Genomic DNA, 57,671 nt, shown 5'->3' with positions numbered 1-57,671 from the left:
CTCGACCAGCTTTTGCGCCTGCTCGCGATCGAGACCGGGAAGGTCGACAGTCAGGTCGGCGGTGATGCCGAAGCCGCCGGCGGCGCGCGGACCGATACCGACCTTCGCCGACACGGCGACGTCGTCCGGCACCTTCACCTTGAGCTGCTGGCCCGCGGCCTTCAGCGCACCGATGAAACAGGCCGAATAGCCGGCAGCGAACAATTGCTCAGGATTCGTCCCCTCGCCGCCCGCGCCACCCAGCTCGCGCGGGGTCGACAGCTTCACGTCGACACGGCCATCGTCACTGCGCGCATGACCGTCGCGGCCCCCGGTGGCGGTGGCGGCGGTGCTGTACTTGACGTCGATAGACATGCTGATCTCCTCACAGGATTCTTATCGCGATAACTATCTAGGCGCGATTTAGCGGCGCGTAAACAAAAAACGTATCGCGATAACCAACTTGTGGTAAGCTGTTGCGATGGCTGTCGATCCGCCCCCCGCCCCGCTGCCCCTCGACGAGCAGCTCTGCTTCTCGCTTTATGCCGCGACGATCGCGATCAACCGGGCCTATAAACCGATGCTCGATCGGTTGGGCATCACCTATCCGCAGTTTCTGGTGCTGCAGGCGATCCGCGAGCAGGATGGGCGCACGATCGGCCAGATCGCGGAGCGGCTCAGCCTCGAGTCCAGCACGATCACGCCGCTCATCAAGCGCCTCGAGGCGGTCGGCCTGGTGTCGCGCGCCCGCGACACCAGGGACGAGCGGCAGGTGCGCATCAGCCTGACCGAGGCGGGTGTGCAGCGCTGGCGCGAGACCGGCTGCCTTGGCCCGGCGCTCCTCCAGCGGAGCGGCCTGGCACCCGCCGACGCCATCGACCTGAACGCCAAGATCAAGACGCTCCATGCGGCGCTGACCGATCCCGGCTGAGACCTGGGATCACTCCTGCGCAGCCGGCTCGTGATAGGGGCAACCGTTGAAGCGCGCCCGGAAGTCGGCCGAGTGACGATAGGTGTCGCGTCGTGCCCGGTTGATGTTGCCGAGCGGGCGATGCGCGGCGAGCCCGGTCCACACGCTGAAGCGCATCTCCTCGTTGACCGCCCGCACCGTCGCCTCATCCCAACTGTCCTGTGCCGGCACGCGCACGGTGGCGACGCGGACGAAGGGCGAGTCTTCCTCTTTCCACTCGGTGGTCGGGTCCTCGACCGGCTGCTTGTCGAGGTCGCGGCAGAGCTGCACGCGGAATTCCCATGTCGCGTCGAGCGTGCGCATCTCGTCGCGCACATCCTCGCGGATCGCGTTCTCGCGCCCGTCAACCTCGACGATCCGGCCGGTCAGCGCGGTCTGGTCCGGCGCCACCGGTACCAGACTGAACTTGGCGATATGGTCGCCGTAGCGGAACGGCGTCGCGCTATAATAGGTCTCGCCAAGCGGATCGACGTTGGGCGCGCCGCCTAGCGAGTCGACCGCCGCGATCTTGGTGCCAACCGCCTCGAGCGCGTGGTGCACGCCGCGCAGCACTGCGGAGATCGCGGTCTTGCCCGCTTCGATCCGGTCGGTGGTTTTGGCGAGCAGCTTGAGATTGCCGAGGAACTTCTCCGCCGTCTTCGCTTGGAAAACGGGCCCGTTGACCATCACGAAATCCTGCGTGTCGCCGTCCGCATCCGGCAACCGATCGCCCGTGACGCCGAGCACTTTCATCGCCAATCCGCGCGGCAGGCTGATCACGTCGGGCAGCAGGTCGCCGGCATTGGTCGACAGACGCAGGAGCACGTCATGCGAGCCCGGCGTCGCGAAAAGCCCCTGCGCCAGCTCAGGCGGCAAGCCTTCGTCGATCGTCATCTGGCCCTTCAGGATGCCGTGTGCCTTGGCATGAACGGATCGCACCGCGTGGCCATAGTCCGCTGCCGTGCGTTCCAGGATCACGTCGAAGGTGTCGTTGAGTTGCCGATGGGTGTCACGCTCCTCATCAGCAATCGTCTCGACATCGTCGGCGTAGCGAACGGGAGGCTGCGTCATGACATGATCCTTTTGGCCAAACGGTGGAGGGGGTGTAGCGTACGTCTGTCGCCTTAAATTAGGTCAATATTGCGCCGCGATATGCAATCGCGCCGACCACGACAGGATGCCAACCAATCTGCGAACTATTCGCAGCATGATGACAGCTCTTTCGGTCGCTTTTTGACAACAAATCGCAAGCAATCACGGTTTCTGTACGGAACCGTGCACAGGTCAACACTACATGGACCGGGCCGATACGGGTTACTAAATCGGGGCAAGATGACGGCAGATATGATCGAGCAGCACGGCAACCCGATCCGCGTCCATGTGGCGGCGACCGGCGATGTGTACCGCAACAGCTTCCTGACCAGCCTGGATCCTGACGATCTGGCGCTGCTCGCTCCCCATCTCCACCGCACGTCGTTCGTGATCGGTGAGGAGATTGCGCGCACCGGGACGCCGATCGACCGGATCTGTTTTCCGGAAGGTGCAGTAGCCGCGATGCTCGATTCCCATTCGGACGGCCGTCGCCTTGCCGTCGGGCTGGTCGGGCGCGAGGGCCTGTTCGGCTGGCCGTTGCTGCTCGGCGAGACGCACTGGCCGCATGATGTGGTGATGCGCGCCGAGGGATGCACCGCCCTGCATATCGCCCGCGCGCCCCTGCTCGCGGCGATCGAGGAAAGCCCGACGCTGCGCGATCAATTGCTGCGCTTCGTCAACGTCATCAACGTCCAAATGGCGAGCACCATCGTGTCGTCGCTGGTTCATCCCGTCGAACGTCGCATGGCGCGCTGGATCCTGCTCTATCACGATCGGGTCAGCGGCGACGACATTTGCCTGACGCATGAGGAATTCCGGTTGATGCTCGGCGTGCGTCGCTCCAGCATCACCGAGGCACTGCATCGGTTGGAAGCGGAGCAGGCGGTGCGCGGGCTGCGCGGCCGGGTCGTGGTGCGCAATCGCGCCAAGCTGATGGAGATCGCCGGCGATACCTATGGTCCCGCGGAACAGGCCTATCAGCGGCTGATCCTCGGCACGCAGGTCGATGGCGCTGGCGACGGCGCCGCGTTCTTCGACGCACGATAGGCGCGTTCTTCCCGGCAGCCGTAGCCCGGCGTTCCGGTCGGTTTTCGTACGCAACGAAACGTCACGGAACGCCGATGTCCGATCAAACGTTCGGTAGCGGATACCATCCGCCTCGACCCGGGCTTCATCCTGCCGTGCGGGCGCTACAGGGAGCAAAATCAGCCATGTCCTCAAGGGACGAACTCGCGGTCTCGCGCCGCGGCGTGATCGTCGGCGGCGCGACCTGTGCCGCGCTGACCGCCATGCCCGCCGACGCACAGCCGTTGCCCGCCGCCGCGCCCAGCCGCATGCCGGTGACCTTTACGGTCAACGGCCGCAAGCAGACGCTCGATCTCGACACCCGCACGACATTGCTCGACGCGCTGCGCGAGCATCTGCACCTGACCGGCACCAAGAAGGGCTGCGACCACGGCCAGTGCGGCGCCTGCACGGTGATCGTCGAGGGCAAGAGGATCAACAGCTGCCTCAGCCTCGCGCTCCAGCATCAGGGCGACCGGATCACCACGATCGAGGGGCTGGGCACGCCCGAGAAGCTGCATCCGATGCAGGCGGCCTTCATCAAGCATGACGGCTATCAGTGCGGCTATTGCACACCGGGCCAGATCTGTTCGGCGGTGGCGGTGCTCGACGAAATCAAGGCCGGCGTGCCCAGCCACGTCCAGGCCGACCTCACCGCCAGGCCACAGGCGAGCAATATGGAAATGCGCGAGCGGATGAGCGGCAACATCTGCCGCTGCGGCGCCTATTCGAATATCGCCGAGGCGATGGCCGATGTCGCAGGAGGCAAGGCATGAGGCCGTTCACCTATACGCGCGCCAAGACGCCCGCCGAAGCCGCCGCCGCGGCGGCACGGACGCCCGGCACCAAGTTCCTGGCTGGCGGCACCAATCTGCTCGACCTGATGAAGCTGGAGATCGAGACGCCGGCGCATCTGATCGACGTGCAAGACCTGAAGCTCGATCGCATCGAGCCGACCGACCAGGGCGGGCTGCGTATCGGTGCCCTGGTCACCAACACCGCGCTTGCCAGCGACGAGCGGGTACGGCGCGACTATGGCGTGCTGACCCGCGCGATCGTCGCCGGCGCCTCCGGCCAGTTGCGCAACAAGGCGACGACCGCGGGCAATCTGCTGCAGCGGACGCGCTGCCCCTATTTCTACGACACCAATCAGGCGTGCAACAAGCGCAAGCCGGGCTCGGGCTGCGCCGCGATCGGCGGCTATTCGCGCCAGCTCGCGATCATCGGGTCGAGCGACGCCTGTATCGCCACCTTCCCCGGCGACATGGCGGTGGCGATGCGCGTGCTCGACGCGCAGGTCGAAACGGTGATGCCGGACGGCACGACCCGCGCCATCCCCATCGCCGACCTGCACCGCCTGCCCGGCGACGCGCCGCAGTTCGACACCAATCTGAAGCCGGGCGAGCTGATCACCGCGGTCACCCTGCCCCGCCCGCTCGGCGGCACGCACGTCTATCGCAAGGTGCGCGACCGCGCCTCCTATGCCTATGCCCTGGTCTCGGTTGCCGCGGTGATCCAGCCGAACGGCAGCGGCCGCGCCGCGATCGGCGGCATCGCGCCCAAGCCCTGGCGCGTCGAGGCGGCGGAGGCGGCGATGCCGCAGGGGGCCAAGGCGGTCGCATCCCGCCTGCTCGCCGGCGCACGACCGACGCGGGACAATGCATTCAAGGTGCCGCTGGTCGAGCGCACGCTCGCCGCGGCGATGGCCGATGCCAAGGCCATGCAGGGAGGAAGCAGGGCATGAAGTTCGACACGCCCGCCGGCCAGAATCCGATCGACCAGCTGAAGGTGATCGGCAAGCCGACCGATCGCATCGACGGCAAGTACAAGACCACCGGCACCGCGCCCTATGCCTATGAGCAGCACCGCGCGGCACCGAACGCGGCCTATGGCTATGTGCTCGGCTCGGCGATCGCCAAGGGGCGGATCGCAAGCATGGACCTTGCCGCCGCCAAGGCCGCACCTGGCGTGATCGCGATCGTCACCGCCGACAATGCCGGCCCGCTCGGCAAGGGCAAGATGAACACCGCCAAGCTGCTCGGCGGCCCCGCGGTCGATCATTATCATCAGGCGATCGCCGTCGTCGTCGCGGAGACGTTCGAACAGGCGCGCGCCGCCGCCGCGCTGATCCGCGTCGACTATGCACGCGGCAAGGGCCGCTTCGATCTCGCCAGCGAGCTCGACCATGCGCCGCTGAAGGGCGACGACAGCGGCGAAGGATCGAAGGCGCCGCCGGTGCAGCGGGTCGGCGACTTCGACAAGGCGTTCGCCGCCGCGCCGGTGACGCTCGACGCGCGCTACACGACGCCCGACCAGAGCCACGCGATGATGGAGCCGCATGCCTCGATCGCGGCATGGAACGGCGACGAGCTGACGCTGTGGACCTCGAACCAGATGATCAACTGGGGCAAGGGCGACGTCGCGACGACGCTCGGCATCCCCAAGGAGAAGGTGCGGCTGATCTCGCCCTATGTCGGCGGCGGCTTCGGCGGCAAATTGTTCGTCCGCTCCGACGCGATCATGGCCGCGCTCGGTGCGAAGGCGGCGGGGCGGCCGGTCAAAGTGGCGCTGCAGCGGCCGCTGATCGCCAACAACACGACGCATCGCCCGGCGACGATCCAGCGCATCCGCATCGGCTGCGGCAAGGACGGTCGCATCACCGCGATCGCGCACGAAAGCGCCTCGGGCGACCTGCCCGGCGGCGGGCCGGAGACGGCGGTGTCGCAGACCAAATTGCTCTACGCCGGCGCCAACCGGATGACGGCGATGCGCCTCGCGGTGCTCGACCTGCCGGAGGGCAATGCGATGCGCGCGCCGGGCGAGGCGCCGGGGCTGATGGCGCTGGAGATCGCGATGGACGAGATGGCGGAGAAGCTGGGGATGGACCCGGTCGAATTCCGCATCATCAACGACACGCAGGTCGATCCGGCGAAGCCCGAGCGCCCGTTCTCGCAGCGGCATCTGGTCGAATGCCTGCGCCAGGGCGCCGACCGGTTCGGGTGGTCGCGGCGCAGCGCCAAGCCGGCGCAGACCCGCGACGGCCGCTGGCTCGTCGGCATGGGGGTGGCGGCGGGATTCCGCAACAACATGAACATGAAGTCGGGCGCGCGCGTCGGCATCGACCGCAAGGGCGTCGTCACCGTCGCCACCGACATGACCGACATCGGCACCGGCAGCTACACCGTGATCGCCCAGACCGCGGCGGAGATGATGGGCGTGCCGCTCGACAAGGTCGTCGTGCTGCTCGGCGATTCGTCCTTCCCGGTCTCGTCCGGCTCGGGCGGGCAATGGGGCGGCAACAGCTCCACCGCGGGCGTCTACGCCGCCTGCATGAAGCTGCGTGACACGGTGGCGCAGAAGCTCGGCTTCAACTCCGCCGACGTCACCTTCGAGGACGGCAAGGTGCGTGCCGGCAACCGCAGCGTCAGCCTGGCGGAAGCGGCGGGCGACGCCGGCCTCTCCGCCGAGGACACGATCGAATATGGCGACCTCGCCAAGCAGGCGCAGCAATCGACCTTCGCCGGCCATTTCGTCGAGGTCGGTGTCGATGCCTATACCGGCGAGGTGCGGGTGCGCCGGATGCTCGCGGTATGCGCCGCGGGCCGCATCCTCAACCCCAAGTCGGCGCGCAGCCAGGTGATCGGCGCGATGACGATGGGCGTCGGCGCGGCGCTGATGGAGGAACTGGCGGTCGACACGCGCTTCGGCTTCTTCGTCAACCACGACCTCGCCGGCTATGAGGTGCCGGTCCATGCCGACATCCCGCATCAGGAGGTGATATTCCTGGACGAGGTCGATCCGATGACGTCGCCGATGAAGGCGAAGGGCGTCGGCGAGCTCGGGCTGTGCGGGGTCGGCGCGGCGATCGCCAATGCGATCTACAATGCCACCGGCGTGCGCGTGCGTGACTATCCGATCACGCTCGACAAGCATCTGGAGAAACTGCCTGCGGTGGCGTGAGGCCGCGGGCCGCCCTCACCCTCCGGCACTGCGCGCCTCCCTCCCTCTCCCGTTGGGAGAGGGAAAAGCCGGCGTAGCCGGCGAACGGGTGAGGGTGAGTGGGTGACGCTCGTTATAGCTCCTTGAGCGCCACCCCAGCATCCGCGACCCGCGCCGCGTCGGGCATGGCGCCCGCCTCGACCAGCTTGCGGCCCTGGACATAATCCTTGACCCGGTTGACGCAGTCGAGCGCCACCACGCGCCCGTCGCGGAAATAGACCACCGAGAACGACCGGTCCGCCGGATCGCCGCGCACCACTGCCAGATCGTGGCCGGTTGACAGGCCGACCGTCTGCAGCTTCAGGTCGTATTGGTCCGACCAGAACCACGGCACGGCGTCATAGGCGACATCCTGCCCTAGGATCGTCTTCGCCGCGACCGTCGCCTGATCGTTGGCGTTCTGCACCGATTCCAGCCGGATCGCGCCGCCGCCGGCGAAGCGGTTCGCATGCCGCGCGCAGTCGCCGATCGCAAAGACGTGCGGCAGCGTCGTCCGCCCCTGCGCATCGACGTCGGCGCCATCGCCGCCGGCCGCCCCCGCGGCGAGCAACGGCGCCACCGCCGGCACGATGCCGATCCCGACGACGACGAGATCGCAGGCGATGACGCTGCCGTCGCCGAGCCGCACGCCCTCGACCCGCGTGTCCCCGAGCAGGCAATCGACGGCGGTGTTCAGGCGCAGGTCGACACCCTGCGTGCGATGCGCCGCCTCATAGAAGCGGGACAGCGCCTCGCCCGCCACGCGCGCCAGCACGCGATCCGCCGCCTCGATCAGGGTCACCGCGACGCCGCGCGTGCGCAGCGCGGATGCCGCCTCCAGCCCGATATAGCCGCCGCCGATCACCACTGCATGGCCGACCTGTGGCAGCTCCGCCATCAGCCGGTCGGCGTCGGCGCGGCTGCGCATCGTATGGACGCCGGCCAGATCGGCCCCGCCGCAGCCCAGCCGCCGGGCATGGCCGCCCGCCGCCCAGATCAGCTCGCCATAGCCGATCGTCGTGCCGTCCTGCGTGGTCACCTGCCGCGCGACCGGTTCGACCGCGACGACCCGACGGCCGGTCACCATCGCAACCTCGCGCTCCGCCCAGAAGGCGGGCGGGCGGATCAGCATCCGCTCGAACGGCTTGGCGCCGCTCAGATAATCCTTGGATAGCGGCGGACGCTCATAGGGCAGTTCGGGCTCTTCGGTGACGAGCCCGATGCTGCCGGCATAACCGCCCTGGCGCAGGGCGATCGCCGCCTGTGCGCCGCCGTGGCCGCCGCCGACGATGAGTATGTCGTAATGCATCGGTGTGACATGGCGGGCACAGAGCGGCAGGGCAACGCCCTTCTCCCCTCAGCGGGGGGATCAGCTCAGCGCGCGGGTCAGATCGTCGATCCAGCGGGCGGTGAACGCCTGCGATGCCCGCGCCCACGGAGCGACGCCGTCGAAGGCATGATAGGCCCCCGGCACCACGGCCAGGTCGACCGACACGCCCGCGGCGGTGAGCGCACCGGCATAGGCCAGATCCTCGTCGAGGAAGAGGTCGAGCGTCCCGACCCCAATGAACGCGGGTGGCAGACCGGCAAGGTCCGCCCGCCGCGCCGGTACGACATTCGCCGGCACGCGCGCGCTGCCCGCCGGCACGCCGAGCAGCGCGGTCCAGCCGAAGCGATTGGCCGCCGGCGTCCAGATGAACTCGCCCGTTCCCGGCCGCGCGGCGCGCGTGCTGCCGGTGCGATCGTCGAGCATCGGGTAGATCAGCACCTGATAGGCGAGGCGCACCTCGCCCCGATCGCGCGCCGCCAGGGCCAGCATCGCGGCATGGCCGCCGCCAGCGCTGCCACCGCCGATCGCGATCCGCGTGCGGTCGATGCCCAGTTCCGCGGCATGGTCGTGCACCCAGCGTAGCGCGGCATAATTGTCCGCCAGCGACTGCGGCTGGCGCGCTTCCGGGGCGAGGCGATAGTCGACCGAGACGATCAGCCAGCCATGCGCCTCCGCCGCGGCGGCCAGCGCACCGGGGATGCTGGCGCCGCCGGAGACATAGCCGCCGCCGTGGATCCAGACCACCGCGCCGCGCCCCTTGCGACCGGGCGCGCCGTCATATTGCACGGTGCGCACCGCCGGCTGACCGGGCAGGCCCGGCACGATCCGCTCCACCGGCGGCTTGGCCGACAGCGGCGACGGCGGCGGCGGGCGTAGCGGCGCGACACCGCGACGGTGGCGGAAGGCATCGAGATTGGCGGCGGTCACCGTCATCTCCGGCCGGCGGCGCAGTTCCGCCACCATCTCCGGATCGACCGCGGCGAAGCGATCGGGGGCGAAGCGATCGGGGGCCAGTGCCGCCAGCTTCGCCATCGGCACCGCCGCCAGCGCACCGGCGATCAGCCCACGTCGGTCGATCATCCCGCATCTCCCCCGCCACGCCGCGCCTGTGGCGGCCGGATGGTGCCGCGGTCGAGCGCGTCCGGAATCAACGCCAGATTCTGGATCGCGGCAAGCCCCCATTGCGCCGAGGCATTGGTCGACACCATCGGCCATTCCAGCACCCCGTCGACCATGTGCCGCGGATCGTTAGGCCAGGTACCGAGACCGGCATCGCCCGACAGGAACTCCTCTGCCGCGCGCGTCGCCAGGCCTGCGTCCTTCTCCTGCACGGCGGCATAAGCAGTCAGCCGCGAATGCCCTTCGCGCAGGTTGCGCGGGCCGAAGGGCGGGCCGAACTTGGCCAGGAACTGGTCCTTGGGCGCATTGTACCAGCGGCAATACTCCAGCCAGGCGGCGCGATAGCGCGGCACGTCGAGCAATCGGATCAGCTCGGCGCTGACCTCGACCGCGCCGAACACGGCATTGAGGTGCGACAGGCTGATCGGGCGGTTCTGGTCGATGAAGCGGCCGCTCGCCAGGTCGAAGGGTGCGCTGCCGGTGAGCCAGCCGTGCGGCAGCCGGCCGATGCTGTCGAGGCCGGCGACGATCCGGTCGCGCCAGCGCGTGTCGCCGGTTCGCTCCCATTCGGTCAGCCAGGCGGCGGCGAGCGGGCACCAAGTCGTGCCGAAGGTCATCTCGATCGTGCCGGGTGGCAGCACGGGGCGCTTGTTGCCCGGCACCTTCCGCCCGATCTCGACATGAGTCAGCGTCTGGTCGGAGGTGATCAGCTCGTGCAGCAGGTCGCCGACGCGTTCGTCGGCGGTCAGATAATAGAAGATGCGGCGATAGCTGGCGTTGCTGACCCGCGGCTGTTTCGAACTGTCGCTCCAATGCTGCACGCCGTGGCGCGTGCCCATCCCCTTGAACCGGCCGAGATGGTAGACATCGACCTCGCCGGTGTGGCGCGTCATCGCCTCGGCGAAGCGCCAGGTCCGTGCGTCGCCGGTGCGCAAGGCCTGGTACCAGAGCCACAGATCGGGCGACAATTCGCTATTATCCCAGGCGAAGCCGCCGATGTCGTAGCGCCAGACATGCCGGTCGGAGTCATAGGTGTGCATGACGTCGCCGTGGTTCCAGAAACCGTACCAGTTCCGCCGATCAACCTCGCCGATGTAGAAGTCGATCAGATTGACGAGCTGGTTCTCGATCGCAGTGCGGTTCGGCGTCGATCGGTCAGGCAGGCCGTAATCGGCGAAGACGCCGGCGGCGTGGAGATGCGCCGGGTCCGCCATCAGCTGCGGCGGCTGCGCCTGCATCGCCGCCATCTGCTGCAGCACCGGCGTTTCGGGCGTGGCGGGCAGCGCCCAGAGCATCAGCTCGCTGGTGCGTGCAATCCCCGACGCATCGTCCCAGCCCGGCTCGTAATCCTCGTAGGTGACGGACAGGCCCTGGTTCTGCGCGTCGTAGCTCTCCATCCCCATCGTGCCGTGATAGGGCCGGAGGTCCATCGCCGGCGCCTCGGGCGACCACAGCCAGGCGGTCAGTTGGGCGGCATCGCCGGTCGCGCCGTCGATATGCAGCGCGGTCGGGTGACGCTGCCAGAAATAGCGCAGGCCGATCGCGGCGCCGCCCTGCGGCCCGCCGACATAGGCGAGGCCGTGCGCGCGGCCGCCCTCGCGCGCATCGACCCAGCCCTGGCCCGGTGCGGTGCGCTTGGTGAGGGTGAAGCCGTGCGCATTGGGCTGTTCGAGGCGGAAGCCGTCCCAGGCGGCGATCCGTTCCAGCGTCGCGGCGACCGGCTTCGCCATCTCGCTCAGCGGCGGCGTCGCCTTGCCGGCGATCTGCGCGGCGCGGAACGCCTCGCCCGGATCGCGGCGCAGGCCGGTGAGCGGACGCACCCCCTCGGCGAACATCGCGCCGTCGGTGGCGATGCGGACATGGCGGTCGTGCAGGGCGCCGGCCATCGGCACGCTGGTGCGCACGCCGAGCGCGGCGACGAAATCCTTGGCGACATTGCCGTCGTGGACGAAGCTGTGGACGATGCGCAGCGCCGGCGACCCGGCATAAGCGTAGAGGCGCACGGTGAAGGGCAGCCAGCGCCGGCCGCCGGCGGCATGCATCCCCTCGATCTTGACCACGGCGCGCACGGGCCCGCGCTGCTCGACGGTGGCGCGATCGATCGCGCCGGTGAACGGCATCGCCTCGCCATGGTCGGGATCGCTCTTGACCGCGCCGACCAGCGTGACCGGGCCGATCACCTGCCGGTCGCCCTGTAGCGCGCGGCGGATCAGCGCCGCACCGCTTTTGCCGATCTCCCAGCGCAGCGCGCCGCAGCGGATCGTCACCGCATCGGCGCTCTCGCTGACGCTGACCGGCGTGGCGGGCGCGGCGGCGCGGCCCGGCGCGACGACAAGGCGCTCGGCGGTGACATCCGCAGGCAGCGCGTGCGCCGTCCACTTGATCGACCCGTCCGGCCAGGTCGCCGTCGTCCATCCCTGCGACGGCAGCGCGCCGCCCGCGGCATCGCGCACGCTCAGCGACGTCCCCTTCTTCACCGCGCCGCGCGGCCAGGCGACGCCGAACGTCTGCCCCGGCTGCATCGCGGGTGCGGCGCCGTCGATCCAGCGCACCGGGGCGGGCCGGATCGCCGCCGCGGGCGCGGCGAACGCCGCTTCGGGCCACAGGGCGGCGGCCCCGCCGAGCAGGCCGGCCCGGATCGTGTCGCGACGGTTCAGGTGCATCGGCGGTCTCCTCAGCGCTGCGTCACGACGAGGTGGCGGATGCGCAAATGGCTGTAGGTGGTGCGCAGCCCGAGGTGGCCGTGCGTATAGGGCTCGGCATCGTCGAGCGCGAACAGCGGCTTGCCGTCGCGCTCCACCGCGATCCGGCCGTCGTCGGCGATCAGGCGGATGCGCGTCCAGACATTGGGGACCAGCATCGCCGCTGGCGCGGACAGATCGTGCTGCGGCAGCAGCGGCCGCACGCCCGGCGTGCCGACATAGCGGCGAAAGCGCGTCGTCGTGTTCCGGTTACCGCCAATGCCGACATAATAGGTCTTCATGTCGTCATAGGCGGCAAAGGCACCGGAGCGGGGATGGTCGAGCACCGATCCGCCGTCCCGCTGCTGCGCCATCCAGAAGGCGTTGAGGTCGCTGACCTTGTCGTTCGGACCGCCGGCGGCGACCGCCATCGCCTCGAAACTGATCGTGACCCGGCCTTTCAGCGGCGTACGCCACCAGAGGGTGACGCCCTTCGGCGTGTCGATGTCGATGACGCCGCGGCGCTCGGCGATCCGCGTGTCGGGCGATTCCGCCTCGATCCGCCAGTGGCGTGCGAGACTTGCGCTCGGATAGTCGGCAGCAAGGCCGGCGGCCGACGAAACGGCAAGGGCCGTCCATGCCATCAGGGTCGCCATCCTGCGCAACGCCATACCTCCCCGCCCACGTTGGAGCATGATCGACTGCATAGGCGCGATAGGACAGGCTGCCAAGCCTATCCCGTAATATCGTTTCTCATCTCAATTATTGGGAGTTGTCAGCACGTCCTGGGGGGCGCATGATGGCGGCAAGAGGATGAGGAGACGGGCATGAGGTTCGGGCTGATCGCTGGCGCGGCGACGCTGCTGGCCGTGACGGGATCGCAGGCGGCGGCACCCAAGCCGATGCGCATCTTCATCGCCAGCGACTCGACTGCCCAGGATTACAAGGCCGACAAATATCCCCAGTCCGGCTGGGGCACGATGCTGCGCTGTGCCGTCGCGGACAACGTCACGGTCGAAAACCGTGCAATCGGCGGCCGCAGCACCAACAGCTTCATCCGCGAGGGCCGGCTCGACAAGATCGCCGCCGACCTGCGGCCGGGCGACACGCTGCTGATCCAGTTCGGCCACAACGACGCCAGCATCGACAAGCCCGAACGCTATACGACGATCGACCAATATGAGGCGAACCTGCACCGCTTCCTCGACGTCGCCAAGAAAGCCGGCGCGAAGGCGGTGATCATCACTCCGGTCGCCCGCCGCGACTTCAAGGACGGCGTCGAACAGCCGAGCTTCCCGACCTATGCCGACGCCGCGCGCCGCGTGGCGAAGGCGACGCACACGCCGCTGATCGACCTCGGCAAGAGCTCGCAGGCCTGGGTGCAGGCGACCGGCGCCGAGGCGGCCAAGGCCTATTATCTGCATTATGAGGGCGCGGCGGGGGCGCCCGGCTATCCCAATGGCGTGTCCGACGACACGCATTTCAGCGAATTGGGCGCGCGCCATGTCGCCGATCTCGTCGCGGTCGGGCTGAAGGCGACGCACCTGCCGATCGCCCGCTACGTCACGCCGCACGTCCCGGCGCTGACCCGCACCAGTCCGGCCGGCAGCCCGACGTGCGGCTGATGATGCTGGCGGCGGCCATGATGGCGACGCCGTCTTTCGCTGCGCCGGCGCAGACCGGGTCGACGGGCGAACAAGCGCGCGCGCCATCGCCGGCCGAAGTCGGCACTCGCGGGGCAATGGCACCGCGCCGCTTCGTCTTCGCCGACAGCGCCGCCGCGGGGAGCACCGCCGCGCCGCGGGGGCGCCGGTATGCGGACGGCTATGGCTTCGAACCCGGCGGCGGCACGCTCTTCTCGATCGCCGTCCCACCGGGCAACTACCGCGTCACGCTGACCTTCGGCGGCACGGTCGCGACCGAGACGACGGTGAAGGCGGAATCGCGCCGGCTGATGCTCGACGCGGTGCGCGCGCCTGCGGGACGCACAGTCACGCGCGACATCATCGTCAACGTCCGCGACGCCAGCCTCGCCCTGCCCCCCGCCAATGCGCCGGGCGGCGATCGGGTCCGATTGAAGCCACGCGAGATCGGCAGCTTCAGCTGGGACGACAAACTGACGCTCGAACTCCTCGGCGACCTGCCGAAGGCGGTGACGATCGCGCCGGTCGCGGTGCCGACCATCTTCCTGCTCGGTGATTCCACCGTCACCGATCAAGGCGCGGAGCCGGCGGCGAGCTGGGGACAGATGCTCCCCGTCTTCCTGAAGCCCGACATCGCGGTCGCCAACCATGCCGAATCCGGCGAGACGCTGAAGTCGTTCATCACCGAATTGCGCTTCGCCAAGGTGCTGGAATCGGTGAAGCCCGGCGACGTCGCGCTGATCCAGTTCGGCCACAACGACCAGAAAGCGAACTGGCCGCAGACCTATGCCGCCGCGGCGACCACCTATCGCGACTATCTGCGCACCTATATCGCCGAGCTGCGCCGCCGTGGCGCGACGCCGATCCTGGTCACCTCGCCCGAACGGCGGATGTGGACCGGCGATCGGATCAAGCCGACGCTCGCCGATTACGCCGCCGCCGTCCGCGCCGTCGGTGCGGAGGAGACGGTGCCGGTCATCGACCTCAACGCCGCGACCATCACCTTCTACGAGGCGCTAGGACCGGCGCGCGCGCCGCTCGCCTTCAACGACGGCGGCAAGGACGCGACCCACCACGACAATTACGGCGCCTGGGTGCTGGCGCGGATCGTCGCCGGCGGGCTCGCCGGACAGCCGGTGGGAAGACATCTGCGCGACGACCCCGCCCCCTTCGACCCGGCGCATCCGCCTACACCCGAGAGCTTCCGCCTGGCGCCGAGCAGCGCCCACGATTCCACCCGACCGGATGGCAACTGACATGACGACACGCCGCACGATCCTGGCCGGTGGTTTCGCCGCGATGCTGCCGATCCCTGCGCTCGCCGCCGAACCGGCAAGCGTGGAGCGCTTCCCGCTCTGGCCGGGCACGCCACCCGGTGCGCCCACCGGCGGCGTCGCCGACCAATGGGTCGAGCGCTCGGCGACGGGCGGCGCCGACGACATCGCCTGGCCGCATGTCGGCGTGCCGATGCTGACGGTGGTGCGCCCTGCCCGGCCGAACGGGGCCGCGGTGCTGATCTGTCCCGGCGGCGGCTATGCGCGGGTCGCGGTCGGCCGGACCGGCGGCAGCATCGCCCGCGACTTCGCCAGCCGCGGCATCACCGCCTTCGAGATGCTCTACCGCCTGCCGCACGACGATTGGGCGGCCGGCCCCGACGTCGCGCTGCAGGACGCGCAGCGCGCGATGCGGCTGATCCGCGCCGGCGCCGGCAGCCGATGGACGGTCGACCCGACGCGCGTCGCCGCCACCGGCTTTTCCGCCGGTGGCCATGTCGCCGCCCGGCTGGCGAGCCGCGCCGCTTTGTCCGTCTATCAGCCCGTCGATGCGGCGGATCGCCTGTCCGCGCGACCGGATGTCGCCGGCCTGTTCTTTCCGGTGATCACGATGGGCGATGCCGGCGTCCACGCCCAGTCGCGCCGCGAGCTGCTCGGCAGTCACGCCGCCGATCCGGCCTGGCAGCGGCGCTATTCCGCCGAGCTCGACCTGCCCGCCGACATGCCGCCGACCTATGTCGCGTGCAACGGCGACGACCCCGTGGTGCCGATGGCCAACAGCATCCTGATGTACCAGGCGCTGCATGCGGCGAAGGTGCCGGCCAGCCTCGTCGTCTACGAGCGCGGCGGCCATGGTCCGCCCGCGCCGCATCGTGACGGCAGCCCCGTCCCCTGGATCGACCAGTTCACCGCCTGGGCCGGCGATCACGGCTGGCCCGCCGCTCTGCCCCCCGCTGCTTCGCCGAAGGCCTGACCCAATGCGCTCGATTGCCCTTGCCCTTGCCCTGATCGCCGCACCCGCTGCTACGGCACAGGTGTCCGGCCCCGCCGACTGGACGGACGCGAAGACCGGCCACCGCATCCACCGGATCAGCGATGCGCCGGGCAATTACGCGCTCTATTTCAACTACAACGCCTATACGCCGCAGGGCGACCTGATGATCTTCCAGACCGGGGCCGGCATCTCCGTCCTCGACCTCAAGACCTGGAAGACGCGGGCGATCCTGGCCCGCCCCGGCATCCACCTGCTGTTCGCCGGCCATAAGACGCGTACCGCCTATTTTGCCGAGACGCGGGGCGAGGTGACGACGATCTGGGCCTGCGCGATCGACACCGGCGCCGTGCGCCGCGTCGCGGAGGTGCCGCGCGGCAGCCAGATCGACACGATCAACGCCGACGAGACGCTGCTCGCCGGCCAGATCGCGTCCCGCCAGATGGAGCTGCAACCCGGCACCAAGGGGCGCGACGCCAAGACCGATCAGGCCGCCTATGCGGCGCTCGGCCCCGATGGCAAGCCGCTGCCCTATGCCGAGGCGAAGGAGGTGCGGCTGAACGACCGGCTGGAAGCGCGCATCCCGATGGAGATCTTCACCGTCGATATCGCGACCAGTGCGCGGCGGTCGGTGATCCGGTCGACCGACTGGCTCAACCACCTGCAATTCTCGCCGACCGATCCGACGCTGCTGATGTATTGCCATGAGGGGCCGTGGCACAAGGTCGATCGGATCTGGACGGTGCGCACCGACGGCAGCCAGAACCGCAAGATCCACACGCGCACGATGAACATGGAGATCGCCGGCCACGAATTCTGGTCGCCCGACGGCAAGACGATCTGGTACGATCTCCAGACCCCGCGCGGCGAGGATTTCTGGCTGGCCGGCTATGACGTCGCCGACGGCCGGCGGCGCTGGTACCACCTCGACCGCAACGAATGGTCGGTGCACTATAACGTGTCCGAAGATGGCCGACTGTTCTCCGGCGACGGCGGCGACAACGAGATGGTCGCGCATGCGCCGGACGGCAAATATCTCTATCTGTTCCACCCGCGCGCGATTCCTGACGTCGCCGGCATCCACGCCGCCGACGCCGCGAATCTGATCCAGCCCGGCACGTTCCAGGCCGACAAGCTCGTCGACATGAGCCGGCAGGATTACAAGCTGGAACCCAACGGGCGCTTTTCCCCGGATGGGAAGTGGCTGATCTTCCGCGCCAACATCCAGGGCGCGCCAGCGATCTACGCGGTGGAGATCAACACAAATAGTTAGTCACGTTTGCTGTCGTATATTCAAGTTCGACAAAGTCACACTGTGGCGGAGCAGCAACAACGTCGCACCGATTTATCTCGGCATCGTTTCTGTGTGTTTACACTCCGTTACAAACCCGTCATTTCCCCATCATCCGCCCGCTGAGGGCGCTGGCAATCGACAGTCCAAAACGGATGCGGTTGCACGATAGGGGATGCAATCATGACGATCGTTAGTTCGGCGCTGTCTACGCTGCGCCACGGTATCTCGACCGCCGCGCTGCTGACCGCATTCGCCGCGCCGGCTTATGCGCAGTCGACGGCTCCGGTGCAAAGCACCACGGACCAGACCACGCCCGCAACGCCGGCTCAGCAGGACATTCAAAGCCAGGAAGAATCGACCGCGCCGGCGGCGCAGTCGAACCAGAGCCAGGGCGGCGACATCGTCGTCACCGGCACCCTGTTCCGCAATTCCAACGCGACCTCGCTGTCGCCGCTCACCGTCCTCACCACCGAGACGCTGCAGCGCGCCAACATCACTACCGTCAACGACGCGATCCGTTCGGTCTCGGCGGACAGCGCCGGCTCGATCTCGACCGGTTTCCGTAATGGCTTCTCGGCCGGCGGTGCCGCGGTGTCGCTGCGCGGCCTCGGCGTGTCGTCGACGGTCGTGCTGATCGACGGTCTGCGTTCGGCGAACTTCCCGCTCAACGACGACGGCCACAATGCCTATGTCGACCTGAACTCCATCCCGTTCAGCATCGTCGACCGCGTCGAAGTGCTGAAGGACGGTGCGTCCTCGACCTACGGCGCGGACGCGATCGGCGGCGTCGTCAACCTGATCACCAAGAAGCATTTCAAGGGCCTGGAAGCCTCCGCCCAGGGCGGCGCCACCGAGAAGGGCGACGGTTCGCACTATCGCGCGACGATGACTGCTGGCTACGGCGACTATCAGGAGCAGGGCTTCAACTTCTACCTGAACGGCGAATACACGTACGACGGGTACATCACCAACAACTCGCGCGGCTATCCGTTCAACACGCTGGACCTGCGTCCGAGCGGCCTGACCGATCGCAATCGCAACGACGATTCGCTGACGACGTCGAACCCGCAGGCGGTGGTTGTCCGCGTCGGACAGTCCGACCTCAACAACCCGCTCGCCGGCGGCATCGGCACGCCGCTGACGCCGAACTACCAGCTGCTCAACCCGAACAGCTGCCCCTACGGCACCTTCACCGTGACTTCGGGCGCGGCGCAGGGCACCGGCTGCGCGCACAACATTGCGGATGAGTACAACATCATCCAGCCGCGTCAGCAGCGCTATTCGGCGACTGGCCGCCTCAGCGTCCGCCTGGCCGACAACATCGAAGCCTATGCCACCGGCAGCTTCTCGCGCTCGGAAGTCAGCATCACGGGTGCGCCGTCGAATATCCGGCAGACGCAGCCGTTCGGCGGTTCGGCCGCGCTCGCGTCGAGCAACCCGGGCATCGTCCTGCCGGTCTACATCTGCTCGGCCGGTACGAACTGCGCCACGGCGACGGATCGCCAGCTCAACCCGAACAACCCCTATGCGGCGGCCTATGCTGCCAACCCGGGCCAGGGTGCGGCGCGCATCTTCTACCTGTTCGGCGACATCCCCGGCGGCAGCGACCGCTACGTCAACGTCTATCGCGCGACGACGGGCGTGTCCGGCACCTTCGGCGACGGCTTCGGCTTCCGCCTGGACGGCGTCTATGCTCGCGACGACTTCAGCGTCACGCAGCACGGCGCGCTCAACATCCAGGGCCTGCTGCGCGCGATCAACACCGGCGCCTACAACTTCGTCAATCCGCAGCTGAACACGCAGGCGGTGCGCAACCAGATCTCGCCCGACGTCACCACCAAGTCCTATTCGACGACGGCGGCGATCGACGGCTCGATCACCAAGGCGGTGCTCGCGCTCCCCGGCGGTGATCTGAACTTCGCCATCGGTGGCCAGGTGCGTCGCGAGACGCTGCTCAACCGCAACCAGAACGCGGGCCTGAACTTCTACGCGCTCAACACGTCGTCGGCGACCGGCCGCCACACCGTGACCGCTGGCTTCTTCGAGATCGACGCACCGATCGTGAAGGCTCTCGACGTCAACGTGTCGGGCCGGTACGATCACTATTCGGAAGGCTACAACCACTTCTCGCCGAAGGTTGGCGTCAAGTTCACGCCGGTCCAGCAGATCTCGTTCCGCGGCACCTATGCGGAAGGTTTCCGCGCGCCGACGTTTGCGGAAAGCAACCCGGGCAGCAGCTACGCTGGCTTCTCGTCGTTCACGCCGCCGGCGAGCTTCGTCGCCGCGCACCCGGGCAATGCGTCCTATACCACCAGCTACAACATCGGCAGCGGCGCGACGGGCAACCCGAACGTCAACCCCGAAGTGTCGCGTAGCGTCACGCTCGGTACGATCTTCCAGCCGGTGCGGTGGTTCAGCCTGTCGGTTGACTATTACAACATCAAGAAGTCGAACCTGATCGTCAGCGGTCCGCGTCGCGCCGACGCCATCGCCGCTTACTACAGCCAGACCAACTCGACCGCGGGTTGCAACGCGCTCGCCGCGGTGGGTGCGGGCTATTCGTGCAACGTCATCGACGCGCCCGATCCGTCCAACCCGAACGCTCTGCCGCGCCTGCTGGTGTTCAACGTTCCCTACGTGAACGCCAACTATGAAGTCAGCTCGGGCCTCGACTTCCAGGCGACGGCCAACGTGCCGCTGGCCGATGGCGTGCGCTTCACCAGCCGCCTGGACGTCACCGATGTGCTGCGTTTCGACCTCGTCACGCAGAATGCCGCCGGCGTTCGCGTGGTGCAGAAGTATGCCGGTACGCTGGGACCTTACGAGCTGTCGTCGGGTGGTGGTACGCCGCGCATCCGCGGCAACTGGCAGAACACGATCGAGGCCGGCCCTTACTCGCTGACCGCGACGACCTATTATGTCGGTCGCATCAAGCAGGTTGCCGCGGACGAGATCACGCCGGACAGCACCGGTTTCATCGATCTGTCGTGCAAGAACTCGCTGTCGCCGACCCAGACCGGCCCCAGCCAGTGCTACGTCCGTCCGTTCATCTATGTCGATCTGAACGCGGGCGTGCAGGTCAACGATCAGTTCCGCTTCTTCATCAACGTGCAGAACCTGACCAACGCGCATGCACCGCTCGCGGCAGGCGCCTATACCAGCAACCCGAACTATCTGAGCAGCTGGCACTATGCCGGTCTCGTCGGCCGCAACTTCAGCGCCGGCGCGAGCTTCAAGTTCTGATCGGCCGCAACGACCGAACGACACTCGAGGGGGGCAGCATCCGCTGCCCCCTTTTTTATGTCACTCCGCCCGGTCGCCCGGCGTCATGCTGCCGGGGAAGTAGCTGAGGTGCGGCGGCTGGTTGTAGGCGGTGTTCTGCCACGCCACACCGGCGCGATAGACCGGGTCCTGCATCAGCGTGACCAGCCGGTGCGTGGTCGGATAGGGCGTGACGTAGATGCGCAGCTCGCGATTGTCGGCGGTGCGCCACACCACCTCCTCGCGCCAGTCGCCCAGGATGTCCGCCTGTAGCGCGGGATTGGCCTTGGTGCCGTTGTTGGAAGCAAGGCCGTCGGGATGGAGCAGCGGCACTGATGTGCCGGTCCGCCAGTCCCATTTGCTGATCGTCGCGCCGTCGAGCAGCTCCTGCAGCAGGTCGCCGTCCCAAAAGAGCGCGAAATTGGTCTGCCGCGGCGCCGGACCGATCGCACGGCCGTGGACGTCGAACAGGTCGCGGCTGTTCGATCCCCACAATTCGGCACCGACATGCCGTGGGTCGATGTCGGCGGCAAGGCCGCGGCCGGTGTCGGTTTCCGCCGGCTTCGTCCACAGCACTTCGCCGGTGCGCGCGTCGAGCAGCGCCGAGCCGATGCCGCCGTTGCGCTTGATCTCCTCGTGCACGCCCCATTTCTCCAGTCCCGGCCGGGTCGGATCGAGATCGGCGACGTGCATCGCATCCCCGTGATAGAGCGGCGCGGTCCACAGCCCCTTGCCATTGTCGTCGATCGCCATCGATCCGTAGATCACTTCGTCGCGGCCATCGCCGTCGACATCGGCAATGCTGAGCTGGTGGTTGCCGCGGCCGTCGTAATTCTTCACGCCGGGGGCGGCGGAGTCGAATGTCCAGCGTTTGGTCAGCTTGCCGCCACGATAGTCCCAGGCGGCAACGACGGTGCGTTCATAATAGCCGCGACCGAAGACCATGCTGGGATGGCGGCCGTCGAGATAGGCGGTGCCGGCAAGGAACCGATCCGACCGGTTGGCATAGCCGTCGCCCCAGGTGTCGCGCAGTTGCTCGAACGTCGGGTTGCCGCCCGGATAGCGCGGCGGGTCATAGGGTGCGGTGGCCAGGGCGCGGCCGGTACGCCCGTCGAACACCGTCAGATATTCCGGCCCCTTCAGGATGCGGCCCTGTAGCGGCGCGACCTTGGTGCCGTTCGCCAGCACCTTCGCACCGGTACGGTCAGGCTGCGGCACCTCGCCCTCATGGCCGCGCCAGTCGGCATTGGCATCGCCGATCGCCTTGCCGGTGCCGTCCACCGTGCCGTCGGCGGTCTTCATCGCGATCTCGGCGCGGCCATCGCCGTCATAGTCGAACACCTGGAATTGCGTGTAATGCGCGCCGGCGCGGATGTTGCGCCCCAGGTCGATCCGCCACAGCCGCTTGCCGTCCAGCGTATAGGCATCGACGAAGACGTCGCCGGTATAGCCGGCCTGGCTGTTGTCGTGGCTGTTGGTCGGGTCCCACTTCAGGATCAATTCGTAGCGGCCGTCGCCGTCGAGATCGCCGACGCTGACGTCGTTGGCGGTATAACTGTAAGCCTCACCGGCCGGCGTCGTGCCGCCCGCGGGGGGATCGAGCGGGATCGACAGATAGCCGTTGGGCGCCATCAGCGCCGGCGCGCTGTCCGCTCCCGACCTACCCGCCGCGCGCACGGTGTAGCGCGCAGCGGCACTGCCGGTCGGATCGACGAAGGCGGTCGCCGTCGTCACCGGCACCGGGTTGAGCTTGCGGCCGTCGCGATAGACGTCGAAGCCGAGGCCCTTGTCATCGCTGGCGAGCAACCGCCACGATATCAGCCAGCCGCCGTTTTTGGCGGGCGTCGCGACGACGCCGCGGTCCAGCCGTTCCGCTGTCCTTGCGGGCACGGTCTGTGCCGTGCCGACGCTCGCCCAGATCAAGCCGGTGCTTGCCATTATCCAGGCAAGCCGCTGATTCGCCTTCATGTTTCCTCCTCCTGCGGGCAACGCCATGCGAACCGCCCGTCTCAACAATCATGATTGCATTTCAGAATTTGGCAACGTAAAAAGCGGAACATGGGTTCATCATGTGGATGAATCGGAGCTGTCAGCGTCCGGAAGACGACAACGGTCGCGCCGGCACAGGAGGGGATTTAGATGCACGCGCCCAATTCGCCCGTTGTCGTGAACACCCAACGCCGGGCGCTGCCGGCCGCAAAGGTGCTGGCGACCACATCTGTCCTCGCGATGACGCTCGCCGCCTTCGCCGCCCCCGCCGCGGCGCAGACGCAGGCGCAGACGCCGCCCAGCACGCAGCCGGGCAGCGTGCCTGGCGATCGCAATATCGCGCCGTCGTCCGCCGCTGTCGAACCGAAGACCCCCTCAGAGACCGTCGGCGACAATTCCGCTCAGAGCTCGGGTGACCAGACCACCGCGACTGTCGCCGGCACTAACGACACCGCCGCCAACCCCAGCGACATCATCGTCGTCGGCACCCGCGCCTCGCTGCAGTCGGCGATCGCCCGCAAGCGCAATGCCGGCACCGTCGTCGACTCGATCGTCGCGGACGACATCGCCAGTTTCCCGGATAAGAACGTCGGCGACAGCCTGTCGCGCGTCACCGGCGTGCAGCTCAGCCGCGACTTCGGCGAAGGCACGCAGATCTCGATCCGCGGCGTCGAGCCCGATCTTAACCGGATCGAGATCAACGGCGTCGGCCAATCGTCGGCTTTGGGCAGCCGCGCCGGCGACTTCCGCGAGCTCGCCACCGAGCTCGTCAAGTCGATCGACGTCTACAAGGGCTATCAGGCCAAGCTGACCGAAGGCGGCCTCGGCGGCACGGTGCTGATCGAGACGCGCAAGCCGCTCGAACTCAAGCAACCGATCGGCACGCTCGTCTTTTCCGAACAGCATCTCGACACGACGCAGGACTGGAAGCCGCGCGGCACGCTGGTGCTCGGCGCGCCGCGCCTGCTCAACGACCGGCTCGGCGTGCTGCTCAACCTGACCTACAACGACGTCACCACGCGCCAGGATTACGCCAGCAACACCGGCTGGAGCCGCCTCGCCGACTTCGACCATTCGGACCAGAAGACGGTCGCGAACGCCGACTACGCCAATTACAACACCTATGCGAGCTGCGCCAACGTCGGCGCCACGGCGACCGCGACCTTCGCGACCCGGCGCGCGGCCTGCGAAAACCAGTTCTTCGACTGGGCCCCGAACGGCCCGCGCTATCGCAATCTCGTCCGTCGCGACAAGCGGCTGTCGGGCGACTTCACCGTCCAGTACGAATTCGCCAACAACTTCCGCGCCTATGTCGAGGCGCAGGTCAACACCCGCGACCAGCGCCTGCAGGACGTCAACTACGCACTCGATATGGGTCGCGTGCAGCGCTACCAGCTCGATCCGTCGCTGGGCGCCAACTCGACGCAGCAGGTCAAGCTCGGCACCTCGACCGTCGACGCCAACCACGTCGTCACCAGCTACACCACCGCGCTCAATTCGGTGAACGTCAGCAGCTCGGTGATCAGCGGGTCGAGCAACATCCTCGGCGTGCAGCGCCGCGACTTCCAGTACAATCAGGACTCTCGCTATTACATCACTGGCTTCGACTGGGACTTCGACCGGGTCCAGCTGAAGGGCCTCGCCTCGCGCAGCGAATCGCGCACCATCGGCGACACCAACCTCATCTCGATCAGCACCGGCATCGCCGGCATGCAGGTCGATCGCCGCAATGACCTCGGCATCCCGATCTTCATCTATCCCAGCTCGGTCAATCCGGCCGATCCCAGCATCTACACCGATTATACCCGCGCCGGTAACGTCTCGCCGGCCGGCCCGACCGTCCAATACCGGCCGACCGATCAGGGCAATACCGAAAACCAGTTGAAGCTCGACGGTACGTGGGAATCGGAACTCGGCCCGCTGAAGAGCGTCGATTTCGGCGGTCAGTTCCGCTGGGCCAATTACTATGGCTATAACGGCGGCGGTTCACGCCTGCTGACCCCGGCATCGGGAACGACGGCGGCGGTATACCAGACCAGCGCCAACGTTTCCTACACCACCAACATCGTCAATGCAGCCACGGTCCCCCAGCGTGTCAACGGCACGGTCTACAATCTGACGCGAACAGAATATGCCAATCTGATCGCCGCCCTCGGGACGCAGACTGGCGGCGCACCGCTCTTCAGCGGACTGCAGGGTGCCCCATCGTCGATCCCGAACCGGCTTTCGTTCGCCAATTTCGACCCGTCGAAGATCGGAATCTTCTACGACCTGTCAGGCTTCAACCAGAGTCTGGTGCGCCAAGCCAATGGCCTGCCGCAGATCCCGAACGTCCTGATCGATGAGACAATCGCATCCGGCTACATCCAGGGCAATTTGGAAGCCCGCATCTTCGGCATGCGCCTGACGGGCAATGCCGGCGTCCGTTACACCTTTACCAAGGACGCCGGCACCGGTACCAACATCAGCCGTGTGACGCGCTTCACCGCGACGGGCGGCGTGGAGACGGTGGTGCTCGCTGCGCAGCAGTTGTCGCTGCGCAACACCTATGCGGACATCCTGCCAGCCTTCAACGCTTCGCTGGAGTTTACGCCCAACCTGGTGCTGCGCGCCAATTGGGCGAAGAACCTCGCCCGACCGAAGCCCACCGACCTCGTCCCCAATATCAACTGCCTCGACGATGCCACCGTCGCCGCGGCCGATGACGTCTGCACCGCCGGCAATCCGGCGCTTCAGCCCTATCGCGCGGACCAGTGGGAAGCGAACCTCGCCTGGTATCCCAATAAGGATTCGCTGATCAGCATCGGCTACTACAAGAAGTTCGAGAAGAGCTTCGTCATCCAGAACGTCGTCCGCTCCGGCGTCGATCTGTTCCAGGATGGCATCCCCTATACGGTCCGTCAGCCAGTCAACGGCTTCGGCGCCTTGCTCGACGGTATCGAAGCAAGCGCGCAGACCGCCTTCACGTTCTTGCCGGGCGTGCTGAGCGGGCTGGGTGCGAGCGGAAACATCACCTGGGCGCGCGCCATCCGGACCAACCTGACCAATACGGCAACCGGCTTGCCACTCAACGACTATCCGGGCCTCTCGAAGTGGACCTGGAACGCCAGTGTCTTCTACGACAAGGGCTTCCTCAACGCCCGCCTCGCCTACAACTATCGCTCCGACTGGCTGCAGACGGTAGCCGACAGCACCAACGGTAATCTGCCAATCTATCGCAAGGCGGAAGGCTATCTCGACGCCAAGGTCACGTTCCGCTTCCCGCAATGGCATTACAGCCTGTTCATGGAGATGCAGAATATCAACAAGGCATATTCGCAGACCTTCATTAAAAACATCGGTACGTTGGAAGTCTATTATCCCGGCCAGCGTTTCTTCGCGGGCGTGCAGGTCAAGTTCTGACGCCGGTCGTCCGTTCCTCCCGCGCCGGTGATCCGCTGTGATGGCCGGCGTTTCTTGCGGGGCGGACGGATAGCGATTGCCAGTGTGCGGGGAGGCACCTTAAAGCATGGACATGCAGACGGCGACGACAGTGATGGACAAGGTTGACGCCGCCGGTGGGCCGGTCGGCGCCGGCAGCCAGACGCTGATGCGCGGCCTCGACCTGATCGAAGCGGTCAGCCACGAGATGCTGACGCTCAGCGAGCTCGCCGCACGGCTCGACCTGACCAAGAGCACGACGCATCGGTTGCTCTCCGCCCTGGTCGATCGCGGCTATCTCGCCTTCACGCCGCGCGCGGGCTATCGCCTCGGGCCCAAGCTGCTGCTGCTCGGCACGCTGGCGCAGGCGCAGGCCGATCTCGTCCAGGTCGCGCGGCCGCATCTCGAGGAACTCGCCGCCGCCACCGAGGATACCGTCCATCTCGGCATCCTCGACGGCGATCGCGCCCTCTACCTCGACAAGGTGCCGGGCCGGCGTCGCATCACGATCTCCAGCCGCGTCGGCGACCGCCAGCCGCTGACCTCGACCGGGCTTGGCAAGGCGCTGATGATCGACCACAGCCCGGCCTATTGGCGCGAGCGCTTCGATGCCGACCAGGCGACCGGTGCGCCCAAGGCGGATCACGCCGTCTGGCACGAGCGGATGCAGGGCTATGCCACCTGTGGCCGCGCCTTCGACCTCGAGGAGAATGAGGACCAGATCCGCTGCGTCGCCGCGCCGATCCGCGATGCGGCGGGCAAGATCGTCGGCGCGATCAGTGTGTCGAGCGCCGCGCAATATATGAGCGATGCCCGGATGACGACGCTGAGCGACGAGGTTCGTGGGACCGCCGACGCGATCAGCCACGAATTGGGTTACGAACCGAGCGCGGATTGACGGAAGCCCGGCCGGCCATCGGTCGTCACTTCCGCGCCGGCGGAAAGCCGGAAACGCTGACGCTGCGATGACGACCCCACGCGCGGGCCTGACTCCCGCCTTTGCGGGGATGACGCTTGAGGAACGGCACCATGACGCAGGAGAAGACGATGTTACTTGCAGGCAAGACCGTGCTGGTCACCGGGGCGTCAGCCGGCATCGGCCGTGCCGTGGCGATCGGCTGCGCCCGCCACGGCGCCGACGTCGCGCTGAACTTCGCCCGCGACAGCGCCGGCGCCGACAGCGCGGTCCGCGAGATCGAAGCGCTCGGCCGCAAGGGGGTCGCGATCCAGGGCGACGTCGCCGATCCGCATACGGCGAAGGACTTCGTCGCTCGCGCGACGGACGCGCTCGGCCGCGTCGACGTCTTCGTCAACAATGCCGGTATCTGTCCCTTCCACGCCTTCCTCGACATGCCGGTCGAGACGTTCGAACGGACGATGCGCGTCAATCTGCACGGCGCCTATTTCATGGTGCAGGCGGCGGCCAATCAGATGGTCGCGCAGGGCGACGGCGGGTCGATCATCGCCATGTCGTCGATCTCCGCCCTCGTCGGCGGCGAATATCAGACGCATTACACGCCGACCAAGGCGGGGCTGCATTCGTTGATGCAGTCGGTGGCGATCGCGCTCGGCAAGTATGGCATCCGCTGCAATTCGCTGTTCCCGGGCACGATCCTCACCGACATCAACAAGGACGACCTCGCCGACGAGGGCAAGCGCAAATATATGGAAGGCCGGGTGCCGCTCGGCCGGCTCGGCCAGCCCGACGATCTGGTCGGCCCCACCGTCTTCCTCGCCTCCGACCTGTCGTCCTATGTCACCGGCGCATCGCTGCTGGTCGACGGCGGCGCCTATGTGAACCTGCAGTAAGGCGATGACCTGGACGCGGCGGCAGGTCGGGCTGGGCATGGCGGCGAGCGTCCTCCCCTTCCCAGCCCATGCCGCCGCGACCTTCGACGTGCGCGATCATGGCGCGCGCGGTGACGGGCAACGGCTCGACACCGCCGCCTTCAATGCCGCCATCGCCGCCGCGGCGCGGGCCGGTGGCGGCACGGTGGTGATCCCCGCCGGCCGCTACCTGTGCTTCTCGATCCGCCTGCAGAGCCGGGTCACGCTCGCCTTCGCCCAGGGCGCGGTGATCGAGGCGGCCGATCCCGCCCGGCACGCCGGCCGCTACGACCTGCCGGAGGATCGCGGCGAGCAGTTGTACCAGGATTTCGGCCACAGCCACTGGCACAACAGCCTGTTCTGGGGCGACGGGATCGAGCAGGCGGCGATCGTCGGCCCCGGTCTGATCCACGGGCTCGGCCTGACCCGCGACGGCCCCGGCGCGCGGTGGAAGGCCCAGACCGGCGAACGCCCGCTGTCGATGCGGCAGATGAGCGCGGCCGAGATCGCGCAATTGGAACCCGATGTCGCGCGCATGCAGGGGCTGGGCAACAAGGCGATCGCACTGCGCGGCGGACGCGACATCCGCCTGTCGGGCTTTTCGATGCTGCGCTGCGGCCATTTCGCCATATTGGCGACCGGCACCCGCCAGTTGACGATCGAGGATCTGGCGATCGACACCGACCGCGACGGTATCGACCTCGACTGCGTCCAAGACGTCGTGGTGCGGCGCTGCCGGGTCAACACGCCGAATGACGACGCGATCGTCGTGAAGAGCAGCCTCGCGCTCGGCGAGCGCATCGCGGCGGAGCGGATCGCGATCCGCGACTGCGCCGTGTCGGGCTATGACCTCGGCACGATGCTCGACGGTCGCCGATCGACGACGCAGCAGGTCGCTCCCGATCGCGACCGGGTCACCGGCCGGATCAAGCTGGGGACGGAAAGCAACGGCGGCTACCGCGACATCACGATCGAGGATTGCCGCTTCGCGCATTGCCGCGGCCTGGCGTTGGAGACGGTCGACGGCGGGGTGATGGAGCGGATCGTCGCACGACGCCTGACGATGACCGACGTCACCACGGCGCCGCTGTTCCTGCGCATCGGCGATCGGCGGCGCGGCCCGGCCGGTACCGGCATCGGCGCGATCCGCGACGTGCGGATCGCGCAGATCACGGCCGACGGCATTGATCACCGCTTTGCCGCGACGATCGCCGGCTTGGCGTCGCGCCCGGTCGAGAATGTCGCGCTGAGCGATATCACCCTGTCCTACCGCGGTGGCGGCACGGCGGACGATGCGGCGCGCCGGCCGGGCGAGCTGGCTGAGGCCTATCCCGAGCCCAGCATGTTCGGTCCGACGCCAGCCTGGGGCCTGTGGATGCGCCACGCGCGCGGCGTGACGATCGACCGCCTGCATCTGGCCACCGCCGGCGACGCGCGGCCGGCCATCCTCGCCGACGATGTCACCGCCGTGACGGTGCGCAGAACGCCCGCCCGGCGCTCTTAGCATTTGACCTATCCCTACGACGTGTGTACCAAATTCTATAGACCAATGCCACATAATGGGTCGTAGGGAGGGAAGCCAATGCCGTCGATCCATGCATGCCGGATGCAGCTGAAGCCCGGCGTCATCGACGAATATCGCCGCCGTCACGACGCGATCTGGCCCGAACTGTCCCAGCTGCTGACCGACAGCGGCATCCACGATTATTCGATCTTCCTCGACGAGCAGACGCTGGCGCTCTTCGCAGTGCTGAAGCTCGCCGACGACAACCGCCGCGATGCCCTGCCCGACCATCCGGTGATGAAGCGCTGGTGGGATTATATGGCGCCGCTGATGGAGGTGCAGGCGGACAACCGCCCGGTCGAGACGCCGCTGCCGTTGATCTTCCATCATGACTGATCGCCGCCTGGCTCTTCTGGCCGGCGGAGCGGCGCTGGCGCTGCTCGGCGCACCGGCGGCGGCCCAGGTCGCCCGCCCCACCGAAAACCTGTCCGCCCCTGTCAAAACCTTCGGTCGGGTCAGCTACGACGCGCGCTCGCTGATGATCGACGGCAAGCGCCAGCTGATCTGGTCGAGCGAGTTCCACCCCTTCCGCCTGCCCAGCCCTGATCTGTGGCGCGACATCCTGCAGAAGATGAAGGCGAGCGGCTTCAACACCGTCGCGCTCTATTTCGACTGGGGCTACCACAGCCCGAAGCAGGGCGTGTACGACTTCACCGGCATCCGCGACATGGACCGGGTGCTGACCATGGCGCAGGAGGAAGGGCTCTACGTCATCACCCGCGCCGGGCCCTATGTGAACGCGGAGCTGTCGCGCGGCGGCTTCCCCGGCTGGCTGGTCAACCAGCGGGGCAAGGCGCGCACCGACGATCCCGCCTATATGGCCGCCGCCGACGAGTGGCTGACGCGCATCGACGCGATCATCGCGCGCCACCAGATCAACAACGGCGGGACGGTGATCCTGCACCAGATCGAAAACGAACTGTCGGCGACCACCCCGGCGCAGCGCCGGTACATGGATCATCTGTACGCCAAGGCGCGGGCCGACGGCATCACCGTACCGATCTTCCACAACGATCAGGGGCGCAACGGCTATTGGGTGCCGGAAAGCTCGAGCGTTCCCAATGTGGTGAAGGGTCCCAACGACCTTTACGCCTTCGACGGCTATCCGGGCGGCACCTGCACCGTGCAGGGCAAGCCGACGCGCGGCGTCGCGGCGCCCGATTGGGGATTCTACGGACCCGGCGGTGCCAAGGGCGGCGCCTCCGCCTCGCCCGACACGCCGGCATTCCTGGCGGAGTTCGGTGGCGGCTGGTTCGACTATTGGGGCTCGAACGGCGGCTACCACTGCAACGCGATCCAGCGCGGCAAGCGCTTCCAGCGCGTCTTCTACGGCACAAATCTCGCCAACGGCATCGACATCCATTCGGTCTATATGGGTTATGGCGGCACCAGCTGGGGCTGGCTGCCCGCGCCGGTGGTGTTCACCAGCTACGATTATGGCTCGGCCATCGCCGAGGACCGCGAGGTCCGCGAAAAGGCGGAGGAGATGAAGCAGCTCGGCGGCCTGATCGCCAGCGTGCCGTCGCTCGCCGGCATGGTGCCGGCCGCCCCCGTCACGGCGTCGTCCGACAAGGTCCAGGTCTACCACAACCGCAGTCCGGAGACCGACGCGCGCTTCCTGATGGTGACGCACAAGCCGTCGAACGGGCAGAGCGACGACGCCTTCACGATCACCGCCGACCTGCCCGACGGCCGCTATACTTTCCCGCAGGCGGGCCAGATGCGGCTCGACGGTTTCGACGCCAAATGGCTGGTCGCGGGCGTGACGCTGGGCGGGCAGCGACTGGTCTATTCGACCTCGGAACTGCAGGCGACGCTGCCGCTCGGCGACCGCGACCTGATGTTGCTGTACGGCCGCGCCGGCGAGGCGGGCGAGACGGCGCTGCGCTACCCATCGGCCCCGACCGTTCGCGTCCTCGAAGGTCATGCGTCGAGCCGGTTCGACGCGTCACGCGGCGACCTGGTCCTGTCCTATCCGCATACCGGCCGGGCGGTCGTGTCGATCGCAGGCGGCGGGCGGCCGCCGCTGACGCTGATCCTCGCCGACGAGGCGGAGGCGGTACGTTATTGGCGGCAAGGTCCGGCACTGGTGCGCGGACCAGCGCTGGTGCGCCGCGCCGATCTTGCCCGTGGCATCCTGTCGCTCAGCGGCGACACGCGTGAGGCGACGCCGCTGGAGGTGTGGGCGCCCGCGTCGGTCCGCTCGATCCGCTGGAACGGCGCCGCGATAGCGACGCGCACAACCCCGCTTGGCAGCCGCACCGCCACGCTTCCCGGCCCGTCCTCCTTCGCGCTGCCGAGGCTGACCGGCTGGCGCAGCGCCGCCGGATCGCCCGAAGCAGCCCCCGCGTTCGACGACAGCCAATGGCAGACAGCCGGTGGCGCTCCCTATGCCAGCATCACCGCGCGTCCCGACGGCCAGCCCAATCTGCTCGCCGACGCCTATGGCTTCCACGACGGCGACGTCTGGTATCGCGGCCGCTTCACCGGCACGCCCGACGCCAAACAGATCGCGCTCTTCTACGGCGCGGGCGGCGCGGGGATGATCCAGGTGTGGGTCGACGGCGTCTTCGTCGGCCAGAACGAGTTGCCGAGCGGCCTGCCTCGGCCGATCACCACCGGCCTTGCCCGCTTCGACCTGCCCGCTGCGGCACAGGCGCCCGGCGAGCATGTCGTCAGCGTCATGGTGCGCAACAACGGCCATAACTGGGACCTCGACGTCGACGACGCGCACAAGGAAGCGCGCGGCCTGATCTCCGCCTCGATCGAGGCGCCGGGTGGCCGCAGTTACGGCGTGCCGATCGCGTGGAAGCTGCAAGGCCGGCTGGGCGGCGAGACGTTGCCCGACCCCGCGCGTGGCCCCGCCAACAGCGGCGGCCAATATGGCGAGCGGATGGGCTGGCACCTTCCCGGCTTCGACGATCGCAACTGGCAGTCGGCGACGCTGCCGGCCGCAAACCCGAAGCCCGGCACGACCTGGTATCGCACCGCTTTCACCCTTGCCGTGCCGAAGGGGCAGGACGCGACCATCGCCGTCGCTTTCGGCGACACGGCCATTCCTCGCTCGGTCGCGAAATACCGTGCCCTGCTGTTCGTCAACGGCTGGAACATGGGCCAGTTCGTCGCCCATGTCGGGCCGCAGCGTGTCTTTCCGATTCCCGAAGGCATCCTCAATCACCGCGGCGCCAACACGATCGCCCTCGCCGTCACCTCGGACGGTGCCCCCGGCGACGCGCTGGAAGCCGTCAACCTCGTCACGCTGCGCAATGTGCGGGGTGGCGTGCCCGTATCCCCGGTCGCGGCGCCCGCGCGTCCCGACCAGCTTATCCAGGAGAAGTAACTTGGCCGCCCTCACCCACGACGTCCCCCGGCAGGAGGTCACCCAGGCCATCGCCAAGCTGATGGACAATCTCGTCAACATCAAGGACGAGACCGGCGAGTTTCTGCTCCATCTCGAAGACGGCCGGATCATCGACACCAAGGGCTGGGCCGGCTGGGAATGGACCCACGGCGTCGGCCTGTTCGGCATGTGGCGCTATTACGAGCAGACCGGCGACCGGGCGGCGCTCGCCATCATCAAGCAATGGTTCGAGGATCGCTTCGCCGAGGGCACGCCGACCAAGAACATCAATACGGTCGCGCCGTTCATCACCCTCGCCTATCTCTACGAGCACGAGCCCGATCCGCGCTACATCCCCTATCTCGACACTTGGGCCGAATGGCTGATGGCGCCGGACGGCCTGCCCAAGACCGAGGAGGGCGGCTTCCAGCACATCGTCTACAACGACGAGAATCCGGGCGAGATGTGGGACGACACGCTGATGATGAGCGTGCTGCCGCTCGCCAAGATCGGCCTGCTGCTGAACCGCCCGCACTATGTCGAGGAGGCGAAGCGCCAGTTCCTCGTCCACATCAAGTATCTCTTCGACAAGAAGACCGGCCTATGGTTCCACGGCTGGGACTTCAACGGCCGGCACAATTTCGCCGAGGCTTTGTGGGCACGCGGCAATTGCTGGGTGACGATCGCGATCCCCGAGATCATCGAGATCCTCGACCTGCCGCAGGGTGATGCGCTGCGCATGTTCCTGATCGATACGCTGGCGGCGCAGGTGAAGACGCTCAGCCAGACGCAGGATGCCGAGACCGGCCTGTGGCACACGCTGATCGTCGATCCGTCGAGCTATCTCGAGGCCTCGGCCACCGCGGGCTTCGCCTATGGCGTCCTGAAGGCGGTGCGGAAGGGCTATCTGCCGCGCCATTACGAGGCGGTCGGGATCAAGGCGGTCAAGGGCGTCCTCGCCAACATCGACGAGCATGGCGAGTTGCAGCAGGTCAGCTTCGGCACCGCGATGGGCGACACGCTGCAATTCTACAAGGACATCGCGCTGACCTCGATGCCCTATGGCCAGAGCCTGGCGGTCTGCGCGCTCGCCGAGTTCCTGCGCACGTATATCTGACGACGAAGCATAGCCCCTCCCCTTCAGGGGAGGGGTTGGGGTGGGGCAGTTCGGCAAACGCTAAGCTGGTGGAAACGCCCCACCCCCAACCCCTCCCCCAAAGGCGAGGGGCTTGAGGAGAGAGAAATGGCCACCGATCCGATTGCCGCGCGTCCGGCATTACCGACGCACCCGGCCCGCCCGGTACGCTGGTACAATCTCCTCGCCTATGGCTCGAACGACGTGCTCGGCGCGGGGTCGATGGCGGTCATCTCGACCTGGATCCTGATCTTCTACACCAGCTTCTGCGGCCTGTCCGCGGCGCAGGCGACGATCATCTTCGGCGTCGCGCGTGTCCTCGACGCCTTCACTAGCCCGACGATCGGCCATCTCTCCGACACGCTCGGGCGCAGCTGGCTGGGGCGCCGATTCGGCCGCCGCCGCGTCTTCATCCTCGCCGCGATCCCGCTTCTCCCCAGCTTCGCGATCATGTGGGTCGCGGGCCAGGGCTTCTGGTATTATCTCGTTACCTACGTCCTGTTCGAGATGGTCTATGCGATGGAGATCATCCCCTATGAGACGCTCGCCAGCGAGATGGCGACCGATTACCGCACCAAGGCGAAGTTCGCCGGCGCGCGCATCCTCTGCGGCCAGGTGTCGGCGATCGCTGCCGCCTTCCTGCCCGGCTGGCTGATCAGCTATCTCGGCCCGAACTCGCCCGACACCTACCTGTATATGGGCATCATCTTCTCCGTCCTGTTCATGGGCGCGGCGGGGCTGCTCTATACCTTCAGCTGGGAGCGGCAGCGGCCGCCGGGGCTCGACGAGGACGAGGGCGCGCGGGAACGGCCGACGCTCGGCGCGGCGTTCGCGGCGCTGTATCGCAACCTGTTCTCGACGCTGCGCATCCGCGCGTTCCGGCTGCACCTCGGCATGTATCTGGGCGGCTATATCAGCCAGGACATCTACAACGCCGCCTTCACCTATTTCGTCATCTTCGCGCTCGCCGGCACGACCGGCATCGTCGCCAATCTCGTCGGCGTGACCTACATCGTCCAGCTGATCGCGGTGGTGCTGGCGATCAATTTCGCGCTGCGCCTGTCCCCAGCCGCCGCCTACCGCTTCGCGGCGCTCAGCTTCGCCATCGGCGTAATCATCTTCCTGGCGATGTACGCGGCCGGCTATACGGCGACCTCGGCGCTGTTCTGGCTGCCGGTGGTGTTCGCCGGTCTCGGCCGCGGCGCGCTCAACTACATCCCCTGGGCGACCTACAATTACATGGCCGACGTCGACGAGATCGTCACCGGCCGCCGCCGCGAAGGCGCCTTCGCCGGCGTGATGACCTTCGTGCGCAAGATGAGCCAGGCGCTCGCCGTGATCCTCGTCGGCCAGGTGATGCAGGCGTCGGGCTTCGTCTCCAAGGCGACCGTGCAGAGCCCCACCGCGATCGCCGCGATCGTCGGCGTGCTCGGCGCGGGCACGCTGGCGATGCTGGTGTTCGGGGTGCTCGTCTCGACCCGTTTCCACCTGACGCCGCGCACGCATGCGATCCTGCTCGACGAGATCGAATGCTTCCGCAGCGGCGAGCGGAGGCCCAGCGACCCCGAGCACGCGGCGGTGGTCGAGGACCTGTCAGGCTGGTCCTACGACCGGCTGTGGGGCAACAATCCGGTGGCGGCGAAGTAAGGGCTCCTGCGCACGCAGGAGCCCAGAGCCACAAGGCGCAACGTTCGCAACCCTGGGCTCCCGCTTTCGCAGGAGCACTGAGGTGTCACGCCAGGCTGTTGCCGTAGCCGATCACCACCGTCGCGATCAGCAGCAGGCCGATGCCGCTCCACACCACCGCCTTGATCCGCGCGCCGGTGCCCTTCCACTCGCGGAAGGCAAAGCCCCACAAGGTGCCGAAGATGATGATCGACGCCATGTGCAGCGTCCAGCTGGAGAAGCCGAGCCGCCCCATCTGGCTTTCGCCCATCGTGTAGAAGAAGAACTGGAAATACCAGGTGACGCCGGCGAGCGCGCTGAGCGCGTAGTTGACCGCAAGCGGCGGGCGGCCTTCGGCGTGCGCCTGCCCGACCCATTGCCCGGCACTGCGGTTCTTGGCGATCAGCCAGGCGCACCACAGGCCGTTGGTGACCAGACCGCCGCCCATGACGAGGCACAGCACCGGCAGGCCGGTCCACAGCGGCCCCGTGCCCGCCGCGGCGGACAGGCCCTTGATCGGCTCGCCCGCGGCGAGGCCGAAGGCGAAACAGGCGGACATGATGCCGGCGAAGATCGCGACGATGATGCCCTTGCGGAAATCGAATTCGGCGACCACCGCGGCCTTCTGCTCGGGGCTGAGCAATGCGTCCTTGCGCGCGCCGGCGACCGCGACGACGATGATCCCGGCCAGCGTCAGCGCGATGCCGAGCAGCACGATATTGCCCGACGTCGTTGCGAGCAGCTTGGCGTGGAACTCGCCGGTGAACAGCGGCGGGATCAGCGTGCCGAAGACGGTGCACAGCCCCAGCACCACCGCCATGCCGAGCGACAGGCCGAGGTAGCGCATGACGAGGCCGTAGCCGAGGCCGCCGAAACCCCATAGCACGCCGAAGAAGATCGGCCACCAGAAGGCGCCGGCCGGCGCGTGCGACAGGACGCCGAGCAGGTCGTTGGTCTGTAGGCTGGCGAACAGCCACGGCGCGACCACCCAGGAGAACACGCCGCCGGTCAGCCAGTAGATCTCCCAGGACCAGCGCTTCACGCCCTTGAACGGCACATAGAAGCTCGCCGAGGCGAGGCCGCCGAGCCAGTGGTAGAGGACGCCGATCAGCGGATTGGGGGTCATAGCGGCAGCTCCAGGCGGTAGAGGCGGTTGGCGTTGCCAGCGAACATCGCGCGGCGGTCGGCCTCGCCATGGTCGGCGACGACGGCGTGCAGCGCCTCCATGCACCGATCGATGTCGGCGAACAGCAGGTCGGTCGGCACGTCGCTCGCCATCATGCAGCGGTCCGGCCCGAACAGGTCGATCGCCTCACGCACGAAGGGCGCGACATCGGCAAGCGACCAGTCGCGCCGGATGAAGCCGAAGCCCGAGATCTTGACCGCGACATGCGGCAGCCCGGCAAGCGCCGCCATCCCCTTGCGCCAGTCGGCGACGCCATCGGCATCGCTCAGCACTGGCATGCCGAGGTGGTTGATCATCACCGGCACCTCCGGATGGCGGGCGAGCAGCGGCACCAGCCCCGGCATCTGACCGGGATAGCATTGCAGGTCGAACGACAGGCCGTGCCGGCCGAGCGCGGCGAAGCCGGCCTGCCATTGCGGGTCCTGCGTCAGGTCTCGGGCTGTGTAGCTGCGGCGCACATCGGGATGCCAGTTGACGATGTGGCGGATGCCGCGGACGCGGGCATGGGCGGCCTGCTGCGCCAGCACGGTGTCGACCGCCGGATGATCGAGCGCGGCGAAGGCGACGATGCCGTTCGGCAGGACGTCCCCCTGCCCCTCCAGCCATTCGGTCTCGGCGAGCGCGTCGTCGGCGTGCGCGCCGGCATCAATGTGGACCGCGCCGACCACGTTCCACCGCGCCAACAGCGCGCGATAGTCGGTGACGTCGAAGTTTCGGGCGATCGGCTCGACGCTGCCGTTGGGACCGCTGTCGTCGAAGGGGGGGCTGAGCCACGGATAGCGCAGGTGGGCAAGGTCCCACAAATGGATGTGCGCGTCGACGAACGGCAAATCGGTCATCAGCCCTCCCCAGCTGGGCAAATATGCAAAAAGGCCGCGCCGCCTCTGGTTGGGCGGTCGCGGCCATATCGACTAGTAGGTCGTCCGCCCCCCGGAGGTATCGAAGGTGGAGGCGGTGGTGAAGCTGCATTCCTCGCTCGCCATGAAGCAGACCATGGCGGCGGATTCATGCACTTCGCCCAGCCGCCCCATCGGGATCTTGGAGCGCATGTAATCGACCTGGCTCTGCGGCAGCTGGGCAAGGATCGGGCTTTCGAAGGTCGCAGGCGTCAGCGCATTGGCGATGATGCCCTTGCCCGCCAGTTCCTTGCCCAGGCTCTTGGTCAAGCCGATGACGCCCGCCTTGGTCGCCGAATAGGCCGAGGCGTTGGGATTGCCCTCCTTGCCCGCGACCGAGGCGACGTTGACGATCCGGCCATAGCCATTGGCCAGCATGTGCGGCACGATCGCGCGGTTGCAGAAGAACAGGCCGTTCAGGTTGACGCCGACGACCTGCAGCCAGCTGTCGATCGGATAGTCGTGGACCGGCGCGGTCGCGCCGGTGATGCCCGCCGAACAGACCAGCACGTCGATCCTGCCGAGCGTCGCCACCGCCGCCTCGGCCGCCGCGGCGACCGCCTGCGCGTCGGAGACGTCGACCGCGGTCACGCCGGCGGCGCCGACTTCCGCCTTCGCTGCCTCCAGCGCATCGGCGTTCATGTCCCACAGCACGACCTGGCCGCCCTCGGCGACGATCCGCTTGGCGACGTCCTTGCCCAGGCCCGACGCGCCGCCGGTGATCACCGCCGAGCGGCCGGCATAGCGGCCCGCATAGACGGTCATGCGATCGCTCCGTCGCCAAGGTGGCGCCAGGCGACGACATTCTGCCGCTGGGTGCCGAGCTTCTCGATGCCGAGCTCCATCACGTCGCCCGCCTTGAGGTAGATCGCCTCGGGCTTCTTGCCCTCGCCGACGCCGGGCGGGGTGCCGGTGATCAGCAGGTCGCCGGGATAGAGGGTGATGTACTCGCTGACGTAGCTGATCAGCTGCTTGAGGTTGAAGATCATCGTCCGCGTGTTGCCGGTCTGCATCCGCTCACCGTTGACGTCGAGATGCATGTCGAGCGCCTGCGCGTCACCGACCTCGTCGGGCGTCACCAGCCAGGGGCCGACGGGGCAGAAGGTGTCATGGCCCTTGCCCTTCGACCATTGCGTGCCGCGCTGCTTCTGGTTGAAGCGCTCGGACACGTCATTGGCGAGGACGTAGCCGGCGACCTTGTCGAGCGCCTCGTCCTCGGACACGTAGCGGCAGGTCTTGCCGATGATCACGCCAAGCTCGACCTCCCAGTCGCCGTGTGTCGAGCCCTTGGGCAGGACGACGTCGTCGTTCGGTCCCGACAGGCTGGACAGCGCCTTCATGAACATCATCGGCTCGGTCGGGATCGGCAGGTTCGATTCGATCGCATGGTCGCGATAGTTGAGGCCGATCGCGACGATCTTGCCGATGCCCTTCAGCGGCACGCCGTAGCGCGGGCTCCCCTCGACGGCGGGCAGCGACGCGACGTCGGCGGCGAGCGCCTGCGGCATCGTGTCGATCGTCAGGTCGGCGATGACGCCCGACAGGTCGCGGATAGTGCCATCGGCATCGACCACGCCGGGCTTTTCCTGGCCGGGCTGGCCATAGCGGCAGAGCTTCATGGTCTGGGGTCTTTCGGATCAGTGGGTGTAGGGGCGATGCATCGCGATGTCGCGGTTGAGCTCGACGCCGAAGCCGGGCTTGTCCAACGCGCTGGCGCGGATACGGCCGTTCTCGGGCACCGGCTCGCCGAGCAGCTGCGGCGCGAACATCGGCACCACCTCGGTCGGGCCGGGATGCATCATCAGGAACTCGGCGAAGGGCGAGTTGTGGCGCGTCACGACGAAATGGTAGCTGTAGACCGAGGAACCGTGCGGCACGACCATCTTGCCATGGGCATCGGCCAGCGCGCTGATCTTGAGCAGCTCGGTGACGCCGCCGCACCAGCCGACGTCGGGCTGGAGGATGTCGCAGGTGTCCATCTCGATCAGCATGCGGAAGCCCCAGCGCGTCGCCTCATGCTCGCCGGTGGTCACCAGCATGCCCTTGGGCACGTTGCGCTTGAGCTGTTGGTAGCCCCAATAATCGTCGGGGCTGATCGCCTCCTCGATCCATTTCAAGCCATGCTCGTGCGCGGCGATGGCGAGGCGGGTCGCATAGTCGACGTCGAGCGCCATCCAGCAATCCCACATCAGCCAGAAGTCGGGCCCGACCTTCGCGCGCATGTCGGCAAGCTCGGCGATGTTCTTTTTAAGACCCTCGATCCCTTCGGCCGGACCGTGGTGGAGCGGCATCTTGCCGCCGATGAAGCCCAGTTCCTTGGCGACGTCCGGCCGCGCGCCGGTGGCGTAGAATTGCAGCTCGTCGCGCACCGCGCCGCCGAGCAGGTGGTAGACCGGCTCCTGCCGGAGCTTGCCGAGCAGGTCCCAGAGCGCGAGGTCGACGCCGGAGATGGCGTTGATGACCAGCCCCTTGCGGCCGTAATATTGGGTCGAGAAGTACATCTGGTCCCAGATCTTCTCGTAATCGGTGGGCGCACGTCCTTCGAGGAAGCGGGCGAGATGCTTCTCGACGATATAGCAGGCCGGCTCGCCGCCGGTCGTCACCGCGAAGCCGATCGTGCCGTCCTCAGCCTCGATCTCGACCACCAAGGTGCCGAGCACGTTGATGCCGAAGCTCTGCCGCGACTGGCGGTATTCGGGATAGCGGCTCATCGGGGTGGCGATATGGTCGTCGATCCAATGGCCCGCGCCCTGGTCGTGATAGTCGGCGCCGCCGCCGCGCACCGTAAAGGCCCGCACATGCTTGATCTTGGGCAAGGACACGATCGCCACGTCAGCTCCTCTTCTCACAAACTTCGCGAACCTCGCGCATAGGACGGTCCGGCCAGAGCCGTGCGATCCTTGGCAAGTTTCATTTTATGAGATAGCTTGTTAGTGGATGGTAATAGCGGCGTCAACGCGGCCGCGGCAGTGATAGGACAAATCACCGGTTGCGTACCCCGGCGATAGGCGTCACGGCAGGATCGAGGGGCTTTTTGGTGGAACACGCGACAGCCATGGACCAGCCTTGCCCCGCCCCCCGCGACGCGCCGCGCGTCGCGCTGTTCGTCACCTGCCTCGTCGACCTGATCCGGCCGCGCGTCGGCTTCGCCGCGATCGCCGCGCTGGAGGCGGCGGGATGCGAGGTGATCGTGCCCGCGGGCCAGACCTGCTGCGGCCAGCCGGCGCTCAATTCGGGCGACCGCGCCACCGCCGCAGACCTCGCCCGGCGGACGATCGCGCTGCTCGAGGGCCATGACGCCGTCGTCGTGCCGTCGGGATCGTGTGCGGCGACCATCCGCGTCCACTATCCCGAGATATTGGAGGACGATCCGGCGTGGATCGGGCGGGCCCGGGCGCTGGCGGCAAAGACCTGGGAGATCCTCGCCTATCTCGACGAGGCGCGCGGCTGGCGGCCGGACGGCGTCACCCTCCCCGCCACCGCCGCCTATCACGACAGCTGCTCGGGCCTGCGTGAGCTCGGCATCAAGCGCCAGCCGCGGCGGCTGCTCGGCGCCGTCGCCGGCCTAAGGCTGACGCCGCTCGCCGGCGAGGAGACGTGCTGCGGCTTCGGGGGCACCTTCTGCGTCAAATACCCCGCCATCTCCAATGCGATCGTCGGGGAAAAGGCGGCGGCGATCGACGCCACCGGCGCCGATCTGCTGCTGTCGGGCGACCTCGGCTGCCTGATGAACATGGCGGGCAAGCTGCACCGCGACGGCTCGCGGGTGCGCGCCTTCCACACCGTCGAACTGCTCGCCGGCATGGGCGACGGCCCCGCGATCGGGGAAGAGGCGTGAGCGCCGCCGCCGACACGTTCGACCGTCGCGTCGATGCCGCGCTGGCCGACCACAACCTCAAGATCGCGGTCGAGCGCACCGCCGGCACCGCCGAGGCAAAACGTGCCGTGGCGGTGGCGGCCTTCCCCGATTTCGAAGCGGCGCGGGATCGGGCCGCGGCGATCAAGGACCATGTGATCGCCAATCTCCGCGCCTATCTGGAGCGGTTCGAGGCCAATGCGACCGCCGCCGGCGCCGTCGTCCACTGGGCACGCACGTCGGAGGAGGCGTGCGCGATCGTCGTCGACCTGTGCCGCAAGGCGGGCGCAAAAAGCGTCGCGCGCTCCAAGTCGATGCTGGGCGAGGAGATCGGCCTGCCCCATGCGCTGGCCGAGGCGGGGATCGCGCGGGTCGAAACGGACCTTGCCGAACATATCATCCAACTCGCCGATGAACGGCCGTCGCACATCATCTGGCCGGCGATGCACAAGACGCGCGAACAGGTGTCGGCGCTGTTCAAGGCGAGCCATCGCGTGCCGCATGCCGACGAGACGATCGCGGCAATGGCGGAAAGCGCCCGACGTCACTTGCGCGAGGGAATGCTGGGCGCCGACGTCGGCATCTCCGGCGCCAACTTCCTGATCGCCGACACCGGCGCGGTGTGCACGGTCACCAACGAAGGCAATGCCGAACTGTCGCTGGTGCCGCCGCGGATGCAGATCGTCACCGCCGGCATCGAGAAGATCGTGCCGTCGATGGCGCATGCCGTGCCCTTGCTGCGGCTGCTCGCCCGCTCGGCGACCGGCGCGGCGCTGACCCAGTACACGACCTTCTACACCGGCCCCAAGCGCCGCGGCGACGCGGATGGGCCGGACGAGATGCACATCGTGCTGGTCGACAACGGCCGCACGCGGATGCGCAGCGACGGGCTTGCGGAAATGCTGCGCTGCATCCGCTGCGGCGCCTGCATGAACCATTGCGTCGTCTTCCGGCAGATCGGCGGCCATGCCTATGGCGGCACCTATCCGGGGCCGATGGGTGCGGTGCTGACCCCCGCGCTCGACGGGCTGGCCGTAAGCCGCGACCTGCCCAACGCCTGCACGCTCAACGGCAAGTGCCAGGAGGTCTGCCCGGTTCGCATTCCGCTGCCGACGCTGCTGCGCGGCTGGCGCGAGAAGAGCTGGCGCGAGGGGCTGGAACCGGCGTCGCTGCGCAGCGGCCTTGCCGCCTGGGCCTGGGTGGCGCGGCGGCCGGCGCTGTACCGCGCGGCGACCGCGGCGGCGATCCGTGCGATGCGGCTGGTCGGGCGGACCGGCTGGCTGTCGTCGCTGCCCTTCGCCGGCGGCTGGACGCGCTACCGAGACATGCCGCGGCCGGCGGCGGAGAGTTTCATGGCGCAATATAAGAAGGACCGGCGGCGGTGAGCGCGCGGGACGACATTCTGCGCGCGCTGGCGGATCGTCCCGCCCCCTCGCCCGCGCCACCCGGTGCGTCCGGGGTCGCCGATCTGGATGCCGCCGCCGCGGCGCTGCTGGTCGGGGCGGAGCGGCCAGTGGTGGCGGCAGAGGCTGTCGAGACGATATTTGCCGAGCGGTTGACGCTGCCAAGCGTCGCGGCGTCGCTGGCCACGGTCGCCACGATGGCGGAGGTGCCCGCCGCGGTGGCGGCCTATTGCGCGGAACAGGCGCTCCCCTTGTCGCTGTGCATGCCGGCCGACCCGCGGCTGGCGGCGAGCGACTGGTCGGCGTTCGAGCGCCACACCCAGGCCGCGCCCGACGAGCCGGTCGCGCTGGCGGTGGCCGAATGCGGCGTGGCGGAGACGGGGTCGCTGGTGATGCGCACCGGGCCGCATGCGCCGATGCTGCCCAATTTCCTGGCGCTGCACCACATCGTCGTCGTGCCGCGGCTGGTCGCCTATCTGGAGGAGGCGGTCCTGCCCGGGCCGGCACCGCGCGCGGACTATTGGATCACCGGCGTGTCGGGGACGACCGATATCGAGGGCACCTACGTCCGTGGCGCCCATGGGCCGCGCTTCCTGCACGTGGTGCGGGTGCTCGGGTAGCGGCTGTCCTACTGCGTGCGGCAGGGACGGTAAGATAAGCCCCTCCCCTGAAGGGGAGGGGCTCAGGCTTGCATCAGCTTACCGGATATCCAGCATCACCACCGACTTCGCCGGCAGGGTCACGGTCAGCGTGCCGCCCGACAGCTGTGCGCCGGTGAAGGCCGCCGGCTTGACCGTGTCGGGCGCGTCGAAGGTGTTGTGCGCGTCCATCGCCGCCGCCGTCAGGATGCGGCCGGTGACCGCCGCGCCGGTGACGCCGTCCAGCTTGACGCTGACCGTCGCGGGCCGGTTGGGATCGACGTTGGTCAGGCCCATGTGCACCGCGCCGTCGGTACCGCGAACCGCGCTGGCGCTGACCGCCTTCAGCGTCCATTCGTTCTTGTTGTACCAGTGCGACTGGACGTCGACCGGCAGGACGATGCCGTCCTGATAGTCCTTGTACAGGTCGAACACCCAATAGGTCGGCGTCTTCACCATGCGGTTGCCGTCGGTGAGCAGCATCGATTGCAGCACGTTGACCATCTGCGCGATGTTGGCGCCGCGCAGGCGATCGGTGTGGCGCGCGAAGATGTCGAAGTTGAGGCTGGCGACCAGCGCATCGCGCAGCGAATTCTGCTGGTAGAGAAAGCCCGGATTGGTGCCCGGCTCGACATCGTACCAGGTGCCCCATTCGTCGACGAGCAGCGCGACGCGCTTCTTGGGATCGTACTTGTCCATCACCGCGGCGTGGCGCGTGACCAGCTCTTCCATCTTGGTCGTCTTGGCGAGGGTGCGCGCCCAGCCGTCCTCGTCGAAGCCGAGCGCTGCGCCCTTCTTCCCCCAGCTGTAGGGGATGGTGTAATAATGGACGCCGATGCCGTCGAAATGACCGCCGGCGTCGCGCATCATCACATCGGTCCAGTTGTAATCCTCGGAATTGGCGCCGCTGGCGATCTTCATCACCCGCTGGCCCTCCGGCATCTTGATGAAAGTGGAATAGCGACGGGTGACGTCGGCGGCATATTCCGGCTTCATGTTGCCGCCGCAGCCCCACAATTCATTGCCGAGGCCGAACATGGTGAGCTTCCACGGCGCCTTGCGGCCATTGGCGGCACGCTCCTGCGCCAGGCTCGAACCGGTCGGCGAGGTCATATACTCGACCCATTCCGCCATCTCGTACGGCGGTGCGCTGCCGATATTGCCGGACACATAGGGTTCGGCGCCAACCAGTTCCGAATAGTTCATGAACTCGTGCGTGCCGAAGCGATTGTCCTCGGTGACGCCGCCCCAGTTGGTGTTGATCTTGACCTTGCGCTTGGCCTGCGGCCCGATGCCTTCGCGCCAGTGATATTCGTCGGCGAAACAGCCGCCCGGCCAGCGGATGACGGGCACGCGGATCGCCTTCAGCGCGTCGATCACGTCGCGGCGGTAGCCGTCGATATTGGGCACCTTGCTGCCCTTGCCGACCCAGATGCCGCCGTAGATGCCGCTGCCGAGATGTTCGGCGAACTGGCCGAACAGCCGCTTGTCGAACTTGGGTGCGGGACGGTCGCCGTGCACCGTCACCACGTCCGTGGCGCCGGGGGCGGTGTCGGCCACGGGGGCTTCCTGCGCGAGCGCGGGGGCGGCAAGGACAAGCGCGATCGCGCTGAACAGCATTCGCATCGGTCGATACTCCGTCGGGCTTCCGCTCACGCGGCGCCATGAGTGAGACGCGCGGGGGTGGCGCAGACAGGATGGTCCGAACGACATGGCATGAGTGCTCATTGGCACATCCTCCCCCATGGCAGCATCTTGTCTGACAAGACTGCATCTCGTCAATCGCTTTCCGCCCTGTCGCGCCATTTGGGACGGCGAAGCACGAAATGCTTGATGCGGCTGTACTTCCCTGCCTAGGATCATCGGCCAGGGGAGACGCCGAAATGCAGGACCGAAGCCGGCGGCGACCCGCCCACACATTGCTTGCCCACCGGCTGGGCGTTGCCATCGCGACCGGCGCCTATGCCCCAGGCGCGGTACTGCCCGGTGAGGTCGAACTGGCCGAGCAGAACGGCGTGTCGCGCAGCGTCGTGCGCGAGGCGCTGAGGATGCTCGCCGCCAAGGGCTTGGTCGAGAGCCGACCCAAGGCGGGGACGCGGGTGCGCGACCGGGCGCTGTGGGCGATGCTCGATCCCGATCTGCTCGCCTGGATGTTCGAAGGCTCGCCGCCGCTCGACTTCGTGCGGGCGCTGTTCGAACTGCGCATGATCGTCGAACCGGCGGCGGCGGAGATGGCGGCGACGCGGCGCGACGCGCGGCAATTGTCGCGCATGGGCCATGCGCTCGAGCAGATGGCCGCCCACGGCCTCGCCACGCCGGAGGGGCAGATGGCGGACCAGCTGTTCCACGCCGCGATCCTGGAGGCGACCGACAACGAATTGCTGGTCGGCCTGTCGGTCAGCATCACCTCCGCGGTGCGCTGGACGACGATCTTCAAATACAAGGCGAGCCGCCAGCCGCGCGATCCGATGCCGCAGCACCGCATCCTGTTCGAGGCGATCGCCAATGCCGATCCGGCGGGCGCGCGCGAGGCGACGCTGGACCTGCTGCGCCAGGCGCAGATCGATACCGAGATCGCGCTGCAGGGCTGATCGATCAGGGCCGCGCCCAGGGTGCGTCGGCGAGCGCGGCGGCGAGATGGTCGATCACCGCCTGGACGCGCAACGGCCGCAGCGGCGACGGCGGCATGACCAGGTGCAGGCCGAGCACCGGCGGCGCCCAATCGGCCATGACCGTCTCCAGCCGGCCGTCGCGCAATTCCTGCCAGACCAGGAATTCGGGCTGCACCGCCAGCCCCTGCCCCGCCAGCAGCGCCGGCGTGAGCAGGTCGGCATTGTCGCTCCACAGCCGCACCGGCGGCTGCACCGTCTCCTCGCCGAACTGTGGGTGGGTGAAGCGCCAGAGGCCGGGGCTGGCGCCGCCCGAATAGCCGAGCACGCGGTGGCGCAGCAGCTCGCCTGGGTGGGTCGGGCGGCCGTGCGCGGCGAGATAGGCGGGCGCGGCGACGAGCAGCAGGCGCACGGTGCACAGCCGCCGCGCGATCAGCGATGAATCCTCCAGCCGACCGATGCGCAGCGCGAGGTCGAAGCCGTCGGCGATCAGGTCGACCTGGCGGTCGCTGAGCGCGAGGTCGAGGGTGACGTCAGGATAACGCGCCATGAAGCCGGGCAAAGTCGCCGCCATATGGCCAATGCCGAACGACAGCGGCGCGCTGATCCGCACCCGGCCGCGCGGGCTGGTCGCCTGTTCGGCGGCATCGTCCTCCGCCGCCTCGCCCTCGCTGAGGATGCGCGCGGCGCGGTCGAGCAGCGCGCGGCCACCGTCGGTCAGCGACAGCCGGCGCGAGGTGCGCGCGAACACGGCGACGCCGAGCCGCTGTTCGAGGCGGCTGATCGCCTTGGATACGGTCGGGTTGGACAGACCGAGATCCTGCGCGGCGGCGGCGAAGGAGCCGAGCGTGGCGACCTTGGCGAAGATCGCCATGGCTTCGAGATCGGGCAGGCGACGTGTCATTTTCGGCAACGATCCAATGCCATCCTTTCTGTTTCGTCAAGCGCGTATCGATCGCATCTTGCCGGCAACGCAGCGGAACGGCGCTGCTCCTGACCACGGAGACCGGACATGATCGACCATCGCCCCTTCGCCAGCCTCGGCGGCGCCAACCACGGCTGGCTCGACGCCAAGCATCATTTCTCCTTCGCCAATTACTACGACCCGAAGCGGATGGGCTGGGGCCCGATCCGGGTGTGGAACGACGACACCATCGCCGCCGGCACCGGCTTCCCGCCGCACCCGCATGCCGACATGGAGATCATCACCTATGTCCGCGACGGGGCGATCACGCATCAGGACAGCTTGGGCAACACCGGCCGCACCGAGGCGGGCGACGTGCAGGTGATGAGCGCCGGTTCGGGCGTGCGCCATTCGGAATATAATCTGGAGCCGGGCAGCACCCGCATCTTCCAGATCTGGATCGAGCCCAAGGCGCGCGGCGGCCAGCCGAGCTGGGGTGCCAAGCCCTTCCCGCGCGGCGAACGCTCGGGCAAGTTCGTGACGCTGGCGAGCGGGGTGGAGGGCGATAGCGACGCGCTGCCGATCCGCACCGACGCGCGCGTGCTCGGCGCGACGATCAAGGCGGGCGAGAGCGCGGAATACGAACTCGGCGCCGGCCACCATGCCTATCTGGTTCCAGCGACCGGCGCGGTCGAGGTCAACGGCGTGCGCATCGCCGCCCGCGACGGCGCGGCGATCGCCGACGAGACGGTGCTGCGCGTCACCGCGATCGAGGATGCCGAGATCGTCCTGGTCGACGCCGCCTGACCCCCTCTTCCGTACCGCGTACCCACCCGACCGACGGAGACCCACCATGCCCTTCATCACCACCGCCGACGGCACCGAGATCTTCTACAAGGACTGGGGCCCCCGCGACGCCCAGGTCATCCATTTCCACCACGGCTGGCCGCTCAGTTCCGACGACTGGGACGCGCAGATGATGTTCTTCCTGGAGCAGGGCTATCGCGTCGTCGCGCATGACCGGCGCGGCCACGGCCGGTCGAGCCAGTCGGCCGACGGACATGACATGGACAGCTATGTCGCCGACGTCGTCGCGCTGACCGATGCGCTCGATCACAGGCAAGCGATCCACGTCGGCCATTCGACCGGCGGCGGCGAGGTGGCGCGCTACGTCGCGCAGGCCAATCCGGGCCGCGTCGCCAAGGCGGTGCTGGTCAGCGCGGTGGCGCCGATCATGGTGCAGACGCCCGCCAATCCCGACGGCGTGCCGATCGCGGTGTTCGACGACGTCCGCCACCAGACGGCGACCGATCGCGCGCAATTCTTCTGGGACTTCACCCTGCCCTTCTTCGGCTACAATCGCGACGGCGCCGAGGTGAAGGAGGGCGTGCGCCGCAATTGGTGGCGGCAGGGCATGATGGGCAGCATCCTCGCCCATGTCCGCGGCATCAAGGCGTTCAGCGAGACCGACTTCACGGACGATCTGAAGGCGATCCGCGTACCGACGCTGGTCATGCACGGCGAAGACGACCAGGTCGTGCCCTTCCCGACCACCGGCAAATTGTCCGCCGAGCTGGTCGAAGGCGCTACGCTGAAGAGCTATCCCGGCCTGCCACACGGCATGCCGACGACGCACGCCGACCGGATCAACGCCGACCTGCTCGCGTTCATCCGCGGCTGATCCCCCTCGGGCGCGACGGCCTCTCCGTCGCGCCCGTTCCCTGGCGGAGCCGACCCGATGCCCGATTCGATCCTGATCTTCTACGGCTCGTACCGCTCGGACCGGCAGGGCATCCGCCTTGCCGACTATCTGGTCCGCCAGTTCCGCGCGCGCGGCGCCGAGGCCGAGCTGATCGACGCCAAGGCGCTCGACCTGCCGATGCTCGACCGCATGTACAAGGAATATCCCGCCGGCGAGGCGCCGCCGGCGCTGGCGGAATTGGCCGGCAAGATCCGCCGTGCCGACGCCTTCGTCTTCGTCGCCGGCGAATACAATTGGAGCGTCCAGCCGGGCCTCAAGAACCTGACCGATCATTTCCTGGAGGAATGGTATTGGCGGCCCGCCGCGATCGCCAGTTATTCCGCCGGCCGCTTCGCCGGGGCGCGCGCCGGCCTCGCCTGGCACGGCATCCTGTCGGAAATGGGCATGGTCGTGGTGTCGAGCTCGCTCGCCGTCGGCGGCATCGGCCATGCGCTGGACGCGGACGCGCAGCCGACCGGCGACGGCGGCGCGGCGCTGGAGCGCGCCTTTCCCCGCTTCGCCGACGACCTTGGCTGGTGGACCGAGGCGGCGCGCAGCCAACGCAGACGGCGCCCGCCACCTTATTGAAAACTTTGACCCGGATCATTGACGGCACCGCGAATACCACCTTTACCGGATGAACCGGCCGTTTCGGCCCGGCGTGTGGCGGCAAGCGGATCATCGCCGCATCAGGGAGGCTTTGGGGCGATCGATGGCCGCTGCGGGACAGTATGACAGCCTGCTGGTCGCGATGTCGATCATCATCGCAATCATCGCCTCCTTCACCGCGCTCGACTTGGCAGGCCGCGTGCGCGCCTCGGCCGGCTGGATGCGTATCGTCTGGCTCGGGACCGCCGCGGTGGCGATGGGCGGCGGGATCTGGGCGATGCATTTCGTCGCCATGCTCGCCTTCTCGATGCCGGGCATGGCGGTCGGCTATGACGTCGGCCTGACGCTGGTGTCGCTGTTGCTGCCGATCCTGGTGACCGGGGCTGCGTTCTCGGTGGTGACGCGCGGCCAGCGCTCGTTCCGGCGCTGCGCCACCGCCGGGCTGTTCATGGGCCTCGGCGTGGTGACGATGCACTATCTCGGCATGGCCGCGATGCGCATGGCGGGATCGATCCGCTACGACCCGTCGTGGATTGCCGTGTCGGTGCTGATCGCGATCGGCGCGGCCACCGTGGCGCTGTGGCTGGCGGCCCGCACCAGCCGACAGGTGGAAAAGGCCGGCGCCGCGATCGTGATGGGCATCGCGGTGGCGGGCATGCATTTCGCCGGCATGCGCGCGGCGACCTTCACCCTGCATGCGACGCCACAGGCCGGACAGGGTACCAGCGCCAGCCAAACGGCGCTGGCGATCGGCGTGCTTGCGGCGAGCTTCCTGATCCTGTTCCTGTCGCTGCTCGCGGCGATGTTCGACCGCCGCTTTGCACTGGCCGCGCAGCGCGAGGCGGCGGCGCTCCGCGCGAGCGAGGAGCGCTTCCGCGCGCTTTACCGCGGCACGCCGCTGCCGCTGCATTCGCTCGATCGCGACGGACGGATCGAACAGGTTTCCAATGCCTGGCTGGCGCTGCTCGGCTACCAACGCGCCGAGGTGGTGGGTACCCCGCTCAGCGACTTCCTGACCGACGAATCCGCCCATCAATTCCGCGAGCAGGATTGGCCGCAATTGCTCGGGGCCGGCACGCTCGACCCCCGCGACTATCGCGTCGTCACCCGCAGCGGCGCGATCCTCGACGTGGTATCGGCGATGCGCGTCGAGTGCGACGAGGCGCGCAATTTCCTCCATGCCGTCGGCGGCCTGACCGACGTCACCGAGCGCAAGCGCGCCGAAGACGCCTTGCGCCAGGCGCAGAAGATCGAGGCGCTCGGCCAGCTGACCGGCGGCGTCGCGCATGACTTCAACAATCTGCTCGCGGTGATCATGGGCAACCTCGACCTGTTGCGCCGCCGCCTGCCCGACGATCCGCGGCTCGCCCGCTTGGTCGCCAGCGCGATGGAAGGTGCCCAGCGCGGCGCCTCGCTGACCCAGCGGCTGCTCGCCTTTGCCCGTAAGCAGGATCTGAAGCCCGAGGCGGTCGATCTTGCCGAGCTGGTGCGCGGCATGACCGACCTGCTGCAGCGTTCGCTGGGCCCGAGGGTACAGGTGGAGACGCGGTTTCCCGCTGGTCTGCCCCCGGTCCATGCCGACGCCCATCAACTGGAGCTGGCGCTGCTCAACCTTGCGGTGAACGCGCGCGACGCGATGCCGGAGGGCGGCATGCTGGCGATCGGCGCGGTGGCGGAGACGGTTGCTGCCGACGATCTGCACGGCCTCGTGGCCGGCGACTATGTTCGGCTAACCATGGTCGATCAGGGCGAAGGTATGGACGCTGCAACGCTGGCCAAGGCCACCGACCCGTTCTTCACCACCAAAGGCGTCGGCAAAGGCACCGGCCTCGGCTTGTCGATGGTGCACGGCCTCGCCGAACAATCGGGCGGCCGTTTGGCGATCCGGAGCGCGCCGGGCCGCGGCACCACGGTCGCCCTGTACCTGCCCGCGACGAAGCCCGTGCGGCCGGCCCCGGTCGCGGCCGTCCGCGACGATGCCGGGAATGTCCCGGCGCTTGAGGTGCTGGTGGTTGACGACGATTCGCTGGTGCTCGCCAACACCGCGGCGATGCTGGAGGACCTCGGCCATCGCGTCCGGCTGGCGGCGTCGGGCGAGGCGGCGCTGGCGGCGCTCGCCGACACCGCAGCGGTCGACCTCGTGATCACCGACCAACTGATGCCGCAGATGACGGGTGTGCAGCTTGCCAGCCGTATTTGTCAGCAGGCACCCGATCTGCCAATCCTGATCGTCAGCGGCTTTGCCGAGCTCGGCGCCGACGCCGGCCGCTTCCCGATCCTGTCCAAGCCTTTCGATCGCGCCTCGCTAGCCGATGCGCTCGCGCGGATCGTCGGATCAACCAACGCACCGATTCGCCGTCGATCTATCGGCTGATCCGGCCAGGCCGGAAAGGCGGTGCAATACCGCCGCGCCTGTCCACCCCCGTCACGGTCCGGCGCGAGCAGGCCATGGACCCACAAGGCTTCGCCATATCCGGCTTTCGGCGGGGTGGTGAGCAGCAGCCGGGGGGACACGTCCGATCTGGCCGCCGGACACGAAAAAGCCCCGCATCGGCGGGGCTTTCATCGAACGAATGGTGGAGCCGAGGGGGATCGAACCCCTGACCTTCGCAATGCCATTGCGACGCTCTCCCAGCTGAGCTACGGCCCCATTCGTTCGGGAGGCGCCCCACTAGCGGGGGCGCCGGGGCATGGCAAGCGGTGATTTTCGCCCCTGCCACACCTTTTTTCGTCAGACCGTCGGACGGGCACCGCAGCAGCGGCGCCCGCCCCGTCGATCAATGTTCGTCGTCTTCGTTGCTGGTCTCGACGCCGAGATCGTCGTCGCCGCCCAGATCGACCTCATCGTCCGCCGAGGGCTCTTCGTCCTCGTCGTCCGCCAGCGTCTCCAGATCGTCGTCGCCGCCTTCCAGATCGGAATCCGCCTCCTTGCCTTCCGGCTTGGCCTGCTCGAACGGCAGCGGCTGCTTCGACTTCAGGATCGGCTCCGGCACCCACTGCGTACCGCAGTTGATGCAGGTGACGGGATCGTCCTTTTCGAGATCGTAGAAGCGCGTGGCGCATTTCGGGCACGTACGCTTCGTACCCCATTCCGGCTTGATCATGCCGCCAGTGTGCCTTTCGGAAAAATGGATGGTCGCGGCCGGAGGTTACCCCCCGTCCGTTCCGTTGCCCGTAACGTGGCGCGCGCCTTGCCATAGCGCAAGGGGACTGTCAAAGCCCGCGGCCAGCCATGTCCCACGCCCCTGCCCGCCCATTGTCCATCACCGCCGCCGGCCCGCTGATTGGCACCGTCACCGTGCCCGGCGACAAATCGATCAGCCACCGGTCGCTGATGTTCGCCGGCCTGGCCGTGGGGCAAAGCCGCATCCGCGGGCTGCTGGAGGGCGAGGACGTGCTCGCCACCGCCGCCGCGATGCGCGCCATGGGGGCGGACATCGTGCGCGGCGACGACGCGACGTGGACGGTGCACGGCGTCGGCGTCGGCGGCCTGCTGCAACCACAGACCGTGCTCGACATGGGCAATTCGGGCACCTCGACGCGTCTGCTGATGGGCCTGGTCGCCAGCCATCCGATCACCGCGACGTTCGTCGGCGACGCCAGCCTGTCGAAGCGGCCGATGGCGCGGGTCACCGAACCGCTGGCGCGGATGGGGGCGGATTTCACCACCAGTCCGGGGGATCGTTTGCCGCTCACCATGCGCGGGCTCTGCCCGGCGGTGCCGATCACCTATACGTTGCCCGTCGCCTCGGCGCAGGTGAAGTCGGCGGTGCTGCTCGCCGGGCTCAACACGCCGGGGATCACGCGGGTGATCGAACCGGTGCCGACCCGCGACCACAGCGAGCGGATGCTGCGCGGCTTCGGCGCCGAACTGACCGTCGAGGAGACGCCGGAAGGGCGGCTGATCGCGATCACCGGCGAGGCCGAGCTGAAATCGCAGGACATCGACGTCCCGGGCGATCCCTCCTCCGCCGGCTTCTGGATGGTCGCCGCCTCGATCGTGCCGGGATCGGACGTGACGATCCGCAACGTGCTGATGAACCCGACGCGCACCGGCCTGGTCACCGCGCTCCGCATGATGGGCGCGTCGATCGAGGCGGTCGACACCCGTGACGTGGGCGGCGAGGCGGTCGCCGACCTGCGCGTCCGCCGCGCGCCGTTGTCGGCGATCGAGGTGCCGGCAGAGCTGGCGCCGAGCATGATCGACGAATATCCGATCCTGTTCGTCGCCGCCGCCTTCGCCAGGGGCACGACGGTGGCACGCGGCGCGCACGAATTGCGCGTCAAGGAGTCGGACCGCATCGCCGCAATGGCAGCGGCGCTCGGTCTCGCCGGCGTCGCCGTCACCGAGCATGAGGACGGCCTGTCGATCGAAGGGCGTGACGGCGACCCGCTGCCCGGCACTGGCGAGGCCCGCGTCGCCTCGCTGCTCGATCACCGCATCGCGATGAGCATGGCGGTGGCGGGCATGCACAGCGCGCGGCCGGTGATGATCGACGATGCCGCGCCGATCGCGACCAGCTATCCCGCCTTCGTCGATACCGCGACCCGGCTGGGGGCGCAGCCGCAGTGGGTCGCGGCATGATCATCGCGGTCGACGGACCCGCGGCGAGCGGCAAGGGCACGATCGCCAAGGCGCTGGCGCGGCATTACAACCTGCCGCACCTCGACACCGGGCTGCTGTACCGGGCGGTGGCGCTGACGGTACGGCGGCTGGAGCTGGATGCGGAGAAGGAGGCCGATGCGGTCGCCGCCTGCGGCTTCGACGAGCTGACGCTCGCCGATCCGGCGCTGCGCACCGACGAGATCGGGCAACTCGCCTCCGTCGTCTCGGCGCATCCGCTGGTGCGCGCGGCGCTGCTGCAGCGGCAGAAACGGTTCGCGCACCAGGACGGCGGCGCGGTGCTCGACGGGCGCGACATCGGCACGGTGATTGCCCCCGACGCGACCGCCAAGCTGTTCGTCAAGGCAACCCCGCAGGTGCGCGCGCAGCGCCGCCATGCGGAATTGCGGAGCCACGGTTCGAGCGTCAGCTTCGACAGGGTGCTCGCCGACATCCGCGCCCGCGACGCACGTGACAGCGGCCGGTCGGCGGCGCCGCTGGTTCAGGCGGCGGATGCGGTGACGCTGGACACCAGCTTCCTGTCGATCGAGGCCAGCGTGCAGAAGGCGATCGCGATCGTCGAGGACGCGCGCAGGCTCAGTCGTTGACCCAGTCGCTGCGGGCGTGGGGAATGCGGAGGATCGTGACGCTGCCGTCCGCTTCAACCTGATAGACGATGAGATGTGCGCCTACCGGCCAAGCACGCACCGGTGGCTGAAGTTCATGACGCAGTCGCGCGCACCCCGGGTTGTCAGCGACGAAGTCGAAGCCCTGGTCGAGTCGATCGGCATAGGCCTCGGCCTGGGCGCGGCCAAATCGCTCAACTCCATAGCGATAGATCGCGTAATAATCCTCGTCGGCTAACGGCGTGATCCTATAAGACATCGACGCCGGCCCGCCTGCGCGCCTCCGCACGCCGCTCATCCGGCGTAAGCGTGGAAAGGCCGCTGGCCCGCGCCTCGTCGACCATTGCCTGCATGACGGCGATCTTTTCCGCGCGTATCTGTTCGCGGCGGATCAGGTCGCGGACGACGTCGCTGGAATTGGCGTAGCGGCCGGTTTCGGCCTGCGCCTCGACCCATTCCTTCATGGCGTCGGGCAGCGAGATGTTCATGGTAGCCATGCCGCCATGGTTCGCATTATGGCAAGGATTGTCAACTTGCGTTTCGCGCGGCGCCCGTGTACCGCTGCGCGGTCCGCCGGACCTGTGGTCCGCGGAAGGTGTCGGCGCGTGTGGCCCAGCCCTCGCGCCTTTTCGCATATCGGCGATTATCCACCTCCCGCGGCCCATGCGTACGACCGGATGCCGCGACCGGCATGGGGTCGCCGCGGCGTTTTCAGCCAAGACCAGCGGAGCCAACCGCTTGGCCGGAAACACATAACCACAGGACACTCTAACCTTATGGCTACTCAAGCCCTTCCGAGCCGCGACGATTTCGCGGCGATGCTCGATGACATGTTCGGCGGCGCCGACAGCTTCGAGGGCCGCGTGGTGCACGGCACCGTCACCGCGATCGAAAATGACATGGCTGTCATCGACGTCGGTCTGAAGTCCGAAGGCCGCGTGCCGCTGCGCGAATTCGCCGCGCCGGGCCAGAAGGCCGACCTCAAGGTCGGTGACGAAGTCGAAGTCTACGTCGACCGCGTCGAGAACATGCACGGCGAAGCGATGCTCAGCCGCGACCGCGCCCGCCGCGAGGCCGCCTGGGACAAGCTGGAGCTGGAATTCAGCCAGGGCAACCGCGTCGAGGGCGTGATCTTCGGCCGCGTCAAGGGCGGCTTCACCGTCGACCTGTCGGGCGCCGTGGCGTTCCTGCCGGGCAGCCAGGTCGACATCCGTCCGGTGCGCGACGTCACGCCGCTGATGGACATCCCGCAGCCGTTCCAGATCCTCAAGATGGACCGCAAGCGCGGCAACATCGTCGTCAGCCGCCGCGCCGTGCTGGAAGAAACCCGCGCCGAGCAGCGTTCGGGCCTGATCCAGTCGCTGCACGAGGGCCAGATCATCGACGGCGTCGTCAAGAACATCACTGACTACGGTGCGTTCGTCGACCTGGGCGGCATCGACGGCCTGCTGCACGTCACCGACCTCAGCTACAAGCGCGTCAACCACCCGTCGGAGATGATCAACATCGGCGACACGGTGAAGGTGCAGATCATCCGCATCAACAAGGACACGCAGCGCATCAGCCTCGGCATGAAGCAGCTCGAGTCGGATCCGTGGGATGGCGCAAGCGCCAAGTATCCGGTCGGCGCCAAGCTGTCGGGCCGCGTCACCAACATCACCGAATATGGTGCGTTCGTCGAGCTGGAAGCCGGCATCGAGGGCCTGGTCCACGTGTCGGAAATGTCCTGGACCAAGAAGAACGTCCATCCGGGCAAGATCGTCTCGACCTCGCAGGAAGTCGATGTCGTCGTGCTCGAGGTCGACGAGGACAAGCGTCGCATCAGCCTCGGCCTGAAGCAGGCGCAGAACAATCCGTGGGAAGCGTTCGCCGCCGCCCATCCGATCGGCTCGACCGTCGAGGGCGAGGTCAAGAACGCGACCGAATTCGGTCTGTTCATCGGCCTGGACAATGACGTCGACGGCATGGTCCACATGTCCGACATCGCCTGGGGCGTGTCGGGTGAGGACGCGCTGGCGCTGCACCGCAAGGGCGAGACCGTCCAGGCGGTGGTGCTCGACATCGATCCGGAGAAGGAGCGCATCAGCCTCGGCATGAAGCAGCTCGAGCGCGGCGGCCCCGTCGCGGCGGGCGCGGGCGATCGCCTGGGCAAGAACCAGGTCATCACCGTCACCGTTCTCGAAGTCCGCGACGCGGGTCTCGAGGTGCAGGCGGGCGACGATGGCGCGACCGGCTTCATCAAGCGCACCGACCTCGGCCGCGACCGCGACGAGCAGCGTCCGGAGCGTTTCCAGGTCGGCCAGAAGTTCGACGCGATGGTCACCGGCTTCGACCGGTCGAAGAAGCCGACCTTCTCGGTCAAGGCGATGCAGATCGCCGAAGAGAAGCAGGCGGTCGCCCAGTACGGCTCGTCCGACTCGGGCGCCACGCTCGGCAACATCCTCGGCGAGGCGCTGAAGGCGCGCAACGAGGCCGACAAGAAGTAAGCCATGATGGGGCCGGGACGCGAAAGTGTCTCGGCCCTACTCATTTTGACGGCAGCCCACCGTTTCGGACCTATGCTTGGCGGCCATTGATGCGTATCAAGCTGCCCTTGCCAAGTCCCGGGGGGGAGCAGAGCCATGATCCGATCCGAATTGATCCAGAAACTGTCCGACGAGAATCCGACGCTGTCCGCACAGGACATCGAGGCGATCGTCACTGCCTTCTTCGAAGAAATCATCCGCCGCCTCGCGGCGAACGGCCGCGTCGAGCTGCGCGGCTTCGGCGCCTTCTCGACCCGCGCCCGCGACGCCCGGCAAGGCCGCAACCCGCGCACCGGCGAATTGGTCGAGGTCGACGCCAAGCGCGTCCCCTATTTCAAGCCCGGCAAGGAAATGCGCGCGCGCCTCAACGTCTGAGCGGACGACAGCGCGTTTTCCTGCCGGCGGCGGGTTGACGCCCGCCGCTGGCTGCGCTTCGGATCGCCGGGTGCGCGGACGTGGCGAAACCGGTAGACGCTGCC

47 protein-coding genes and 1 tRNA gene (1 of these 48 running past the window's edge) are annotated in these 57,671 nt (G+C 67.9%); 30 read left to right on the top strand and 18 right to left on the bottom strand.

All coding sequences use genetic code 11. The annotated features are described in order from the left end of the window. A protein-coding gene (locus D9601_RS13310) for an organic hydroperoxide resistance protein (protein ID WP_198354545.1) crosses the window boundary here: on the bottom strand, nt 1-354 show its 5' portion. The gene continues 72 nt to the left of window position 1, outside the view; only the first 354 of its 426 coding nucleotides appear in the window; it begins with the start codon at nt 352-354; the stop codon falls past the left edge of the window. A gap of 106 nt (nt 355-460) precedes the next feature. Here D9601_RS13310 and D9601_RS13305 point away from each other — a divergent pair, with 106 nt between their 5' ends. Then, the gene (locus tag D9601_RS13305; RefSeq protein ID WP_198354544.1) at nt 461-910 is read left to right on the top strand and encodes a MarR family winged helix-turn-helix transcriptional regulator; all 450 of its coding nucleotides are present in this window, start codon (nt 461-463) and stop codon (nt 908-910) included. A 9-nt stretch (nt 911-919) separates the two neighbouring features. On the opposite strand, the gene D9601_RS13300 is transcribed toward D9601_RS13305, so the two are convergent. Beyond that, nucleotides 920-1,999, bottom strand: a complete 1,080-nt coding sequence (locus D9601_RS13300) for a catalase family protein (RefSeq protein ID WP_198354543.1) — start codon at nt 1,997-1,999, stop codon at nt 920-922. A 261-nt stretch (nt 2,000-2,260) separates the two neighbouring features. Here D9601_RS13300 and D9601_RS13295 point away from each other — a divergent pair, with 261 nt between their 5' ends. The 4 genes from D9601_RS13295 to paoC all read left to right on the top strand — a co-directional run bounded on the left by D9601_RS13295 (nt 2,261) and on the right by paoC (nt 7,045). Further along, nucleotides 2,261-3,067, top strand: a complete 807-nt coding sequence (locus D9601_RS13295) for a Crp/Fnr family transcriptional regulator (RefSeq protein ID WP_198354542.1) — start codon at nt 2,261-2,263, stop codon at nt 3,065-3,067. Nucleotides 3,068-3,231: 164 nt separating this feature from the next. Continuing rightward, nucleotides 3,232-3,861, top strand: coding sequence for an aldehyde dehydrogenase iron-sulfur subunit PaoA (gene paoA / locus D9601_RS13290; protein ID WP_198354541.1), 630 nt, complete (start codon nt 3,232-3,234; stop codon nt 3,859-3,861). Further along, on the top strand, nt 3,858-4,829 hold the full coding sequence (locus D9601_RS13285; protein WP_198354540.1) for an FAD binding domain-containing protein: 972 nt from the start codon (nt 3,858-3,860) through the stop codon (nt 4,827-4,829). The genes paoA and D9601_RS13285 overlap by 4 nt, the downstream gene beginning before the upstream one ends. Continuing rightward, nucleotides 4,826-7,045, top strand: a complete 2,220-nt coding sequence (paoC, locus tag D9601_RS13280; protein ID WP_198354539.1) for an aldehyde oxidoreductase molybdenum-binding subunit PaoC — start codon at nt 4,826-4,828, stop codon at nt 7,043-7,045. Before D9601_RS13285 ends, paoC begins: the two co-directional genes overlap by 4 nt. 112 nt (nt 7,046-7,157) lie before the next feature. Here paoC and D9601_RS13275 read toward each other — a convergent pair whose 3' ends face one another. The 4 genes from D9601_RS13275 to D9601_RS13260 are packed head-to-tail and all read right to left on the bottom strand — an operon-like array spanning nt 7,158 to nt 12,837. Then, a complete protein-coding gene (locus D9601_RS13275; protein WP_198354538.1) occupies nt 7,158-8,372 on the bottom strand; it encodes an NAD(P)/FAD-dependent oxidoreductase in 1,215 nt (404 codons plus the stop codon). Nucleotides 8,373-8,432: 60 nt separating this feature from the next. Then, nucleotides 8,433-9,473: an alpha/beta hydrolase gene (locus D9601_RS13270; RefSeq protein ID WP_232474201.1), complete on the bottom strand. Its 1,041-nt coding sequence runs from the start codon at nt 9,471-9,473 to the stop codon at nt 8,433-8,435. Beyond that, entirely contained in the window at nt 9,470-12,175 is a 2,706-nt protein-coding gene (locus D9601_RS13265) for an exo-rhamnogalacturonan lyase family protein (RefSeq protein ID WP_198354537.1), read from the bottom strand. The genes D9601_RS13270 and D9601_RS13265 overlap by 4 nt, the downstream gene beginning before the upstream one ends. Nucleotides 12,176-12,186: 11 nt before the next feature. Continuing rightward, on the bottom strand, nt 12,187-12,837 hold the full coding sequence (locus D9601_RS13260; RefSeq protein WP_232474200.1) for a DUF6250 domain-containing protein: 651 nt from the start codon (nt 12,835-12,837) through the stop codon (nt 12,187-12,189). Between the two features lie 183 nt (nt 12,838-13,020). On the opposite strand from D9601_RS13260, the gene D9601_RS13255 reads away from it, so the two are divergent. The 5 genes from D9601_RS13255 to D9601_RS13235 all read left to right on the top strand — a co-directional run bounded on the left by D9601_RS13255 (nt 13,021) and on the right by D9601_RS13235 (nt 20,638). Continuing rightward, nucleotides 13,021-13,818: a rhamnogalacturonan acetylesterase gene (locus D9601_RS13255; protein ID WP_198354536.1), complete on the top strand. Its 798-nt coding sequence runs from the start codon at nt 13,021-13,023 to the stop codon at nt 13,816-13,818. Next, complete coding sequence (locus D9601_RS13250; RefSeq protein ID WP_443024752.1) at nt 13,818-15,092, top strand: rhamnogalacturonan acetylesterase; 1,275 nt, start codon at nt 13,818-13,820, stop codon at nt 15,090-15,092. The genes D9601_RS13255 and D9601_RS13250 overlap by 1 nt, the downstream gene beginning before the upstream one ends. A gap of 1 nt (nt 15,093) precedes the next feature. Continuing rightward, the gene (locus D9601_RS13245) at nt 15,094-16,083 is read left to right on the top strand and encodes an alpha/beta hydrolase (RefSeq protein ID WP_198354535.1); all 990 of its coding nucleotides are present in this window, start codon (nt 15,094-15,096) and stop codon (nt 16,081-16,083) included. Between the two features lie 4 nt (nt 16,084-16,087). Further along, complete coding sequence (locus tag D9601_RS13240) at nt 16,088-17,374, top strand: oligogalacturonate lyase family protein (RefSeq protein WP_198354534.1); 1,287 nt, start codon at nt 16,088-16,090, stop codon at nt 17,372-17,374. A 201-nt stretch (nt 17,375-17,575) separates the two neighbouring features. After that, on the top strand, nt 17,576-20,638 hold the full coding sequence (locus tag D9601_RS13235) for a TonB-dependent receptor domain-containing protein (RefSeq protein WP_198354533.1): 3,063 nt from the start codon (nt 17,576-17,578) through the stop codon (nt 20,636-20,638). A 60-nt stretch (nt 20,639-20,698) separates the two neighbouring features. On the opposite strand, the gene D9601_RS13230 is transcribed toward D9601_RS13235, so the two are convergent. Continuing rightward, on the bottom strand, nt 20,699-22,624 hold the full coding sequence (locus D9601_RS13230; RefSeq protein ID WP_269769684.1) for a rhamnogalacturonan lyase: 1,926 nt from the start codon (nt 22,622-22,624) through the stop codon (nt 20,699-20,701). A gap of 171 nt (nt 22,625-22,795) precedes the next feature. Between D9601_RS13230 and D9601_RS13225 the strand changes: the two genes are divergently transcribed. The 8 genes from D9601_RS13225 (at nt 22,796) to D9601_RS13190 (ending at nt 35,578) form a co-directional block, all read left to right on the top strand. Further along, on the top strand, nt 22,796-26,047 hold the full coding sequence (locus D9601_RS13225; RefSeq protein ID WP_232474199.1) for a TonB-dependent receptor: 3,252 nt from the start codon (nt 22,796-22,798) through the stop codon (nt 26,045-26,047). A gap of 112 nt (nt 26,048-26,159) precedes the next feature. Continuing rightward, on the top strand, nt 26,160-26,963 hold the full coding sequence (locus tag D9601_RS13220; protein WP_232474198.1) for an IclR family transcriptional regulator: 804 nt from the start codon (nt 26,160-26,162) through the stop codon (nt 26,961-26,963). A gap of 131 nt (nt 26,964-27,094) precedes the next feature. After that, complete coding sequence (locus D9601_RS13215) at nt 27,095-27,874, top strand: SDR family NAD(P)-dependent oxidoreductase (protein ID WP_269769683.1); 780 nt, start codon at nt 27,095-27,097, stop codon at nt 27,872-27,874. Between the two features lie 4 nt (nt 27,875-27,878). After that, a complete protein-coding gene (locus D9601_RS13210; protein ID WP_198354531.1) occupies nt 27,879-29,396 on the top strand; it encodes a rhamnogalacturonidase in 1,518 nt (505 codons plus the stop codon). Between the two features lie 102 nt (nt 29,397-29,498). Further along, nucleotides 29,499-29,792: an L-rhamnose mutarotase gene (rhaM, locus tag D9601_RS13205; protein WP_198354530.1), complete on the top strand. Its 294-nt coding sequence runs from the start codon at nt 29,499-29,501 to the stop codon at nt 29,790-29,792. Next, nucleotides 29,785-32,796 carry a glycoside hydrolase family 35 protein gene (locus D9601_RS13200; protein ID WP_198354529.1) on the top strand — a complete coding sequence of 1,004 codons (3,012 nt, stop codon included), beginning with the start codon at nt 29,785-29,787 and terminating at the stop codon, nt 32,794-32,796. Before rhaM ends, D9601_RS13200 begins: the two co-directional genes overlap by 8 nt. 1 nt (nt 32,797) lies before the next feature. Further along, a complete protein-coding gene (gene bglB, locus D9601_RS13195) occupies nt 32,798-33,913 on the top strand; it encodes a beta-galactosidase BglB (RefSeq protein WP_198354528.1) in 1,116 nt (371 codons plus the stop codon). Nucleotides 33,914-34,039: 126 nt separating this feature from the next. After that, a complete protein-coding gene (locus tag D9601_RS13190; protein WP_198354527.1) occupies nt 34,040-35,578 on the top strand; it encodes an MFS transporter in 1,539 nt (512 codons plus the stop codon). Between the two features lie 85 nt (nt 35,579-35,663). On the opposite strand, the gene rhaT is transcribed toward D9601_RS13190, so the two are convergent. The 5 genes from rhaT to rhmD all read right to left on the bottom strand — a co-directional run bounded on the left by rhaT (nt 35,664) and on the right by rhmD (nt 40,500). Further along, nucleotides 35,664-36,722: an L-rhamnose/proton symporter RhaT gene (gene rhaT, locus D9601_RS13185; RefSeq protein ID WP_198354526.1), complete on the bottom strand. Its 1,059-nt coding sequence runs from the start codon at nt 36,720-36,722 to the stop codon at nt 35,664-35,666. Further along, a complete protein-coding gene (locus D9601_RS13180) occupies nt 36,719-37,621 on the bottom strand; it encodes an amidohydrolase family protein (protein WP_198354525.1) in 903 nt (300 codons plus the stop codon). Before D9601_RS13180 ends, rhaT begins: the two co-directional genes overlap by 4 nt. A 72-nt stretch (nt 37,622-37,693) precedes the next feature. Beyond that, complete coding sequence (locus tag D9601_RS13175; protein ID WP_198354524.1) at nt 37,694-38,443, bottom strand: SDR family NAD(P)-dependent oxidoreductase; 750 nt, start codon at nt 38,441-38,443, stop codon at nt 37,694-37,696. Next, nucleotides 38,440-39,297 carry a fumarylacetoacetate hydrolase family protein gene (locus D9601_RS13170; RefSeq protein ID WP_198354523.1) on the bottom strand — a complete coding sequence of 286 codons (858 nt, stop codon included), beginning with the start codon at nt 39,295-39,297 and terminating at the stop codon, nt 38,440-38,442. The genes D9601_RS13175 and D9601_RS13170 overlap by 4 nt, the downstream gene beginning before the upstream one ends. A gap of 18 nt (nt 39,298-39,315) precedes the next feature. Continuing rightward, nucleotides 39,316-40,500 carry an L-rhamnonate dehydratase gene (rhmD, locus tag D9601_RS13165; RefSeq protein WP_198354877.1) on the bottom strand — a complete coding sequence of 395 codons (1,185 nt, stop codon included), beginning with the start codon at nt 40,498-40,500 and terminating at the stop codon, nt 39,316-39,318. A 233-nt stretch (nt 40,501-40,733) separates the two neighbouring features. Between rhmD and D9601_RS13160 the strand changes: the two genes are divergently transcribed. Genes D9601_RS13160 through D9601_RS13150 form a run of 3 tightly spaced genes read left to right on the top strand, consistent with a single transcriptional unit; the run spans nt 40,734 to nt 43,557 of the window. Continuing rightward, nucleotides 40,734-41,516 (top strand): (Fe-S)-binding protein, encoded by a 783-nt coding sequence (locus D9601_RS13160; RefSeq protein WP_198354522.1) that lies wholly within the window; start codon nt 40,734-40,736, stop codon nt 41,514-41,516. Next, nucleotides 41,513-42,919 (top strand): lactate utilization protein B, encoded by a 1,407-nt coding sequence (locus D9601_RS13155; RefSeq protein ID WP_198354521.1) that lies wholly within the window; start codon nt 41,513-41,515, stop codon nt 42,917-42,919. Before D9601_RS13160 ends, D9601_RS13155 begins: the two co-directional genes overlap by 4 nt. Beyond that, complete coding sequence (locus D9601_RS13150; protein WP_332837998.1) at nt 42,916-43,557, top strand: LutC/YkgG family protein; 642 nt, start codon at nt 42,916-42,918, stop codon at nt 43,555-43,557. The genes D9601_RS13155 and D9601_RS13150 overlap by 4 nt, the downstream gene beginning before the upstream one ends. Before the next feature lie 78 nt (nt 43,558-43,635). Here D9601_RS13150 and D9601_RS13145 read toward each other — a convergent pair whose 3' ends face one another. After that, nucleotides 43,636-45,201, bottom strand: coding sequence for an alpha-N-arabinofuranosidase (locus tag D9601_RS13145; protein ID WP_198354520.1), 1,566 nt, complete (start codon nt 45,199-45,201; stop codon nt 43,636-43,638). A 257-nt stretch (nt 45,202-45,458) separates the two neighbouring features. On the opposite strand from D9601_RS13145, the gene D9601_RS13140 reads away from it, so the two are divergent. Further along, nucleotides 45,459-46,166: a FadR/GntR family transcriptional regulator gene (locus D9601_RS13140; RefSeq protein ID WP_198354519.1), complete on the top strand. Its 708-nt coding sequence runs from the start codon at nt 45,459-45,461 to the stop codon at nt 46,164-46,166. Between the two features lie 4 nt (nt 46,167-46,170). Here the strand turns inward: D9601_RS13140 and D9601_RS13135 are convergent, their stop codons facing one another. Then, nucleotides 46,171-47,088, bottom strand: a complete 918-nt coding sequence (locus D9601_RS13135) for a LysR family transcriptional regulator (protein ID WP_198354518.1) — start codon at nt 47,086-47,088, stop codon at nt 46,171-46,173. Between the two features lie 108 nt (nt 47,089-47,196). On the opposite strand from D9601_RS13135, the gene D9601_RS13130 reads away from it, so the two are divergent. From D9601_RS13130 to D9601_RS13115, 4 genes are all read left to right on the top strand, one after another. Then, the gene (locus D9601_RS13130) at nt 47,197-47,895 is read left to right on the top strand and encodes a pirin family protein (protein WP_198354517.1); all 699 of its coding nucleotides are present in this window, start codon (nt 47,197-47,199) and stop codon (nt 47,893-47,895) included. Between the two features lie 46 nt (nt 47,896-47,941). Beyond that, nucleotides 47,942-48,769 (top strand): alpha/beta fold hydrolase, encoded by an 828-nt coding sequence (locus D9601_RS13125; protein WP_198354516.1) that lies wholly within the window; start codon nt 47,942-47,944, stop codon nt 48,767-48,769. 57 nt (nt 48,770-48,826) lie between these two features. Further along, entirely contained in the window at nt 48,827-49,417 is a 591-nt protein-coding gene (locus D9601_RS13120; protein ID WP_198354515.1) for an NADPH-dependent FMN reductase, read from the top strand. A 124-nt stretch (nt 49,418-49,541) separates the two neighbouring features. Continuing rightward, nucleotides 49,542-51,812: an MHYT domain-containing protein gene (locus tag D9601_RS13115; RefSeq protein ID WP_198354514.1), complete on the top strand. Its 2,271-nt coding sequence runs from the start codon at nt 49,542-49,544 to the stop codon at nt 51,810-51,812. Nucleotides 51,813-52,012: 200 nt separating this feature from the next. Here D9601_RS13115 and D9601_RS13110 read toward each other — a convergent pair. Next, nucleotides 52,013-52,088 (bottom strand) — tRNA-Ala (locus tag D9601_RS13110). Between the two features lie 127 nt (nt 52,089-52,215). Beyond that, the gene (locus tag D9601_RS13105) at nt 52,216-52,542 is read right to left on the bottom strand and encodes a TIGR02300 family protein (protein WP_198354513.1); all 327 of its coding nucleotides are present in this window, start codon (nt 52,540-52,542) and stop codon (nt 52,216-52,218) included. Between the two features lie 128 nt (nt 52,543-52,670). Between D9601_RS13105 and aroA the strand changes: the two genes are divergently transcribed. Continuing rightward, nucleotides 52,671-54,023: a 3-phosphoshikimate 1-carboxyvinyltransferase gene (aroA, locus tag D9601_RS13100; protein ID WP_198354512.1), complete on the top strand. Its 1,353-nt coding sequence runs from the start codon at nt 52,671-52,673 to the stop codon at nt 54,021-54,023. Then, nucleotides 54,020-54,649: a (d)CMP kinase gene (gene cmk, locus D9601_RS13095; RefSeq protein WP_198354511.1), complete on the top strand. Its 630-nt coding sequence runs from the start codon at nt 54,020-54,022 to the stop codon at nt 54,647-54,649. The genes aroA and cmk overlap by 4 nt, the downstream gene beginning before the upstream one ends. Here the strand turns inward: cmk and D9601_RS13090 are convergent. After that, nucleotides 54,639-54,926, bottom strand: a complete 288-nt coding sequence (locus D9601_RS13090; protein WP_198354510.1) for a type II toxin-antitoxin system RelE/ParE family toxin — start codon at nt 54,924-54,926, stop codon at nt 54,639-54,641. The two genes, cmk and D9601_RS13090, sit on opposite strands and share 11 nt — an antisense overlap. Next, nucleotides 54,916-55,155 carry a type II toxin-antitoxin system ParD family antitoxin gene (locus D9601_RS13085; RefSeq protein WP_332837997.1) on the bottom strand — a complete coding sequence of 80 codons (240 nt, stop codon included), beginning with the start codon at nt 55,153-55,155 and terminating at the stop codon, nt 54,916-54,918. Before D9601_RS13085 ends, D9601_RS13090 begins: the two co-directional genes overlap by 11 nt. A gap of 288 nt (nt 55,156-55,443) precedes the next feature. Here D9601_RS13085 and rpsA point away from each other — a divergent pair, with 288 nt between their 5' ends. Both rpsA and ihfB read left to right on the top strand, forming a co-directional pair. Beyond that, entirely contained in the window at nt 55,444-57,153 is a 1,710-nt protein-coding gene (gene rpsA, locus D9601_RS13080) for a 30S ribosomal protein S1 (protein ID WP_198354508.1), read from the top strand. A 135-nt stretch (nt 57,154-57,288) separates the two neighbouring features. Then, entirely contained in the window at nt 57,289-57,567 is a 279-nt protein-coding gene (ihfB, locus tag D9601_RS13075) for an integration host factor subunit beta (RefSeq protein ID WP_198354507.1), read from the top strand. Nucleotides 57,568-57,671 lie beyond the last annotated feature (104 nt).

It is taken from the genome of Sphingomonas sp. MA1305 (genome assembly GCF_016107325.1).
GTDB lineage: Bacteria > Pseudomonadota > Alphaproteobacteria > Sphingomonadales > Sphingomonadaceae > Sphingomonas.
This window is presented reverse-complemented; position numbering and strand designations above follow the sequence as displayed.

Coding starts and splice junctions, on each gene's coding strand:
- D9601_RS13175 (WP_198354524.1), bottom strand. CDS start 38,443: ATGACCGTCTATGCGGGCCGCTATGCCGGCCGCTCGGCGGTGATCACC.
- paoA (WP_198354541.1), top strand. CDS start 3,232: ATGTCCTCAAGGGACGAACTCGCGGTCTCGCGCCGCGGCGTGATCGTC.
- D9601_RS13275 (WP_198354538.1), bottom strand. CDS start 8,372: ATGCATTACGACATACTCATCGTCGGCGGCGGCCACGGCGGCGCACAG.
- D9601_RS13160 (WP_198354522.1), top strand. CDS start 40,734: ATGGACCAGCCTTGCCCCGCCCCCCGCGACGCGCCGCGCGTCGCGCTG.
- D9601_RS13210 (WP_198354531.1), top strand. CDS start 27,879: ATGACCTGGACGCGGCGGCAGGTCGGGCTGGGCATGGCGGCGAGCGTC.
- D9601_RS13170 (WP_198354523.1), bottom strand. CDS start 39,297: ATGAAGCTCTGCCGCTATGGCCAGCCCGGCCAGGAAAAGCCCGGCGTG.
- D9601_RS13190 (WP_198354527.1), top strand. CDS start 34,040: ATGGCCACCGATCCGATTGCCGCGCGTCCGGCATTACCGACGCACCCG.
- D9601_RS13200 (WP_198354529.1), top strand. CDS start 29,785: ATGACTGATCGCCGCCTGGCTCTTCTGGCCGGCGGAGCGGCGCTGGCG.
- D9601_RS13140 (WP_198354519.1), top strand. CDS start 45,459: ATGCAGGACCGAAGCCGGCGGCGACCCGCCCACACATTGCTTGCCCAC.
- D9601_RS13090 (WP_198354510.1), bottom strand. CDS start 54,926: ATGTCTTATAGGATCACGCCGTTAGCCGACGAGGATTATTACGCGATC.
- rhaM (WP_198354530.1), top strand. CDS start 29,499: ATGCAGCTGAAGCCCGGCGTCATCGACGAATATCGCCGCCGTCACGAC.
- D9601_RS13225 (WP_232474199.1), top strand. CDS start 22,796: ATGCACGCGCCCAATTCGCCCGTTGTCGTGAACACCCAACGCCGGGCG.
- D9601_RS13255 (WP_198354536.1), top strand. CDS start 13,021: ATGAGGTTCGGGCTGATCGCTGGCGCGGCGACGCTGCTGGCCGTGACG.
- D9601_RS13295 (WP_198354542.1), top strand. CDS start 2,261: ATGACGGCAGATATGATCGAGCAGCACGGCAACCCGATCCGCGTCCAT.
- D9601_RS13240 (WP_198354534.1), top strand. CDS start 16,088: ATGCGCTCGATTGCCCTTGCCCTTGCCCTGATCGCCGCACCCGCTGCT.
- D9601_RS13145 (WP_198354520.1), bottom strand. CDS start 45,201: ATGCGAATGCTGTTCAGCGCGATCGCGCTTGTCCTTGCCGCCCCCGCG.
- rpsA (WP_198354508.1), top strand. CDS start 55,444: ATGGCTACTCAAGCCCTTCCGAGCCGCGACGATTTCGCGGCGATGCTC.
- aroA (WP_198354512.1), top strand. CDS start 52,671: ATGTCCCACGCCCCTGCCCGCCCATTGTCCATCACCGCCGCCGGCCCG.
- rhaT (WP_198354526.1), bottom strand. CDS start 36,722: ATGACCCCCAATCCGCTGATCGGCGTCCTCTACCACTGGCTCGGCGGC.
- D9601_RS13215 (WP_269769683.1), top strand. CDS start 27,095: ATGACGCAGGAGAAGACGATGTTACTTGCAGGCAAGACCGTGCTGGTC.
- D9601_RS13180 (WP_198354525.1), bottom strand. CDS start 37,621: ATGACCGATTTGCCGTTCGTCGACGCGCACATCCATTTGTGGGACCTT.
- D9601_RS13300 (WP_198354543.1), bottom strand. CDS start 1,999: ATGACGCAGCCTCCCGTTCGCTACGCCGACGATGTCGAGACGATTGCT.
- D9601_RS13265 (WP_198354537.1), bottom strand. CDS start 12,175: ATGCACCTGAACCGTCGCGACACGATCCGGGCCGGCCTGCTCGGCGGG.
- D9601_RS13130 (WP_198354517.1), top strand. CDS start 47,197: ATGATCGACCATCGCCCCTTCGCCAGCCTCGGCGGCGCCAACCACGGC.
- D9601_RS13135 (WP_198354518.1), bottom strand. CDS start 47,088: ATGACACGTCGCCTGCCCGATCTCGAAGCCATGGCGATCTTCGCCAAG.
- D9601_RS13220 (WP_232474198.1), top strand. CDS start 26,160: ATGCAGACGGCGACGACAGTGATGGACAAGGTTGACGCCGCCGGTGGG.
- D9601_RS13250 (WP_443024752.1), top strand. CDS start 13,818: ATGATGCTGGCGGCGGCCATGATGGCGACGCCGTCTTTCGCTGCGCCG.
- D9601_RS13125 (WP_198354516.1), top strand. CDS start 47,942: ATGCCCTTCATCACCACCGCCGACGGCACCGAGATCTTCTACAAGGAC.
- D9601_RS13285 (WP_198354540.1), top strand. CDS start 3,858: ATGAGGCCGTTCACCTATACGCGCGCCAAGACGCCCGCCGAAGCCGCC.
- paoC (WP_198354539.1), top strand. CDS start 4,826: ATGAAGTTCGACACGCCCGCCGGCCAGAATCCGATCGACCAGCTGAAG.
- cmk (WP_198354511.1), top strand. CDS start 54,020: ATGATCATCGCGGTCGACGGACCCGCGGCGAGCGGCAAGGGCACGATC.
- D9601_RS13115 (WP_198354514.1), top strand. CDS start 49,542: ATGGCCGCTGCGGGACAGTATGACAGCCTGCTGGTCGCGATGTCGATC.
- D9601_RS13305 (WP_198354544.1), top strand. CDS start 461: ATGGCTGTCGATCCGCCCCCCGCCCCGCTGCCCCTCGACGAGCAGCTC.
- ihfB (WP_198354507.1), top strand. CDS start 57,289: ATGATCCGATCCGAATTGATCCAGAAACTGTCCGACGAGAATCCGACG.
- D9601_RS13270 (WP_232474201.1), bottom strand. CDS start 9,473: ATGATCGACCGACGTGGGCTGATCGCCGGTGCGCTGGCGGCGGTGCCG.
- D9601_RS13120 (WP_198354515.1), top strand. CDS start 48,827: ATGCCCGATTCGATCCTGATCTTCTACGGCTCGTACCGCTCGGACCGG.
- D9601_RS13235 (WP_198354533.1), top strand. CDS start 17,576: ATGACGATCGTTAGTTCGGCGCTGTCTACGCTGCGCCACGGTATCTCG.
- D9601_RS13230 (WP_269769684.1), bottom strand. CDS start 22,624: ATGAAGGCGAATCAGCGGCTTGCCTGGATAATGGCAAGCACCGGCTTG.
- D9601_RS13245 (WP_198354535.1), top strand. CDS start 15,094: ATGACGACACGCCGCACGATCCTGGCCGGTGGTTTCGCCGCGATGCTG.
- D9601_RS13085 (WP_332837997.1), bottom strand. CDS start 55,155: ATGAACATCTCGCTGCCCGACGCCATGAAGGAATGGGTCGAGGCGCAG.
- D9601_RS13260 (WP_232474200.1), bottom strand. CDS start 12,837: ATGGCATGGACGGCCCTTGCCGTTTCGTCGGCCGCCGGCCTTGCTGCC.
- D9601_RS13105 (WP_198354513.1), bottom strand. CDS start 52,542: ATGATCAAGCCGGAATGGGGTACGAAGCGTACGTGCCCGAAATGCGCC.